The organism is Bradyrhizobium sp. USDA 376 (assembly GCF_054063675.1).
On record NZ_JBSSGN010000002.1, the window covers coordinates 57,489 to 114,012 of the forward strand.

Annotated in this window: 49 protein-coding genes and 9 pseudogenes (1 of these 58 running past the window's edge); 33 read left to right on the forward strand and 25 right to left on the reverse strand. The window is 59.9% G+C overall.

The window, feature by feature from the left end:
* The 5 genes and pseudogenes from virB9 to ACVJ19_RS43760 form a co-directional block, all read left to right on the forward strand.
* Positions 1 to 373: the final stretch of a P-type conjugative transfer protein VirB9 gene (virB9, locus tag ACVJ19_RS43740; RefSeq protein WP_166354150.1), read on the forward strand. It extends 479 nt beyond the left edge of the window; 373 of the gene's 852 nt are visible here — the last part of the coding sequence; its start codon lies beyond the left edge, outside the window; it ends in the stop codon at positions 371 to 373.
* An 11-nt stretch (positions 374 to 384) separates the two neighbouring features.
* Positions 385 to 1,533, forward strand: a complete 1,149-nt coding sequence (virB10, locus tag ACVJ19_RS43745; RefSeq protein WP_456739538.1) for a type IV secretion system protein VirB10 — start codon at positions 385 to 387, stop codon at positions 1,531 to 1,533.
* Positions 1,530 to 2,561, forward strand: a complete 1,032-nt coding sequence (virB11, locus tag ACVJ19_RS43750; protein ID WP_166354154.1) for a P-type DNA transfer ATPase VirB11 — start codon at positions 1,530 to 1,532, stop codon at positions 2,559 to 2,561. Before virB10 ends, virB11 begins: the two co-directional genes overlap by 4 nt.
* Positions 2,562 to 2,928: 367 nt before the next feature.
* Positions 2,929 to 3,636 (forward strand): annotated as a pseudogene (locus ACVJ19_RS43755) (IS3 family transposase); the annotation flags it as partial.
* A gap of 315 nt (positions 3,637 to 3,951) precedes the next feature.
* The gene (locus ACVJ19_RS43760; protein ID WP_453955349.1) at positions 3,952 to 5,280 is read left to right on the forward strand and encodes a tyrosine-type recombinase/integrase; all 1,329 of its coding nucleotides are present in this window, start codon (positions 3,952 to 3,954) and stop codon (positions 5,278 to 5,280) included.
* A gap of 160 nt (positions 5,281 to 5,440) precedes the next feature.
* On the opposite strand, the gene ACVJ19_RS43765 is transcribed toward ACVJ19_RS43760, so the two are convergent.
* Entirely contained in the window at positions 5,441 to 5,713 is a 273-nt protein-coding gene (locus ACVJ19_RS43765) for a DUF3551 domain-containing protein (protein WP_453955348.1), read from the reverse strand.
* Positions 5,714 to 5,931: 218 nt separating this feature from the next.
* On the reverse strand, positions 5,932 to 6,189 hold the full coding sequence (locus ACVJ19_RS43770) for a hypothetical protein (protein ID WP_453955347.1): 258 nt from the start codon (positions 6,187 to 6,189) through the stop codon (positions 5,932 to 5,934).
* 521 nt (positions 6,190 to 6,710) lie between these two features.
* Here ACVJ19_RS43770 and ACVJ19_RS43775 point away from each other — a divergent pair.
* The 3 genes from ACVJ19_RS43775 to ACVJ19_RS43785 are packed head-to-tail and all read left to right on the forward strand — an operon-like array spanning position 6,711 to position 8,623.
* Complete coding sequence (locus ACVJ19_RS43775) at positions 6,711 to 7,118, forward strand: hypothetical protein (protein ID WP_453955346.1); 408 nt, start codon at positions 6,711 to 6,713, stop codon at positions 7,116 to 7,118.
* Positions 7,119 to 7,163: 45 nt separating this feature from the next.
* Positions 7,164 to 7,553, forward strand: a complete 390-nt coding sequence (locus ACVJ19_RS43780) for a hypothetical protein (protein WP_453955345.1) — start codon at positions 7,164 to 7,166, stop codon at positions 7,551 to 7,553.
* Between the two features lie 17 nt (positions 7,554 to 7,570).
* Positions 7,571 to 8,623 (forward strand): hypothetical protein, encoded by a 1,053-nt coding sequence (locus tag ACVJ19_RS43785; RefSeq protein ID WP_453955344.1) that lies wholly within the window; start codon positions 7,571 to 7,573, stop codon positions 8,621 to 8,623.
* A gap of 4 nt (positions 8,624 to 8,627) precedes the next feature.
* Here the strand turns inward: ACVJ19_RS43785 and ACVJ19_RS43790 are convergent, their stop codons facing one another.
* Positions 8,628 to 9,188: a hypothetical protein gene (locus ACVJ19_RS43790; protein ID WP_453955343.1), complete on the reverse strand. Its 561-nt coding sequence runs from the start codon at positions 9,186 to 9,188 to the stop codon at positions 8,628 to 8,630.
* 280 nt (positions 9,189 to 9,468) lie between these two features.
* Here ACVJ19_RS43790 and ACVJ19_RS43795 point away from each other — a divergent pair, with 280 nt between their 5' ends.
* Positions 9,469 to 9,999 carry a hypothetical protein gene (locus tag ACVJ19_RS43795; protein ID WP_453955342.1) on the forward strand — a complete coding sequence of 177 codons (531 nt, stop codon included), beginning with the start codon at positions 9,469 to 9,471 and terminating at the stop codon, positions 9,997 to 9,999.
* A 12-nt stretch (positions 10,000 to 10,011) separates the two neighbouring features.
* A complete protein-coding gene (locus tag ACVJ19_RS43800) occupies positions 10,012 to 10,623 on the forward strand; it encodes a hypothetical protein (RefSeq protein ID WP_453955341.1) in 612 nt (203 codons plus the stop codon).
* Between the two features lie 3 nt (positions 10,624 to 10,626).
* Here ACVJ19_RS43800 and ACVJ19_RS43805 read toward each other — a convergent pair whose 3' ends face one another.
* Positions 10,627 to 11,118, reverse strand: a complete 492-nt coding sequence (locus ACVJ19_RS43805; protein WP_453955340.1) for a DUF4760 domain-containing protein — start codon at positions 11,116 to 11,118, stop codon at positions 10,627 to 10,629.
* Between the two features lie 435 nt (positions 11,119 to 11,553).
* On the opposite strand from ACVJ19_RS43805, the gene ACVJ19_RS43810 reads away from it, so the two are divergent.
* On the forward strand, positions 11,554 to 12,627 hold the full coding sequence (locus ACVJ19_RS43810; RefSeq protein WP_453955339.1) for a ParB/RepB/Spo0J family partition protein: 1,074 nt from the start codon (positions 11,554 to 11,556) through the stop codon (positions 12,625 to 12,627).
* Between the two features lie 40 nt (positions 12,628 to 12,667).
* Here ACVJ19_RS43810 and ACVJ19_RS43815 read toward each other — a convergent pair whose 3' ends face one another.
* The 3 genes and pseudogenes from ACVJ19_RS43815 to ACVJ19_RS43825 form a co-directional block, all read right to left on the reverse strand.
* Complete coding sequence (locus tag ACVJ19_RS43815) at positions 12,668 to 13,090, reverse strand: hypothetical protein (protein WP_453955338.1); 423 nt, start codon at positions 13,088 to 13,090, stop codon at positions 12,668 to 12,670.
* A gap of 251 nt (positions 13,091 to 13,341) precedes the next feature.
* A complete protein-coding gene (locus tag ACVJ19_RS43820; protein WP_453955337.1) occupies positions 13,342 to 14,268 on the reverse strand; it encodes a hypothetical protein in 927 nt (308 codons plus the stop codon).
* 302 nt (positions 14,269 to 14,570) lie between these two features.
* Positions 14,571 to 14,759 (reverse strand): annotated as a pseudogene (locus ACVJ19_RS43825) (nodulation factor fucose acetyltransferase NolL); the annotation flags it as partial.
* 108 nt (positions 14,760 to 14,867) lie between these two features.
* Between ACVJ19_RS43825 and ACVJ19_RS43830 the strand changes: the two are divergent.
* The 3 genes and pseudogenes from ACVJ19_RS43830 to tnpB (ACVJ19_RS43840) all read left to right on the forward strand — a co-directional run.
* Positions 14,868 to 15,281, forward strand: a pseudogene (locus tag ACVJ19_RS43830) (IS21 family transposase); the annotation flags it as partial.
* A gap of 75 nt (positions 15,282 to 15,356) precedes the next feature.
* On the forward strand, positions 15,357 to 15,755 hold the full coding sequence (locus tag ACVJ19_RS43835; protein ID WP_026193420.1) for a transposase: 399 nt from the start codon (positions 15,357 to 15,359) through the stop codon (positions 15,753 to 15,755).
* On the forward strand, positions 15,752 to 16,060 hold the full coding sequence (tnpB, locus tag ACVJ19_RS43840) for an IS66 family insertion sequence element accessory protein TnpB (protein WP_060907863.1): 309 nt from the start codon (positions 15,752 to 15,754) through the stop codon (positions 16,058 to 16,060). The genes ACVJ19_RS43835 and tnpB (ACVJ19_RS43840) overlap by 4 nt, the downstream gene beginning before the upstream one ends.
* Positions 16,061 to 16,526: 466 nt before the next feature.
* On the opposite strand, the gene ACVJ19_RS43845 is transcribed toward tnpB (ACVJ19_RS43840), so the two are convergent.
* Positions 16,527 to 17,795 carry an IS256 family transposase gene (locus tag ACVJ19_RS43845; protein WP_038952271.1) on the reverse strand — a complete coding sequence of 423 codons (1,269 nt, stop codon included), beginning with the start codon at positions 17,793 to 17,795 and terminating at the stop codon, positions 16,527 to 16,529.
* A gap of 95 nt (positions 17,796 to 17,890) precedes the next feature.
* Positions 17,891 to 19,543: a recombinase family protein gene (locus ACVJ19_RS43850; protein ID WP_453955336.1), complete on the reverse strand. Its 1,653-nt coding sequence runs from the start codon at positions 19,541 to 19,543 to the stop codon at positions 17,891 to 17,893.
* A gap of 469 nt (positions 19,544 to 20,012) precedes the next feature.
* Between ACVJ19_RS43850 and ACVJ19_RS43855 the strand changes: the two genes are divergently transcribed.
* Complete coding sequence (locus ACVJ19_RS43855; protein WP_453955335.1) at positions 20,013 to 20,441, forward strand: transposase domain-containing protein; 429 nt, start codon at positions 20,013 to 20,015, stop codon at positions 20,439 to 20,441.
* A 291-nt stretch (positions 20,442 to 20,732) separates the two neighbouring features.
* Here ACVJ19_RS43855 and ACVJ19_RS43860 read toward each other — a convergent pair whose 3' ends face one another.
* The 3 genes from ACVJ19_RS43860 to ACVJ19_RS43870 all read right to left on the reverse strand — a co-directional run bounded on the left by ACVJ19_RS43860 (position 20,733) and on the right by ACVJ19_RS43870 (position 22,063).
* Positions 20,733 to 21,308: a tyrosine-type recombinase/integrase gene (locus ACVJ19_RS43860; protein ID WP_183232268.1), complete on the reverse strand. Its 576-nt coding sequence runs from the start codon at positions 21,306 to 21,308 to the stop codon at positions 20,733 to 20,735.
* A 289-nt stretch (positions 21,309 to 21,597) separates the two neighbouring features.
* A complete protein-coding gene (locus ACVJ19_RS43865) occupies positions 21,598 to 21,846 on the reverse strand; it encodes a hypothetical protein (RefSeq protein WP_028182457.1) in 249 nt (82 codons plus the stop codon).
* Positions 21,847 to 21,853: 7 nt separating this feature from the next.
* Positions 21,854 to 22,063, reverse strand: coding sequence for a hypothetical protein (locus ACVJ19_RS43870; RefSeq protein WP_028182458.1), 210 nt, complete (start codon positions 22,061 to 22,063; stop codon positions 21,854 to 21,856).
* Between the two features lie 51 nt (positions 22,064 to 22,114).
* Between ACVJ19_RS43870 and ACVJ19_RS43875 the strand changes: the two genes are divergently transcribed.
* Positions 22,115 to 22,672: a hypothetical protein gene (locus tag ACVJ19_RS43875; protein ID WP_453955334.1), complete on the forward strand. Its 558-nt coding sequence runs from the start codon at positions 22,115 to 22,117 to the stop codon at positions 22,670 to 22,672.
* A 199-nt stretch (positions 22,673 to 22,871) separates the two neighbouring features.
* On the opposite strand, the gene ACVJ19_RS43880 is transcribed toward ACVJ19_RS43875, so the two are convergent.
* Positions 22,872 to 24,212 (reverse strand): IS1380-like element ISBdi2 family transposase, encoded by a 1,341-nt coding sequence (locus ACVJ19_RS43880; RefSeq protein ID WP_453955333.1) that lies wholly within the window; start codon positions 24,210 to 24,212, stop codon positions 22,872 to 22,874.
* A 314-nt stretch (positions 24,213 to 24,526) separates the two neighbouring features.
* Between ACVJ19_RS43880 and ACVJ19_RS43885 the strand changes: the two genes are divergently transcribed.
* Together ACVJ19_RS43885 and ACVJ19_RS43890 are read left to right on the forward strand one after the other, a co-directional pair.
* Positions 24,527 to 24,853, forward strand: a complete 327-nt coding sequence (locus ACVJ19_RS43885) for a glycosyltransferase family 25 protein (RefSeq protein WP_453955332.1) — start codon at positions 24,527 to 24,529, stop codon at positions 24,851 to 24,853.
* Positions 24,854 to 25,116: 263 nt separating this feature from the next.
* Positions 25,117 to 26,088, forward strand: a complete 972-nt coding sequence (locus tag ACVJ19_RS43890; RefSeq protein WP_453955331.1) for a family 16 glycosylhydrolase — start codon at positions 25,117 to 25,119, stop codon at positions 26,086 to 26,088.
* 20 nt (positions 26,089 to 26,108) lie between these two features.
* Here the strand turns inward: ACVJ19_RS43890 and ACVJ19_RS43895 are convergent, their stop codons facing one another.
* Both ACVJ19_RS43895 and ACVJ19_RS43900 read right to left on the reverse strand, forming a co-directional pair.
* Positions 26,109 to 27,542 (reverse strand): IS256 family transposase, encoded by a 1,434-nt coding sequence (locus tag ACVJ19_RS43895; RefSeq protein ID WP_453955360.1) that lies wholly within the window; start codon positions 27,540 to 27,542, stop codon positions 26,109 to 26,111.
* Between the two features lie 136 nt (positions 27,543 to 27,678).
* Positions 27,679 to 30,366 (reverse strand): DUF2235 domain-containing protein, encoded by a 2,688-nt coding sequence (locus tag ACVJ19_RS43900; RefSeq protein ID WP_453955330.1) that lies wholly within the window; start codon positions 30,364 to 30,366, stop codon positions 27,679 to 27,681.
* A gap of 386 nt (positions 30,367 to 30,752) precedes the next feature.
* Here ACVJ19_RS43900 and ACVJ19_RS43905 point away from each other — a divergent pair, with 386 nt between their 5' ends.
* Positions 30,753 to 32,774, forward strand: a complete 2,022-nt coding sequence (locus ACVJ19_RS43905; protein ID WP_453955359.1) for a PQQ-dependent sugar dehydrogenase — start codon at positions 30,753 to 30,755, stop codon at positions 32,772 to 32,774.
* Positions 32,734 to 33,671: pseudogene (locus tag ACVJ19_RS43910) on the forward strand (SMP-30/gluconolactonase/LRE family protein). Before ACVJ19_RS43905 ends, ACVJ19_RS43910 begins: the two are co-directional and overlap by 41 nt.
* Positions 33,672 to 34,097: 426 nt before the next feature.
* On the opposite strand, the gene ACVJ19_RS43915 reads toward ACVJ19_RS43910, so the two are convergent.
* Positions 34,098 to 35,366 carry an IS256 family transposase gene (locus ACVJ19_RS43915; RefSeq protein ID WP_038952271.1) on the reverse strand — a complete coding sequence of 423 codons (1,269 nt, stop codon included), beginning with the start codon at positions 35,364 to 35,366 and terminating at the stop codon, positions 34,098 to 34,100.
* A gap of 108 nt (positions 35,367 to 35,474) precedes the next feature.
* Between ACVJ19_RS43915 and ACVJ19_RS43920 the strand changes: the two are divergent.
* The 3 genes and pseudogenes from ACVJ19_RS43920 to ACVJ19_RS43930 form a co-directional block, all read left to right on the forward strand.
* Positions 35,475 to 36,152, forward strand: a pseudogene (locus tag ACVJ19_RS43920) (IS630 family transposase); the annotation flags it as partial.
* Positions 36,140 to 36,259: pseudogene (locus ACVJ19_RS43925) on the forward strand (IS3 family transposase); the annotation flags it as partial. The pseudogenes ACVJ19_RS43920 and ACVJ19_RS43925, both read left to right, overlap by 13 nt.
* 51 nt (positions 36,260 to 36,310) lie before the next feature.
* Positions 36,311 to 36,547 (forward strand): hypothetical protein, encoded by a 237-nt coding sequence (locus tag ACVJ19_RS43930; protein ID WP_284279026.1) that lies wholly within the window; start codon positions 36,311 to 36,313, stop codon positions 36,545 to 36,547.
* On the opposite strand, the gene ACVJ19_RS43935 is transcribed toward ACVJ19_RS43930, so the two are convergent.
* On the reverse strand, positions 36,548 to 37,816 hold the full coding sequence (locus ACVJ19_RS43935; protein ID WP_166348650.1) for an IS256 family transposase: 1,269 nt from the start codon (positions 37,814 to 37,816) through the stop codon (positions 36,548 to 36,550).
* A gap of 442 nt (positions 37,817 to 38,258) precedes the next feature.
* Here ACVJ19_RS43935 and ACVJ19_RS43940 point away from each other — a divergent pair, with 442 nt between their 5' ends.
* Together ACVJ19_RS43940 and ACVJ19_RS43945 are read left to right on the forward strand one after the other, a co-directional pair.
* The gene (locus ACVJ19_RS43940; protein WP_155258805.1) at positions 38,259 to 38,408 is read left to right on the forward strand and encodes a hypothetical protein; all 150 of its coding nucleotides are present in this window, start codon (positions 38,259 to 38,261) and stop codon (positions 38,406 to 38,408) included.
* 342 nt (positions 38,409 to 38,750) lie between these two features.
* Positions 38,751 to 38,900, forward strand: coding sequence for a hypothetical protein (locus ACVJ19_RS43945; RefSeq protein WP_453955329.1), 150 nt, complete (start codon positions 38,751 to 38,753; stop codon positions 38,898 to 38,900).
* Here the strand turns inward: ACVJ19_RS43945 and ACVJ19_RS43950 are convergent, their stop codons facing one another.
* Positions 38,901 to 40,157, reverse strand: a complete 1,257-nt coding sequence (locus ACVJ19_RS43950; protein WP_453955358.1) for an IS256 family transposase — start codon at positions 40,155 to 40,157, stop codon at positions 38,901 to 38,903.
* Between the two features lie 67 nt (positions 40,158 to 40,224).
* Here ACVJ19_RS43950 and tnpA point away from each other — a divergent pair, with 67 nt between their 5' ends.
* The 3 genes from tnpA (at position 40,225) to ACVJ19_RS43965 (ending at position 41,416) form a co-directional block, all read left to right on the forward strand.
* On the forward strand, positions 40,225 to 40,647 hold the full coding sequence (gene tnpA, locus ACVJ19_RS43955; RefSeq protein ID WP_424578819.1) for an IS66-like element accessory protein TnpA: 423 nt from the start codon (positions 40,225 to 40,227) through the stop codon (positions 40,645 to 40,647).
* Entirely contained in the window at positions 40,644 to 41,000 is a 357-nt protein-coding gene (gene tnpB / locus ACVJ19_RS43960) for an IS66 family insertion sequence element accessory protein TnpB (protein WP_018273742.1), read from the forward strand. The genes tnpA and tnpB (ACVJ19_RS43960) overlap by 4 nt, the downstream gene beginning before the upstream one ends.
* 101 nt (positions 41,001 to 41,101) lie before the next feature.
* Entirely contained in the window at positions 41,102 to 41,416 is a 315-nt protein-coding gene (locus ACVJ19_RS43965; protein WP_456739540.1) for a transposase domain-containing protein, read from the forward strand.
* A gap of 76 nt (positions 41,417 to 41,492) precedes the next feature.
* Here ACVJ19_RS43965 and istB read toward each other — a convergent pair.
* Both istB and istA read right to left on the reverse strand, forming a co-directional pair.
* Positions 41,493 to 42,250, reverse strand: a pseudogene (gene istB / locus ACVJ19_RS43970) (IS21-like element ISFK1 family helper ATPase IstB).
* Between the two features lie 18 nt (positions 42,251 to 42,268).
* Positions 42,269 to 43,810: an IS21-like element ISFK1 family transposase gene (gene istA / locus ACVJ19_RS43975; protein WP_060907903.1), complete on the reverse strand. Its 1,542-nt coding sequence runs from the start codon at positions 43,808 to 43,810 to the stop codon at positions 42,269 to 42,271.
* 143 nt (positions 43,811 to 43,953) lie between these two features.
* Between istA and tnpC the strand changes: the two genes are divergently transcribed.
* Positions 43,954 to 45,195, forward strand: a complete 1,242-nt coding sequence (gene tnpC / locus ACVJ19_RS43980) for an IS66 family transposase (protein WP_453955357.1) — start codon at positions 43,954 to 43,956, stop codon at positions 45,193 to 45,195.
* Positions 45,192 to 45,842: a UPF0149 family protein gene (locus tag ACVJ19_RS43985; protein WP_063712394.1), complete on the forward strand. Its 651-nt coding sequence runs from the start codon at positions 45,192 to 45,194 to the stop codon at positions 45,840 to 45,842. Before tnpC ends, ACVJ19_RS43985 begins: the two co-directional genes overlap by 4 nt.
* A 656-nt stretch (positions 45,843 to 46,498) precedes the next feature.
* Here the strand turns inward: ACVJ19_RS43985 and ACVJ19_RS43990 are convergent.
* Both ACVJ19_RS43990 and ACVJ19_RS43995 read right to left on the reverse strand, forming a co-directional pair.
* Positions 46,499 to 48,652, reverse strand: a complete 2,154-nt coding sequence (locus tag ACVJ19_RS43990; protein ID WP_284282596.1) for a peptidase domain-containing ABC transporter — start codon at positions 48,650 to 48,652, stop codon at positions 46,499 to 46,501.
* Positions 48,653 to 48,682: 30 nt separating this feature from the next.
* Positions 48,683 to 49,768: an HlyD family secretion protein gene (locus ACVJ19_RS43995; protein ID WP_018273889.1), complete on the reverse strand. Its 1,086-nt coding sequence runs from the start codon at positions 49,766 to 49,768 to the stop codon at positions 48,683 to 48,685.
* 1,802 nt (positions 49,769 to 51,570) lie between these two features.
* On the opposite strand from ACVJ19_RS43995, the gene ACVJ19_RS44000 reads away from it, so the two are divergent.
* The 3 genes and pseudogenes from ACVJ19_RS44000 to ACVJ19_RS44010 all read left to right on the forward strand — a co-directional run bounded on the left by ACVJ19_RS44000 (position 51,571) and on the right by ACVJ19_RS44010 (position 53,720).
* Positions 51,571 to 51,798, forward strand: coding sequence for a hypothetical protein (locus ACVJ19_RS44000; RefSeq protein WP_018273891.1), 228 nt, complete (start codon positions 51,571 to 51,573; stop codon positions 51,796 to 51,798).
* 95 nt (positions 51,799 to 51,893) lie between these two features.
* A complete protein-coding gene (locus ACVJ19_RS44005; protein ID WP_018273892.1) occupies positions 51,894 to 52,046 on the forward strand; it encodes a transposase in 153 nt (50 codons plus the stop codon).
* Positions 52,047 to 52,558: 512 nt separating this feature from the next.
* Positions 52,559 to 53,720: pseudogene (locus tag ACVJ19_RS44010) on the forward strand (transposase).
* Between the two features lie 142 nt (positions 53,721 to 53,862).
* Here the strand turns inward: ACVJ19_RS44010 and ACVJ19_RS44015 are convergent.
* From ACVJ19_RS44015 to ACVJ19_RS44025, 3 genes and pseudogenes are all read right to left on the reverse strand, one after another.
* Positions 53,863 to 54,187 (reverse strand): annotated as a pseudogene (locus tag ACVJ19_RS44015) (hypothetical protein); the annotation flags it as partial.
* Positions 54,188 to 54,651: 464 nt separating this feature from the next.
* Positions 54,652 to 55,781 (reverse strand): IS3-like element ISRj2 family transposase gene (locus ACVJ19_RS44020; protein ID WP_085967151.1). Its coding sequence is split into 2 segments (ribosomal slippage): positions 54,652 to 55,529 and positions 55,529 to 55,781, totalling 1,131 coding nucleotides; the frame shifts between segments, so codons are not numbered across the junction.
* Positions 55,782 to 55,902: 121 nt separating this feature from the next.
* The gene (locus ACVJ19_RS44025; protein WP_231145284.1) at positions 55,903 to 56,289 is read right to left on the reverse strand and encodes a DUF1236 domain-containing protein; all 387 of its coding nucleotides are present in this window, start codon (positions 56,287 to 56,289) and stop codon (positions 55,903 to 55,905) included.
* Positions 56,290 to 56,524 lie beyond the last annotated feature (235 nt).

A 56,524-nucleotide genomic window follows, 5' to 3' on the forward strand; every position in this document is an offset into this window, starting at 1 on the left:
CTTCGACCTGCATCATGCCTATGGCGCCCGCAACTGGCGCTTTTCGGCACAGGGTTCGATCGACCTCGAGCCTGAAGCCGTGTTCGACGACGGCAAGGAAACCACGTTCCGCTTCGCAGGCAACCGCGAAGTCCCCGCGATCTACCTGATCAACTCCGACGGCTCGGAAAGCCTCGTGCCAAAAGATGTTCGCGGCGAGCTCGTGGTGGTTCATGCCACGGCGCGGGAGTTCCGGCTGCGCAAAGGTGACAACGTGCTTTGCATTTTCAACGAAGCGTTCGACCCGGTGGGGATTAACCCGGGCACCAACACCACCAGCCCATCGATCGAGCGGCGGGCAAAGAAATCACCATCAACCCCAAAGCCACGATAGGCGAACGCGACATGACCGAACATCACGATGAGACGATCGCCGGCGATCGTGGCATTACGCCTGTGGGAGGAGGGGACAATGCTCGCGCGACGATGCTCAAACGCGGCTTCGGCGCCCTGGCGCTCACCGCATTTGCCGCTCTGATCATCTGGGGGACCTGGAAAGGCGATAAGCCGGTCAGCGATTCCGCCCGGAAGCTGGTGATCCGCCAGGCGGCGGCCTTCGAGCCTATCCCGGAAGCGCCGGCCGCACCTGCTACCACGGCCTCAATTGGACCCGCGCCGGTCCCAGCCACGCCAGCGGCTCCCGCACCCGTCTCCGACCAGCTTCTGGAGAGCGCCCGGCGCGCACCCGTGCTGGCCTATAACAGGCCGAATTCCGCTGGACGCCCGGCCCACGACAGCGTGACCGGAAGTGTCGTCACTGATCTTTATGGGTTCGGGCGGGGCGAGCCGCGCAACGACCTCGCCGACAAGCTGAAGCCGACCCCGATCGAGGGTGTGCGCGCAGCGCGGCTTCCTAACCGCAATCTGCTAGTCACCCAGGGCACCTCGATCCCGTGCGTGCTGGAGACGGCGATGTCCTCGGACGTAGCTGGTTTCGTTTCCTGCGTCGTCGTGCGGGACGTGATGTCGGACTCCCCCGGCAACGTCGTGCTGATGGAAAAGGGCACACAAGTGGTCGGTGAATACCGCGGCAATGTACGGCGTGGATCAAAACGCCTGTTCGTGCTGTGGACCCGCGCCAAAACGCCGACGGGCGTCATTGCAGCATTGGCCTCGCCCGCCACCGACGCGCTGGGCCGCGCCGGCTTCGACGGCGATCTCGACACCCATTTCTTTGAACGGTTCGGCTCGGCGCTCCTGCTGTCGGTTGTCAATGATGCCTCCTCGATCGGGCGTCAGCAGCTGCAGGACAGCTCCATCCAGATCAACAACACCACTGGCGCGACCAACAGCGCCGCGGCAATCGCTGTTGAGCAGTCGATCAACATTCCGCCGACGCTCAACAAAAACCAGGGCGAACTGGTCAATATCTTTGTCGCCCGCGACGTCGATTTCTCCTCGGTCTATCAATTGCGGCGGACCGAGACCCGCACGCAGATATTGGACCGCACGCTCCCCGGGGTCCTCGCCGCCCCAGCCGTGGTGACAAAGTGAGCACAGTCCACTCCATCGAACGCGACGGCAGTCGGCTCGTGCTGGCGCGCTATCTCGAGCCGCTGGCTCCGTATCTCGCAGATAAATCCCTGACCGAAATCGTCGTCAACCGCCCCGGCGAGATCTTCGTGGAAGGTCCCAGCGGCTGGACCCGGCACGAAGCGTCCGCCCTGACACATGCCTATCTTTCCCACCTCGCAATCGCGGCCGCCGGCCACACCCGTCAGGACATCGGGCCGGAACATCCCGTGGTGTCGACCACCCTGATCGGCGAAGAACGCTGCCAGATCGTGGTCCCGCCGGCGGTGCCAGCCGGCACGGTCAGTCTCACCATCCGGAAGCCGTCGGCCTTGACGATGACACTGGACGCCTTTGAGCGGACAAAACTGTTCGATGAGATCCGTATCGCCAATGACCAACTCACGGCCGACGAAGAGCAGCTTCTCGCCCTGAAAGAGGCCGGCGCCTGGCGCGACTTCCTCCAGCTGGCCGTCTCAACGCGCCGCAACATCATCATTTCCGGGGCGACTGGTTCGGGAAAGACGACGTTATCCAAGGCATTAATCGCGGCGATCCCGGCACAAGAGCGACTCATTACCATCGAGGACACGGCCGAGCTTGTGATCCCTCATCAGAACTGTGTACGGCTGCTCTACGCCAAGGACGGGCAAGGTCTCGCCAAAATTGGACCGCGCGAACTTCTGGAGTCCTGCCTGCGGATGCGGCCGGATCGCATCCTGCTGCAAGAGCTGCGCGACGGGACGGCATTCTTCTATCTGAGGAACGTGAACTCAGGCCACCCGGGATCGATCACAACGGTTCATGCCGACAGCGCCCGGCTCGCCTTCGAGCAGCTGACCTTGTTGGTCAAGGAAAGCGCAGAAGGCCGCGACCTGCATCGCGACGACATCCGCTCGTTGTTGCTGCTTCTCGTCGACGTCGTCATCCAGATGCAGAAGCGGGACGGCCGCTATCGCATTTCGGAGATATATTATGACCCCGTTCGCAAACGCGACCACCTCAGTTAGGGCGGCGCAGGCGATTGCGGTCGCGCTCGCGGCTTCCGCGCTGTTCCTATTCATCGCCTCAAACGTGCTGCTGCTCGGGCTCAGGCTTCACGATGGCGGCCTGCACTGGTCGGAGATCGCCACGGGCTGGCCCCGTTACGGCGCCGACCCTCGTTTCGACCGCTGGCTGACCCTGTCGACCCTCACCGGCGTGGTCGTGGTTTTTGGTCTGCTCGGCGCGATCTTCCGGCACCGTCCTCTCCCGCTTCACGGCAGCGCTCGTTTTGCTTCCGAGCGCGAGATCAAGGCCGCTGGCCTCAGATCCAAGGAAGGCGTGCTACTCGGCCGCAAGGACGGTGCACTACTCTGCTTCGGCGGATCGGAGCTGGTCATGAACCACAAGAAGTTTCGACGTCTGTATCGCGAGGAACGGCTGCAAGTCCGCCGGCGTGGCGGCCGTAAACGGGCGCTCGGCAGCAGGGCGCCAATGGCGATCCCGCAAGGCGCCAACCAGCGCTGGAGTCTCGACTTTCTGTCGGATGCGTTCGCCGATGGCCGACGGTTCCGGATTCTGGCTGTGGTCGACGACTTCACTCGCGAATGCCTGGCGCTCGTCGCCGATACTTCGCTGTCGGGCCTGCGGGTCACACGCGAGCTCGATGTCATCATTGCCTGGCGCGGCCGGCCGGCGATGTGCCTGTCCGACAACGGCACTGAGCTGACCGGAATGGCCGTGCTGCGCTTCAGCCAAGAGAGGCAGATCGAGTGGCACTACATCGCGCCCGGCAAACCGACCCAGAATGCCTTCATCGAGAGCTTTAACGCCCGCCTGCGCGATGAACTTCTCAATGAGACGCTGTTCACTTCGCTCGCACAGGCGCGAGCCGTGCTGGCGGCCTGGAAAGACGACTACAACAACGCCCGGCCGCACAGCGCCCTGGGCAACCTCACGCCGACCGAATACGCCAAACGCAACGCTCTTGGGCCGCAACGGGACGGGACGCTGCGCTATGCCGAGGGCTCCGCGCCCCGCCCCGTTGCTTCACCGAGCCCCTTGGGCTCATATTCAACCGGGACTCTTTCCATTGCTGGATGAAGCGAGGGGCTCAGACCACCTTCTACAATCAGGGACGCCCTCACTCGAGCCTTGACGGGCGCACGCCCGACGAGGCTTACTTCGGCACGCAAGCTATGGTGATGGCCGCATGACCGTCGCCGACGGTTTTGTCGTCGCTCTGGTCGGGCTACGCCCTCCCGACGCAACGACAAAACCGTAAAGCCCCGCGTTCAGCATAACCCGGCAGGAATCCACTTAAATCCAGCGGGGCGCTGTCCAAACAACCGGGGCCAGCTCTCCACCGAACCCGTCACCAAGCGCGCGCGCAACGGCAGCAGCATTCTCACCGACCGCATGTGCCAGAAGCGCGTCACCGAGCGGGACAAGATTTACGACCGCAAGTGCCCCGGTCTCTACGTCAGCATCATCCCCGCTGGCGTCGCGACCTTCAGTTTCAAGTTCACCGACCCGACCACCGGCAAGCAGCGGTGCAAATGGCTTGGCATCTATAGCCCCGAGACCTTCACGGTCGAGAATGCCCGCACCGCCGTCTACGCCCTAAAAACCCGGATCGGCAACGGCGAGAACGTCGCCGAGACGCAGCGCCAGCAGAAGGCGCAGCGGGCCACGCGCGGCAGGACCGTAGATGAGATCATCAAGGAGCGCATCGCGTGGATGAAAACCGCCGTCCTCAAGGCGGACGGGGAAAAGCGGCCCCGGATCGAAAGCTGGGAAAACGTTGCGCGCCATCTGCGTAACTTCCTCTGCCCTCGGCTGGGCAAAAAGCTCGCCAGCGAAGTCACCAAGCACGACATTGCGACGCTCTCGAACGATATCGTTGCAGGCAAGATCGGCGTTCCTTCGGTAGCCAATGCCCGCCATATGCGCCGCGCGGCCTCGGGCCTGTTCAATTGGGCGTGCGAAGCTGGCCGCGACTATGTGACCGCCAGCCCTTGCGTCAACCTACCGAAGCTCGACGAGGAGCATCCGCGCGACCGCGTGCTGACCGAGGACGAGATCAGGACGCTTTGGCACGGTCTCGACCGCGAGGACTTGCCGTGGGACCGCAAGACACGGCTCGCGATCAAGTTCGCATTGATCACGATGCTACGTTCGGGGGAGATGCTGCCGATCCACCGCGACGAACTAAATGCCGAGAACGGCACCGTCGATATCCCGGCGGCGCGCGTCAAGAAACGGCGCGTGATCAATCAGCCGTTATCCGACCTTGCGCTGGAAATCATCAAGGCGGCGATAGGCAATTACGAATACGCCTTTGTGGGTCGCTTTGGCGACGCACCGCTATCCCGCCAAGCGATGTCAGGTGCGCTGACCGGAACCAAGGCAACGAAGAAGGGGAAGCGTGTTACGCGCACGCCGGGCATCTGCGAACTGCTCGGGCTCGCGCCGTTTACGCCGCATGATTTGCGGCGGACGGCGGCGACGATGTGCGGTGAGCTTGGTCTGTCGGAGGCCGGTATCTCGCTCTGCCTCGACCATCAGGCGAGCAAGGACGAAAACGGCAAGCCGCTGCCATCGGTCACCCGCAAGGTCTACAACCTCGCCACCCGCATCCGGGTAACAAAGAAACGCGAGGTGCTAGATGCGTGGGCTGTCAAGCTTCGGCGGATCATCGGCGACCCTGTCGGCCAAGCAAATACCAAACTACGGCTTGTCGCCTGACCTTTCCCATCGCCCCGCCGGATCGGCCCGCCCCATCGGCGGGCCTTTTTCGTCGAGAGCCCGGCCCGCCCAAGGGCCTATTCGGAGGGCCCTCGGCCCGACGACGGCGAAGCAAACGCCCGGCTGCGGCTGGTCGCCTAAAGCCCCGCCCCTTCCGCTCTCACCAATTCAAGCTTTGGTGTCGCTGATTGGCACGCCGTGACGCCTTCTTGTTTGTGTGCGCGTAATACGGGTTGGCGAAGCACTGGGCTCCACGACCCGATGCCGACGCCTGACACTGAGCCAAAGTACCATAGCCACACCCAATGGAAGTGCCGTCTATGGTGGCTACCTGCACGCAAACGGGATAACGCGGATCGTAGGTCTGAGCCTGTACTGCGGAGGGGGCCGCCATCATTCCCATCACGAGGATTATCCCGATCAGTGCGCGCATTTCAGCCTCCGTCCGCTTTTAACGCCATCCCCGGAAGTTGGCGCGGATTGATAGCGCGGCCCGGTCATTCGTTTACGTGTGCGGCCCGGCCCAACTCCCCGACGCTCGCCGCTACGTAGCGGCGGGTAAGCGCCCATCCCCGCGCCCCGGCCCGCCCATGCGCTTACCCGGAGGCCCCGGCCCGATGCCCCGCCGCCCGGCGCGCGCACCAGCGGGCTTTACCCGAGCGATAATCGGCCCGATCCGGCTTCAAGGTCCGCCTCGGTCATCGTCAATTCCGTGAGGCTCAATTTCCGCCCGCCTCGGGGGTTGCTGCCCCGCGCCGCTAGCCGCTGCCGGGCATGGGCCTCCGAAAACAGGATCAGAAACTGCGCCTTTTCGGCCTTGGAAAGCGCCCGCCAATTCGCCCACGCCAGTTCTAATCGGTTGATCATCATGCCCTCGTGGCGGATCGCCGGGGTGGCCGTGGCCGTCACGCGCGCGGCCCCTCATCGCCTTGGCATATAGGCGGCATCAGCCGGGCACAAAACGGCGAAACCGAAAATGGAAATATCCAGATGGCTCGGGGTCCCGCGTTCCCGCGTAATGTTTTCGACCCCATAGTACCTTGGAAAGCGTTCGGGACGGGCATCGCCGCCGGTCGAAGTGCGGCCCAGCCCACGGAGATCACCAAAAGTCAGAGACAAGCACGGGCAATTGCGCCTATACCTGTGGTAGTAATGGGAGGGGGCATATTATGTCGTGGAGTTGGGCAGTATTCTTCGTAAGCTTGGTCGTCTGTTCAGTCGTTGTGATGTTCGCGCGCGGTGCAATGAATAGCTCGAATGTCGCGCAATACGGCGCTAGGGGCGACTATCGAAGCGAGCCGGGTGCGGCAATAGTCGGGTCAATTCTCGCGGGGGCAGTGTTTGCTGCAATCATTACGGTGATCATCGGCGCATTCGGCTGAGGTATAACGCGACCTCGATGGCCGTAACGGCGTAACGTAACGCGGATCATGCAAACACCCTTGTCCTATCAATGGCCGATGTTCGCTTTGCACACGGCGGGCACCACCCGGCTCACGGTTTGCGTCGGTCAATACGCCTTGAAGTTTGGTCGATGGCGGAGTGGTGGCGATGCCAATCAACGGGAGTGGATCGAGTGGGTCCGCGCGACCCCTGATAGGCGCTTGATGCTCTGCCCGATACTTTGGGCAGCGCCGTTCGGGGTTCTCAACATCATGCGGCGCGCCGTCCCGCTGACGCGGCAGCAACAGCTAGCCCTGCTCGATAGTGATGGTTTCCCTGATTGGGATTACATGCCGGGCGGCCCCGGCGAGCCATTCGAGTACAAGGAAAGCGACTGGGGATATCTCGACGGGCGGCTTGTGGCGCTGGACTACGCTGGTGCGAGTGACGATTAAGATGAAAACGGCGACAGCGGGACGTGTCCAGACGGGGGGTGCAAAATGAACTGGGGGCGTGGGCTATTCCGGTTGTGGCTGATATTTGGCGTTCTTTGGGCCGCAGTCTGGATCGCGATTTTCGTTTTGGATCATCGCTTACTCGAAGCGAATAGGGCCTTCGAAATTGAAGGTCGCTTTAAAGAGAAATACGAGGTCGTAGCGCCGGCGACCGTAACTGAGACCGAGGTCGTCGCTTTCGCACAGCGAAACCAGCGGGCCGATTGTTCCGAGAGCAAGACGGGGCCTTGGTGCAGCTATCCGGTCAAACTGCAAATGCAGAGAAAGGCGATCAATCCGATTGCCATCTATCTGGCCCTTGGCGTCCCGGCAGGGATGCTCTTGATCGGGGGCGCGCTCTATTGGGCGCTATCGGGCTTCCGCCGAACCACGTAAGGACAAATTCTCAAGCCATGAGCTATTGCTCCGACAACCAGTTCCCAACGGATACGCGTCTCGCCGACATCCGCGATTTTTTATTACTACTCGGCTACAGAAAGTTGAGCGGTTGGGTCACCTTTGAAGATGTCAGCTTTGAAAGCTATGGGTGGCACGACACCGAAGATCACAAGTCATGGTCGGGAGTTGAACTATCTATTAACAACAAGGGCGGTCGCCTCTCGGTCTCTACTCGTACGCCCGTAAGTCGTAGCTATTACGATTTGGAGCAACAAAATCGTACCATCTCCGCCCTTCGCAAGAGATTTGGAGGCACCTTTCGAACCGACGCGGGTAATGGCCGATACCAGCGGGCAGAATTCGGTCCACCGCCTCCAGCGGCATCCGGCTGCCATTTGGCATTCTCACGTTTCGGAAGCAACTTGATCAGGGCATCTCATTACGCGCAATCCCTCGTCTTCCCCCATCATCCTCCTCGGAAATCCGACGATATAATCGTGCAGCTTGGAATGCATCCGCAAACCCTGTCCGGCAATATGCTGATGTCATTTTCCGTTTCTATCGTCGAAGACTATCTAAAATCGTGCTTTATCGCCCTCCTAAGATACTCGCCCCAGAAGGAACAATTTCTGCGCGGGGCGCGCCTCAATGGCGATCAGCTAAACCGAATATCCAATCGTGAATACAGCGTCGAGCAGGCGGTCGCTGAAACATTCTCGTTTCAGCGCATATCAACTGCGTGCAAGAACTTCCAAAGCCTCGACAGAAAACTTGACCTTGCCAGTGTGCTTCGGAAGCCTTTCCGTCGAAGGCGAAAAACGCTCTACGATACACTGGAAGAACTCGTGGATAAGCGAAATGAGTTTGTTCACCGAGCGATTTTAGACTTGGGCCTGACCGATGATGTAGTGCGCGAAGCGCTATATGATTTGGAGGTCGCCATGACGCGGGTTCAGCGGGCAATAGTGAACCGGTATAATTGGCCGTATGAAAAAACGTGGCATGTAGGTCGGCCTTCAAAGGCGACACGGCCGAAAGCGGCCAGCGGCACGACCGACCAATTGTAAGATTTCATTTTCTAGGCCGCTTCCGTCCCTTTACTTCTGCGATGATCTTGCCGCTGGTCGGATGAACGTATGTATGCATTTCCGTCACTTGATCTTGGATGGCGTCATCCAGAATGCGCTCGAAATCGTGCTTTGCAATCGCCAGCAAGCGATGATCTCGCTTGTGATACGAATTCACTAAAAATTCAATCACGCGGTTTCGATCATCCAAAACGTGTATGAAGATATAACTATGCATGATCTCGCTCATCAGGTCGAACGCGCTCATTGTGACCGTTTCTGATTTTGTCATGTCGTAGTCATCGGCGTCACTTCCCGAGAACCTCGAAACGCGATCAGAGAGTGGCCGCAAGGGGCGAAAGGCTTCGCAGTGGATCGAGCGGTCACGCACTGCATCAGTCAGCTTTCGATTTTCCATCATCTTCCGCAAGACAAACGCAGATAAGAATACCGCGCGTTCGAGATAGAACCTTGCTCTCTTGGTCTTGGCATTTTTAGACCATTTTCGGAGCAGGACGAGATGCCGATTTAATTCCATTTTCCATGGATAACTTTCAAAAATCATTCCCATTTTCCATCGCTACAAACTTGCCGGAAAGCTCACATAATCCTGGATAGGTACCATGGTCTCAGAAAAACTCCGCACCCGCCGCCCGGAATTGTGCTCCTGTGGCGCAAGCGCGAGCTAGCCGACGCAATCAGCGGGCCCGTGCGCGATCCTGCCGGGCGATTAGCTGGGCGAAGTACCGAAGATAGGCAAACGTCCGGCAGCGATACCAGCTACACGCCGTGGCTTGACGATGGCCCCAATCCGTATATAGCCCGAAGCGTTGGGGGGCGTGGAAGTGCAGAGCATCACAAGCGAAACTTTCGCCATGCTTGTCATGGGAGCGTGGCTCGCGCTCGGGGCCAAGCTGTTACTTAATCGATACAGCAAACAAGCGGAAAAGAAGCGGAAAGCAGAACGGCGGGCCCTGTTCGAGGCCCGCCGCGATGAGCGCGACGACAAGCGGCCAACAATGCTTGAGGCTCTGGAGAGCGAACTAGATGCGTATCGCAGCATCGCAGTCCGGGGCGATGATGAGGCGCAAAGAAACAATGCGCTGTATGCGCGCATCGTCATGGAGGATGATCTAGGCCGCTACGCCGAAGGTCCGAGGCCCTATGCTGATCTTGATCAGGCGCGCCGCGATATTCTTTTGGCCCATGCCCGCAAAGACGCTGCGGAGGCTCTTGCAACTAGCCGGACGCTGTTGCTGGAGGTTCGCAGGCTCACGAGCGCGCTAGACGAGATTAATCGCGTCCTGTTTTGGTTGTTCGCGGCCTATTTGCTTTGGGCTTGGTGGAAGTCAGGCTTCGCTCTTTGGTGGCAGTGAGGCGCGACGACCGTGCAAAAAGATATGACAGCCTATGGCAGGGCCGACTTGTTGCAGCAGCGACTGGGGCTTAGTCCATCGGTCGGCCAGAAAATCGCAGCGATCATTACATTTGCCGGAGCCATCGAGCATCATTTAGAACGTGCGCTGTGGAAGGTCCGCAGCATCGATCCAAAGGGGATCAAGCCTGACACCGATGCAAAAATGATCTCTGATTTGATCGCCATGCTGGAGAAATTCGCAACCGGCCTAACCATTGGAGACGAGCGGAAGTTGCTTGAGGGATGGTGTGCGGCGGCGCGCTCAGGGTTTGTTATCAGGCACAATATCGCGCATGGTGTCCCGGTAAATCTTGGCGAGGCTCTCGGCTATTTGCGGAACACGAGATGGCATGGTGAGATACGTAAACGCGGGTTCGGCGACTTCTGGGCGGAGGAAAACACGCTCGATCTCGTGAGAGAGGCGATGGCCGTTCTCCTGCGTATCGTCGTTCAACTGTCAAAAGAAGATGTCTCGCTGAAAGAGATTGCGAGCCCGCTAGCCCTCAAGGCACTTGGAACGGCACGTTCGGTCCTCGGGGAATTCGCCAGTCAGGATTACAATCCAAGCTTCGAAAAATACTAGGCGTTAAGCCGCAGCCGCCTTGCGCGCAACCCATTCAGCATTGAGTTTTCGAAGGTCGGCATAAGTGTACTTATTTTTAGGCCTTGTTTCTAGAAAATCGAGCACCGGCTTTGCTTCGTTGAAGTTACTTGTCAGCGTGTCGCCCCAATACGAGTAGCAGACGTCCGGATCGAGGACCTTCTCTTTGATGCCGACCGCGACCAGTTCGTGAACATTAAGGTACTTCCGGATCGACAGATATTCGTCACGTGTTGTTGCTGAGGTGCAGAAAGCTGCTGCATTAGGCGCGTTACCCATCGCAATCACGCCCTTATGGAAATTGTCGTAGGCAGTCAGCATCTTTTCGTCGGTCTCAGTCTTTAGAAATATATCAAATGCCGCGCGTTTTCTTGCGGTGGTGCGCTGAGAGTACATATTGACTAGCGCGATTATCCCGGCTGCCGACGCTATGCCCGCAGTTACCCATTGTGGCAACGATCCGTAGTCCATTTCCATCCCCCAGCGTTCCGAACGCTTATACCAAACCCAGAATGAGCGCATAGTAGCAATCAAGTTCATCGAATGGGTGAAGACACTCGGACGCTAACCCTTTTTTCATGCGAAGCGGCGACAGTCGCTCCCGGCCTTGCGTATCACGGGCCGCGTTTCTGGAAAGCCGTCGCGCCGATCTCAACCCGTCGCGACGGCTTTGCTTTCTTGCGGGTCGGCATCGTCCAATCGGCCCTCGCCGAAGACGTTGAGTAGCAAGCCAAAGGCTGCGCCAGTCGAGATCGCGGGCTGCCCCCGATGCTGGGACAAGGCAGATTAAAAATCGGAGCTATCATCAAGCTTATTCGCGCCGCACGGCTCGCGCGTCCGGAATGGTCATGTACCGTCTGGGGCAAACGCGGTCGCCAAGGATCGGGCCGCAGATGCAGTGGAGTGATGCCGATGATCGACGTCGCGATAAAGGACATCATCGTTCCCGAAGGCCGCCGCCCGCTTGACCCTGCGAAGGTCGCGGAGATCGCCGCATCGATCAAGGCTGTTGGGCTGCTCTCGCCAATTGGCGTTGACTTGAAATTTTACAGTGAAGTCCCAGAGGGCTTCACCTTAATGCCATATACGTTGGTCTGGGGCGCGCACCGGCTCGAAGCTTGCCATAGCCTCGGTTGGGAAAAGATCGCCGTGATTGACGTGAGCGCAATTTGCGAAGACGACGAAGACGCCACTATAAAGATGATGGAGATCGCCGAGAACCTGCACCGCGCCGAATTGACGACGCAACAGCGTAACGAGCATTTGGCCGAATGGGTGACGCTGCTCGAAAAGAGGCCGCCGCCTATATCGGACGCCGAGCAGCCGATATCCAGCAAACCGGGACGGAAGCCGTCGCGGGCCGTCGCCTCCGTCGCCAAGATATCCGGCCTGACCACGAAGACCGTCAAGGAGGCGATCAAGAGCACGAAGGTCTCACTCGCTGTCAAGGCCGCCGCCGACAATGCCGAGCTAACCCAAAAACAGCGGCTCGCCATCGCGCGCTTACCCGAAAACAAACAGATTGAAGCCGTCGCAAAACAGGCGGTGATCAACATCGCAGCCGACCGCGCCGAGCAGACCGCAGTGGCTAAGACGCCGAGCGCGGTCGAGGTGTCAGTTGCCGTTCTCGAAACCTACATGGGGACAAAGCCAAGCAATAACTCAGCCACGCTCTTCCGTGCGCTTGAAGACTTCAAACGTATGCGCGCGAAGATCGATATCGATGCCGATGTTGCAAGCCTTTCGGAGGAGGATCGTCAGACGCTGAACTCAGAAATCGATCTTGCCTATGATTGGCTCAGGCTCGTCGGGGCCGCCTCACCGACAAATAGGAACACTCGCTCCAAGCAACTCGTTGGAGAAGTTCTGCTACTCGTGAAGCAACTGACCGACAAGGAACGTAAGCAACTCAAAACACGACTGATGGAAAAATACCAATGGTTCCGCGCGGCACAATCGGGGGCGGCCCGTGTCGAGGGCGGCTGACGCGTGACCCGGCCCGATGCAGACGGGGCGGTCTTGCCCATCAAACTCGCGGGCGGGGCTGGCTAGCGGTTGCGTCACGGTTTACGGAGAGCTCGGCGGTGGCGTCCCGGCGCTTGCGCTGCCGGTACTTGGCTTGTCGATCGGCGGCGGGGGATCGGCGGGCCGATGTCGGGGTCGCCAGTTTTTCAGGCTCGATGATTTCGGACGCCGGAAGCCGCCGCTCTTGAGAAGGGGAGCAGCATTCCGGCAGCGCTAGATCAATCAGGTCGGAAACGAAGTCGGCAAGATTTCGCCGGGCGATATAGATCGTGTCCGGCGGGTTGCCCAACGCGTCTTGTTGCCGCAAGGTTACGTTGCCTTCGTCGTCGATCTCGACTGAGATTTCATCCTGCGTAACAGCCAGGAGCAGAACGTCGGACTTGCAGTCGTCGGGTGAAGCGGTCATGAAGATGTCGTCGGTCATTTGGTTTGGTCGCCTTTTGGTCGGAGACATTGCCCGCGTCCCGGTTGCTGCCGGAACGCGGGTTTTTATTTTGCGGCTCTGCATTCCTTGACGCGCCGGGAGGATTGTGCTTTCCGTTATCGGACGAACCGCCTTCGCCCTCGGCCATGCTGCGCGCCGGTTAGTTGGTTGGCGGTGGCGACGAGGTGCATAACGTCTCGCCCCACCGCCCCGCGCGCGCCCGGCCCATGTGCTGGCGCGCGCATCCGTGTTTATCTGGGCGCGCCAACATACTTTGTGACGTGCGATCCACTGTCAGAAGGCAGCGGCGTCTTTGCGATGACGAGATCAAGGCCGAGCAGTGCGCGCACATCGCAATCCTCGCGATGGCTAACGGCCATGCCCCGGCTTTGCGCGGTCCAGACAGCCAATGCCTCGGCTCGCTCCGTCGCCAAATAATCGGCGGCGATTGTCGCGAGCGCTTTCGCCCGCTCGACCTCAGACATGGAGGCACCATTATCGCTGACCTCATCAGTTTCGGCTGAGAGCCGCGCTATCATGCCGGGCATGTCCCACCACGCCATAAAATTCCGAACGTCAGTTAGGTGGCCGAAGGCAATCGCGCCCGGACCCGCGTTGTGGACATCGAACCGGTGCATCGTGAGCGGCCAACTGATCGGCGCTCCATGTTCGATGCTGCTCACCGCATTCGGCTTCCCTAGCTCGGCCCATTCCTCAACCTCGACGACCATGGCAGTCTTGCGAGCAGCGCTTGGAAAACAAGCGCTATCCACGCGGTGGCGCTCAGCCGCCAATTCCCGAAGGCGGAGGCGGCGATCCTCGATAGCGGCGAGGATATCGGCACCTTCCTTCAACTCCGGCAATTTGCCGTCGTACTGCACCACCGCCGTGCCGCCCGGCCTGCCGGACCTAAGCCACGCATCGCAAGCACCGGCAAGCCGCAGCAGGGTTTGGTTCTTTGCACCGCGAATTTCCCCGACTTCAAGTTTCCGGCTCAACTCTGCGGAAATTTTATCGAGCCTTGCTTGCTCGGTGCGGACCTGAAAATCGTCGTCAGGCAAATTTTGACCGCCGTCACTCCGCGCTTTTTGCAGGTCCCGAATACGGCTTTCAATTTGCCTTTTCTTATTTTGAAGCTCCTGCACGTCCGAATAATTCGACCGAGCCAGCAAGCTCAATTCTTCGCTTTCTTCCCGAATTCACAGGGAAGAGGCCCTCGTCGAGACAAGATTTACATGGATCTGTCCTAATTGACTCAACTCACCGGCCTTGAGCAGGAGGAGTGCGTCCTCTTCGGGAAAGTGGCCTGACCGCGCCGGACGCTGCTCTGACCCTCGTGTTCACTGAAAAGGTGTCCTTGTCAGTTCCTCCTGGCATGTCTTTCCATGCGTTCAACGATGGATCCTCTCGTCTGCGCATCTATCGTTCGTACTTCGGACGTTCGGATCGAACAGCGGGACCCTCATGAGAACCTCTCCGGTTCTGCGTACTTTATCGAATCCGTGAGGCGAAATACCGTCCCCTGAATCAAGTACAGCACCAGCGTGCTCTGTCCTATTTCCATGGCGATAAAGCGGACCACTCGATTTGAGCGACCAAATCTCCAGCATTGCAAGAAGAGCTCAATCATGATCGCTGAGGCTGCCGCAGAGCCAAAAAGCATCAGAAGCCCCCGTGGGTCGGTCAAAATCCCCCGGGTATGGTCACTTGAAACTCCCCCACCTGATGATCGCCGTCAGCGCCGCTGAACAGCAGTAGCCGGTCAGGCAGGACGTTTATGTTCGACCCCTTTAGCCAGCAAGGGGCCGGGGAGTTGAACGTCTTGAAGCGACATCTGCAAAGCACCGTACTTACATTACTTGATCGCAACACCAGCCAGCGCGAGATTCACCGGCTGACGGGTGTCGATCGCAAGACGATCCGGCGTTATCAGGCGCTGCGGGCCGGTGCGGAGGCAAATTCCCCCGGGGAAGTGACCACCGGCTCGGTGAGCGCGGACGGCCAAATTCCTCCACCCCGACCACCGGCTTTTGGGACATCGGAAGCGACGGTCACCAGCAGCCTGGCCCGTTCGGCTTGCGAAGCGCATCGGACGTGGATCGAAGAACAGGTCCGGCTGAAGCGGAACGCGCAGGCGATTTACCAGGACCTGGTTGATCAATTTGGCTGTAAGCGGAGCTTTTCTCCCATTTGATTGACTGGTTTCGCTTCGGCTTTCGCTCTGCGATCCTTGGCTTGTCAGAGAGCCGAGAGGAGACTGAAGGCGATGGAACAATCGGGGGAGGAAGCCGAAGCTGATGGCTTTGTGGGGAAGCTTACGCGCCGGACGCGTTCTGGAGGCCGGTTATGGTCTGCGGAGATCAAGGGGCGCGCTGTTTTCGAGAGCATGAAGCCCGACGCCCGGGTATGTGATGTCGCACGGCGTTATGGTGTGAAGGCCCAGCAGTTGACGAGGTGGCGCAGATTGGCGCGTGCTGGCCGGCTCGCATTGGTCACGGACGACGCGGCGGATTTCGTGTCGATCGAGCTGAGCGATCCAGTGGCGTCAGGCAAGAGCGAGGGGCCCGTCGAGATTACGATTGGCAAGGTTTCGGTCCGCCTGGATGCGGACGTGTCGGCGGTGCGGATCGCGGAGATCGTGACTGCGATCGAGCGCGGCGCATGATCATTCCGGCGCAGGGACTGCGGATTGTGCTTGCTGTGCGTCCTGTTGACTTCCGGTGCGGGCACGACGCGCTGGCCGGTCTTGTGCAAAACACGCTTGGGCTCGATCCGCATTCGGGCCTGATCGTGGTTTTTCGTTCGAAGCGCGCCGACCGGCTGAAGATTTTGCTATGGGACGGCACGGGCCTCGTTTTGGTCTACAAGCGCCTTGGCCGCGATGGTCGTTTCGAGTGGCCGCAGATCAGCGACGGCGTCATGCATCTGACGCGCGTGCAGTTCGAAGCGCTGTTCGATCACCCATGTTGATGCCCCTCCTTGTTAGGCTGACAGATTCTTAGATCAAGTTGCGCGATGACGTGGTTTCGAAGGTCTCCGATGGCGTGAAGAACGGATGGTGTATTCGGGAAGAGATAGGCGCCGCTGGGCTGGCGATCAATTAGCAAACGCTTGGTTCGGATCTGAACATAGAGCCAGTTTACTGGAATCTCGAGCCTTCGGGCCAGTTCGGGCGGGCTGAGGTATGAGTCGTCATGCTCCCATCGGCTGCGCTGGGCAGTTACCTTGATGGCGGCGGCACGACGGAGCCGCCCAACGGTGATAGGCAGCACCTTATCGGCGCAACGGGGAGAGCGGTGACCTTCCCGAGTAAGGATTGTGGCGATCTTGTCGTCTGGGACGCCGTCGCGAGCGAGCGTCAGAAGGCGTTCCCGCATCTCTGTGCCTCGCGTCAATCTGGTGAGAGCTATGGCTGATTTTGGGTGACGCGGCCTGATCAGGCGGCGTGGCTTTCAGTGTTCGGAATGACTTCGATTCCGTCGATGAACTTTACACCGGCGATGACTTTCGGCAACTGGTTCGTGCTCTTCAATCGCCGCCAGGTCTTCGATGCGGCGTCGATGAGCTTGAACACCATCAGCTTCGCAGTTTGTTGCGACAGCGATCCCTTGGTCCGCACCGTTCGGTGGCGCACCGTGGCGAAGACGCTCTCGATCGGGTTCGAGCTGCGTAGGTGGATCCAGTGCTCAGCAGGGAAGTCGAAGAAGGCGAGCAGCGCATGGCGATCCTTGATCAGGCACTCCACCGCACGTCCGTATTTGACGTGGTATTTCTCGACGAAGACGTCGATCGCGGTTTCAGCTTCGGCCCGGTGTGGGGCCAGATAGATGTTCCGCAGGTCGTTCTTCATGGGGCCCTGCACGGATTTGGCGACCTTGTCGAGTACGTTGCTCACTTTATGGCACCAGCATCGTTGGTGCCGCGTGCCGGGAAAGGCCTCGTCCAGTGCCTTCCAGAAGCCGAGGGCGCCGTCGCCGATGGCGAGTTGCGGGGCAATCCGTAACCCGCGTTGCCGCAGGTCGATCAGGAGTTCGCGCCAGCTCTGCGCGCTCTCGCGCACGCCGACCTGGAAGCCGATCAGCTCCTTCTTGCCTTCCGGCGTGGTGCCAATCAGCACCAGCATGCATTCGCTGTGATCTTCCATGCGGGCCTGCAGGTACACGCCATCGGCCCAGATGTAGACATAGCGACGCGCCGACAGATCGCGTCTCTGCCAGCGTTCGTACTCGACCTGCCAATCGGCCTTCAGGCCGGCGATCACCGAAGGCGACAGGTTCGGCGCATCCTTGCCGAGCAGCGCCGAGAGCGCCTCCTGGAAGTCGCCGGTCGAGATGCCGCGCAAATAGAGGACCGGGATCAAGGCATCCAGGCTCTTCGTCCGCCGCGCCCATAGCGGCAGGATTGCCGAACTGAAGCGGAGGCGGTCGCCTGGCCCGCTCGCTCCGCGGTCGCGGACCTTGGGACGAGCGACCTCCACCGGACCGATGCCGGTCGCAATCTCGCGCACCGGACCGTGCCCATGTCGGACCAGGCGCGCTCGACCGTCGGGCAGCGTCAGATTGGCCGTGCTGGCCAGAAACGCGCCAACCTCGATCTCGATCGCCCTGGCAAGCAGGTCCCGCGCGCCGGCACGAACGATATCGGTCAGTGGATCATCAACCGCGGACGGCTGACGGAAAGCAAGAACATTGGTAGTCTCGGTCATGGCGTATCGCTCTCCTCGAGAGGTTCTGGCAGGCTCGTCACCCGCCTCGATACGCCGCCTTCCTCACACCGTCATCACCCAGATTCCGCCATAGCTCATCTGGTGACGGAGTTGACGCTCATCTTCACTTCGAGCTCCGTCACGGCGCCTCCCCGCCAGACGATCCTAGCCAGGGCCAAGTCGCGCTCACCGCGGTCGAGAACGACCTTTTCGATGAGACATCGCAACAACGCCTTGCGATGCGCATCCGAGATAGTCTCGTCACCCCATATCTGCGGGAGGCGGCCGGTGAGGCTGATGACCTTGTCGTTGAGCTCCTTGCTTATGGCCACTTGTGTGATGGCTTTGGGCGGCGTCTGTCGGGCAAGCGCCTCTTCGGCGGCGCGCACGTCGTTTAGCGCCGCTTCCCATCGACGCTCGAGTTCCGAGGCGACCAACCGATTATCTGGATCAGCTCGGTTGAACTGCCGTTCGGCGAGCGCCGCCGTGTATCGCTTGCGCTCGAGCTCTCGTTCTGCACTGGAGCGTAGCGCATTGTTCGTCTGCTGCTGCACCCGGCGGGAGCGCGACAAGGCATCGAGTTCGGCCGGCGCTAGTGCGGTTAGGAATGCGTCGCCAACGGCTGCATCGATATGGGCGGCGCGGATGTGTTGGCAGGTTGGCTGACCTTCCTGGGTACGCAGGTGATTGCATACATATTCGCCGCCGCCCTTGTAGCGGACGTACATCTTATGGCCACATCGTGCGCACCAGGCAATGCCGTGGAGCAGGAGCTCGCCATTGCGAGGCGCGCCGCGGGTTTTGATGCGCATGTATTCGGCTCGGTTATCTCTGATGACGGATCGGATTTTTTCATAAATTGGCCAGTCGATATAGGCTGGATATCGATCTTTAACGACGATCCGCCACTCCTCCATCGGCCGCGGAGCCTTTTGTGGCAGGGCCCCCTCCCGCTTCGGCGGCCGGAAGCGGGTTCGTCCATAGACAAAGGCGCCCGCGTATGCGGGGTTCTTCAAGATCGCCGCGACGGCAGCCAGCGTCGCGCGCGTCCAGCACAAATCGCCATATCGATCACGACGCGGCAGTTCCAGGTCACGCTCGTTCAACGCTCGCATGACCTTGGCAACGCTGCGCAGCTGCAGGAATAACTGGAAGACGAGACCGAGCCGCCCTTGCACGGCCATGTCGGGATCCTTAACGACCACACCGCTCGGGTCCCGCATCAGCCCGATTGGCAGCATAACCGCAAGTTCGCCGCGTTCGGCTTTGGCCAGCAGGCCGGCGGTCAGCCGGCTGCGGATCGTATGTAGCTCAAGCTCGGAGATCGAACCCTTCAGCCCGAGAAGCAACCGTCCGTTGGGAGTGCCCGGATCATAGACACCATCGCGGTCGGCGATCAGGCAGCCACGTAGACCACAGATATCCAGGAGCGGATACCAGTCGGTACAATTACGCGCCAAGCGGGTCACGTCGATCGACAGGATGAGTCCCACTTCACTCAGGCCAACACGGCCAACGAGTTCCTTGAAGCCGTTACGCTGTGCTATAGACGCGCCGCTCAACCCGAGATCGGCATCAATCACGTCGATGGCCGCCTCACGCCATCCGAGTTCGCGGGCGCGCTGGCGAAGCGCGTATTGAAGGCGCAGGCTCTCCTGATTGCTTACGACCTGATGGGGCGTCGACTGCCGGATGTAGACTACGGCTTTGCGCGCCAAGTGGCTTGGTGTGACCAGCTCGGACTTCATGAGGGATCTCCGCCAAAATTGCGGCGACGTCTTCGACGATCTGGCGTCGGAGCGCGGGCGTCAGCGTCGACCAAAGATCGGCTGGATCCATGCTCATGTGCGTCGGGACAATCCGCTGTCGATAAAAGCTCGAGTAGAGCCTCCATACTCAGCTTAATCTGATTTGCCTCTTGCTCATAATATTCGATTGCGGTTGCTTGAATCAGAAGACTGCTTCCTGCGCGATACTCAACTTCATACGAAGCGGGAATGCCTCGGCCTCGCTGACCGATCTTCCTAATCACTCGATATGAGCGCCCCCACAAAGGATGGTGGGGGTCCCGAACCTCGACCACCTCCGGAAATGATTCGTCAGACTCACTATCAGGAAGCGAGTGGGCGAACGGATTGTCGCGACGCCAGCTGCGGCGAACTGACTCAGACCCGCCAACCTGTTTCGCGCGGGGCTTTGGGATGATAGCTTGCGGATGTGCCGCCGTCCCCCATTGATCCCGCCCGTCTTGCAGCGCTGCCCGCCGATTTGCGCGCGCTCTTCCGCGCGCAGGAAGCGATGATTGAAGCCGAGCGTCGTCGCGCAGACGATGAATGCTCGGCGCGCCTTCATGTCGAGAGTGAACTGGCTGCGTCCAAAGAGAGCGTCGAACGCCTCGAACTGCTCGTGAAGGAGTACGAGCGCGCACGTTTCGGTAAACGCTCGGAGAAGTTCAATCCCGATCAGATGCAACTGGTTCTCGAGGACATCGAGATTGCCATCGCCGAAGTCCAGGAACGCCAGGACGGCACCGGCGGATGTAGCGGGGGTGGCTGCACGTGCGCCGAGTCTTGTCGTAGCGGCAGCTCTCGTAGGTCCAATAAGTGTCTAACAGGGGGCAAGCGGGATCACGCACCATTTGGCTGATCTCATGCCAGGTGATGCCGCCATGGGCGTGAAGATAAGACGCGGCCACCCTGTCCGAAATCCCCTGGAAGCTGAAGGTCTCCACCATCCAGTCAAATAGCGGCGGTGTCCTTCGAGCGCGCACGATCTGATGGAGGTCCGGATCTGGTGAGCTGACGCTGATCTGAGGCGCCAACGAGGGCAGGCCAGTGCCATTGCGGCAAATGGCGCCGATCAAGCTGGCCGCGGATCTGACCCCCGCTCCGGTGGGGCGGCGGGGTTGCGCCGGCACTGCCAATGATAGGGACTTCGCTAAATCAAAGATACCAGCCTCCTCTGGGCGTCGCTGTCGCCATCAATATACCGCTCGGTCGTTTGGATCGAACGGTGGCCGGCCAGGAGCTGGACATCCCTTAAGGAGCCGCCGGCCTTGTGAACGAGCCGTGCGGCTCGCGTAATGAAGGTTCGTCGTCCGGAATGAGAGGAGCAGCCGCTGAGGCCAATCGCTTGAAACGCGCGATTGAACCAGACCACGATGCTGAGTGGCGTCATCGGTCCGCCGCGTTCCGATCGCGCGATTGGTCCGTTTCCCGGAGATAGCTTTCGTAAGGCGATGAGTGCCTGTCGCAGATCCTGTTGGACCGGGATTCGGCGGCCGTGTCGCCTTTTTGCGACGCTGTCCCGTACCTCGATTGTCGCGCCGATCTCGCCTTCGGCGCCTTCAACCATATCCCATGTCAGCTTGGCAATCTCGGCGGCGCGCAAGCCTGCCTTCAGCGACAAGAGGACGATAACGCGATTTCTATCCGGGTGCCGGGTCGTGCCGGCGAAGAAGAGCAAGTCTCGCGCCGCTTGATCAGAAAGTATCTTGGCTTGCTTGCCTGCCATCTCGATCAAACCGAATGCCAGATTCTAGCCGTTCGGCCGATCGCTGCAACACAATAAATGCTTATCAGTTCGTTTGACGCGATGACCTTTCGGAAGAGATCAGCGCATCCGGATGAGGGGTGCTCGGCGACTGATGAGGCTTTGAGAGAAAGCTTATCAGTTCGCGTTCGGTCCGATGTTCGATCGGGCTGAAGAGAGACGGTCATGCTCGCCGAGGAGTATTAGCCTCGGCGATGGCGGTCGGGTCGAAGTTGACCCGGCCGCAGAGTTTCAGGAAGTAAAGCGCCTCTCACAAATCGCTTAGGTTACTCGGCACTTCGCCGAATTTCCTGATGATCGTCGCATCGCCGAAATCGCCCATGGCAGGATCGCCTGATCTGCAGAAGGCGACTGCTCCGACATTTCCCGGCTTGTGCGATAGTACTTCGGCGCGGACGACCACGGCTGAAGCGTTGAAGCATTCCACAGCCTCTCCGGGCGCGCCACCATCGTCAGCAACGACGAACGGAAGCGCCACGTAATAGGTCACCTGGGGCATAGCTCACCTATCCGGAGTAGGTATGAAATCTTCCACGCACGTAGGCGTGTGAAACCGCCTTCATCAGTTCGCTGACTTCCGATTCCAAATAGTTGTTCGCGACGATTAGCGCCCGAACGGTCGCGCGCAAATCACCGCCGCAAGCGGCCACCGCCTGATCGATCGCGGTCTCAAGTTCGTCCGCGTCCTGTGCGTTCGGTTGAGAGTCCGAAGACATCGACGCTGTTCCTGATTGACCGACCGACCCATATGTTCTTATGTTGTTCTCATGGAGTCAAGCCGTCGTTTCAGCCCGCCCTGGACGCTCGTCCGGGAGAATTCCGAGTGCTACGTGGTGCGGGATGCCAACGGCGTAACGCTGGCGTGGATCTATTGCCGCGACGAAGCTCAGCGCTACAGTTTTGGCGTCGGCAAGCTGACCTCAGAAGAGGCGCGACGGATCGGCAGAGCAATTGCGCGACTTCCGGAATTCCTGATGCCGCGCCTTGGGTTCTATCCGCGCGGCGAAGGCAAGCGCTATCGGCCCGACCGGCCTTACCATGTTGCGCTTCGCGACCAATATCTCCGAGAGCATTGGGCGGAGATCAACGCGCTGTGTCGCCTTAATAGCCTGCCGTTCGACGCAACCGGCGAGGTGATTCAGAAAGATGGCGTCTGGCGCGTGCACGAATTCACCTGGCAGATGGATGCGATCCTTTTCTGGGACCGATTTGAAGGTCGTTGGCTACGAGGTTCGGACTTTCATTATCCAGAAAGACCGCCAAATTTGCGGACGCTAAAGCCGCTGCAAAATTGGCCGAAATTTGATCCGCGCGACGTTCGATGAAGGTGTTCGTGGACAAAGTATTGCAAAGCTAGCCCGTCCTATTCGTGAGAGTGCGGCTTTTTGGCCCGATTGATGCGGCCGCACATCTTGTCTGACGAGGCGCACAGGATTGCCTTCGGCTTTTCACCGCCTGACCACCCGTACTTTGCAACGCGCTTGAGGGATAGGTTGGGCGAACGGGGGGCGGACGCCCCGCCGGTCAAGGACTGAGCGGCAGCAGCGCGCCGGGCAAGCCGCGGATCAGGTCGGCTTCGGGACATGCCGCGGCGAACGCAAGGCGAATGCGGCTCGTGGTCTCGACCACACGGGCAGCGAGTTTCAAGAGACGAAGACGCAGCGTCGCGAACTCGGCAGTGGCCAATTCCCGGACTTTGGGAATGGCGTCGCGCACGGTCAGCATCAGCCAATAAGCGGCCGTATGGAGCACGAGACGGACCTGGTTGGCGAGCGCCGAACGGCAGCTGGTGCGGTCGGAGGCGAGCTGTGTCTTATGCAGCTTGATCAGATTCTCGGCTTGGCCGCGCGCGCAATACAGGCTGTCGTAGATCCACTCGGCCGAGCCGACATCGAGGCTGGTGACGACGAAACGGATGTCGAGGCCGAGCATCGTCGCCTCAATACGGGCGACAGTGCGCCGTTCGCGATCCCAGGACTTTGCCTTGTGGCGGGTCTCGGTGCCACGCAGAACCGGCAGGTTCTCGATGGCGCGTCGGGTGCGGATGTCGTCGGCGACCTCGTCGACTTTTCTGGCGAGAGGCTTGGTGCCGGACAGACCGAAGATGTAGTCGATGCCGTTGGTCTCGCACCACGCCATTGCCTCCGGCCGGGCATAGTGCCCGTCGCCACGGAACGTAATTTGCGTGTTGTGCCATCGCGTGCGGATATGCCGTACCAGGCGGCGCAGATGGGCACGCACCTCGACGCCGCCCGGCGTCTTGCCGGGCCGCAGCACGACCGCCACGGGCCGGCTCTTCTCCGTGTCGTAGACGTGGATCGGCAGAAAGCAGCGTTCATCATAATGAGCGTTGAACAGCGAGAGCTGCTGATGGCCGTGGACGACGTCGCAGGTATCATCGATGTCGAGCGTGACGGATGCCGGCTCGTGGGGGTAGCTATCCATCCATGCGTCGACCAAAATGTAGGTCAGTCGGATCACGTCGCGCAGGCGCGGAGCATTCTCCAGCCGCGACAGCGTCGGTTGGGAACACAGATCGCGGCCCGTGTCCGGCAGCCGTCCGCAGGCCAGCTTGAATGCCGGATCGGACCGCAGATGATCGAGGTCGTCGGCGTCCTCGTAGCCGCAGCAGATCGCGAACATGCGCGCGCGGAACATATCGACAAGGCTGTGCACGACCCGCGTCGGATCGCGCCGATCCGGGAACACCCGGGCCAGATTGTCGGCCAAACCGAGACGCCGCTCGGCCATCGCCAGAAGCATCACGCCCCCGTTCGAGGTTAGGCGCCCACCATCGAAGGCAGCTGTGACTTTCTTGGCGTGAACGGCTGGAAACGAGAAGGGCGGAATCGTATCGTCGGTCATGGCGGGCGTGGCGTTCGCGGTTGGAGGTGATGGGGTTGGCTTCGCAACCGAATCCTACGCCGCATCAGCGCTTTACACCACGCTCGCCAGCCTCTCAGGCGCCCTCTCGCGAATAAGACGGGCTAGATTGCGTACTGGATTCCGACGGAATTCCGCTGACAAAGCGAACGAGGCGGTATTCGGCGATCGACGGCAAGAGCGCCTCTGTAGTATTAGAGCATATTAATCCGTTTTATACTCTCGCCGATCAGCTCTACGTTGAGCCGCAACCTCATGCGCTGCCTGACGAGTTTGACTTAGCTCGTCCTATTCGAATGAGTCCGGCTGAAATCGCAATCGCCCGCTCGCATATTGGTGTTTGGCGGGATATTGCGCAATCCGCCGCCTCTTATGCCCTTGTGGTTGAGGACGACGTCTGGTTCGAACGCAATTTTGCTCGCGTTTTCGATCAAGCTTGGCAGGAACTGAATGATGCTGTCCAGACGGAGCCAGCATTTGACCTACTGTACCTATCTTATGCGGAGGCGCGTCACGGCGCGCCAAAAGAACTAATTTCCGACAACCTATTTCGTCCGGAGCGCGGGCTCTGGTACCTATCCGGCTATGTTCTCTCAAAAAGGGGGGGCACAGGCACTTCTTGACCTCCTTCCTTGCCGAGGTCCAATTGACCTATGGATCAATCAGCAATTCCAAAAGATCGGTGTGCTCGCCTTACGTTGTCCAGTGATCAATCAGCGCCCTGATATCCTATCGACGAACTCATATTCGATCCTTCCTGCTCTGACAAAAATCGGCGTTCTCGATTACAGCAGCGCGGCCCTATTTCAACAACGACCGCAACATTTCCCAGTGGTTGCCTTCGGCAAGCCGGGGACCGGGCTGTCATCCTGCGATGGCGCTCTCTATGCTGGGCTACCGTTGCTGTAGCGATCTAGATCGGATTCCAGACGAAGAATTTAGGAGGCTTCTCGCCGGATCACGGACCACGTTCGATGCCTACGTTAACGTAGGCTCGCTAGCGCCGGAATTGCGCAAGCTTGTTTTGCGCTACCCGCGCGCAAAGTTCATAATCACTGCGAGCGATGAAGCCGGCGATACATATAACGAGCACTTGCTGGAGGTCTTGAAGGGAGCCGACGTCGTGTGCTTAGAGCGAGATGATGATACTCGCGGCTGGCGCATGATTTGCGATCACTTGAGACTACCCCCACCGGTGGCGCCCTATCCGGTTGTCCTAGAAATCGGGCAACGTAAGTATCGGGAGGTCACCGATGCGACTTCAAGATTTCGGGAAAGGCAGCTTCGCCACGATCGGTTGCCATGGATAGTAGAGCCGAGCGCCGGGTGGAATGGAATTAGCGCGATCACTACCGAGCAGTTGGCTTTTGGTTCGAGGACGGCCTTTCGTGATGATCTGAGTGATATCAGATCAGCGCGATGGTTGCTGAGGAGTGATACATTTCCTGGAAATCTTGGACTGTTTCGGCCAGCTAACGTGTCCGCCCGATCGGAAGGTGGCGTTTCGCTCGTCGTCCGCCGAGAATCCCTCGGTGTTCGCGATTTCAGTGCGGCAGCATTCTCAAGCCGAGACCACTTTTTGTACGGGCGGTTCGAGGCCACTCTACAAGCAACAAAAATATCAGGCCTGGTGACAGGCTTCTTTCTCTACCGGGCATCGCCTCGCCAGGAGATCGATATTGAAATAGCAGGTAACCGTCCGACATGTCTCCTTATCAATGTCTTCTATAATCCTGGCTCAGAGGGAGCAAAGTTTGACTATGGGTATCGCGGAACGCCAGTGGCTATTCCATTAGGATTTGATGCATCGAAAGCATTGCATCGGTATGCGATCGAATGGGATTCGAGCTATGGCTGATTTTGGGTGACGCGGCCTGATCAGGCGGCGTGGCTTTCAGTGTTCGGAATGACTTCGATTCCGTCGATGAACTTTACACCGGCGATGACTTTCGGCAACTGGTTCGTGCTCTTCAATCGCCGCCAGGTCTTCGATGCGGCGTCGATGAGCTTGAACACCATCAGCTTCGCAGTTTGTTGCGACAGCGATCCCTTGGTCCGCACCGTTCGGTGGCGCACCGTGGCGAAGACGCTCTCGATCGGGTTCGAGCTGCGTAGGTGGATCCAGTGCTCAGCAGGGAAGTCGAAGAAGGCGAGCAGCGCATGGCGATCCTTGATCAGGCACTCCACCGCACGTCCGTATTTGACGTGGTATTTCTCGACGAAGACGTCGATCGCGGTTTCAGCTTCGGCCCGGTGTGGGGCCAGATAGATGTTCCGCAGGTCGTTCTTCATGGGGCCCTGCACGGATTTGGCGACCTTGTCGAGTACGTTGCTCACTTTATGGCACCAGCATCGTTGGTGCCGCGTGCCGGGAAAGGCCTCGTCCAGTGCCTTCCAGAAGCCGAGGGCGCCGTCGCCGATGGCGAGTTGCGGGGCAATCCGTAACCCGCGTTGCCGCAGGTCGATCAGGAGTTCGCGCCAGCTCTGCGCGCTCTCGCGCACGCCGACCTGGAAGCCGATCAGCTCCTTCTTGCCTTCCGGCGTGGTGCCAATCAGCACCAGCATGCATTCGCTGTGATCTTCCATGCGGGCCTGCAGGTACACGCCATCGGCCCAGATGTAGACATAGCGACGCGCCGACAGATCGCGTCTCTGCCAGCGTTCGTACTCGACCTGCCAATCGGCCTTCAGGCCGGCGATCACCGAAGGCGACAGGTTCGGCGCATCCTTGCCGAGCAGCGCCGAGAGCGCCTCCTGGAAGTCGCCGGTCGAGATGCCGCGCAAATAGAGGACCGGGATCAAGGCATCCAGGCTCTTCGTCCGCCGCGCCCATAGCGGCAGGATTGCCGAACTGAAGCGGAGGCGGTCGCCTGGCCCGCTCGCTCCGCGGTCGCGGACCTTGCGATCGAGAACGTCGACGAGATACGCCTCGGGGTCGAGGCCATTCAATTTCGCTGTGTTAAGAAGCGAAGCGAGTATCGCCCAGGTCTCGCCCCCGCCTTCGTCACCACTGAACAACGAGTTCTTTTTTCCGATCGCAATTGGCCTGATCGATCGTTCGACCGTGTTGGTGTCCGGCTCGAGCCGCCCGTCATCCAGGAACGTCGTCAGGCCCTGCCAGCGTTCGAGCATGTAGTCGATCGCCTTGATGAGCGTCGAGCGGCGGGAGATCCCGTCCTTCACCGCGATCAGACGGGCCCTCAACGCCTCCATCAGCGGCTTCGTCTCGGCCTGTCGCGTCGCGCGGCGTTCCCCAGCATCGAGACCGCGGATCCTCTCCTCGATCGCGTAGACGGCCGCAATGCGCTCGATGACCTCCGCGGCGAGTCATTGGGCGATACCGCCATGAAGGCCGCGCTATAAGCGTTGATGAGCTCTTGCCCGATACAACAGGTTTAATCAGCTCGCAGCGCACGCAATCGTCAGTTCATGCGTCGCGCGAGCTGCGTCAATCGTCCGCTCGGCTCACCGCGATGGTCGCCGAACCTGAGTTGTCCTTGTAGAAGGTCGTCCAATCATGGGCCCAGACCGCGTCGTTGACATAGAGAAAAAGCTCTCCATCCCGCCTAGGAACTACAATGGCTTCGAGGTTGTTTGACTTGGGATTGTCGCTCGGCTCAAGGACCCGCTCGTCATTCCCGGTCGATCCAACGCGCGCTATCACCTTAAACGGCTCGACGAACAAATGACGCTTGAGGGGCCAATAGATCACCTGCCGGAAGCGATCCCACAGGTTTAGGTTGGAGACATCGACACCACGCGTGCTTACCGTGAAGTGGCCGTCCTTCCACCCGTTGGCGGCACCGGGCGGCGGGGCCGTTATCTTCACCCGATATTTCTGGCCTTGCTCAACCCATATCCCCGTGCCCTTGCAGACAGAATCGGTCCTCAGAAGATTGTCGATGTTCTTTGTCACGCGATCGATAGAGTTCGGACGGATCTCGCAGCTTGAGGGGCATATGGCGAAACCTGCACTTACTGGAGATGCGTTGGTGGGTTGAGCAGTGGCCGCCGTCTTACAAACTGGAACACGATACTCGCAGTTTCGGGCTCGGGGATTGCATTCCGCCGCCGGGCGTATGCGCAATTCACAGGTTGCCGTACCTTCAAGACAGGATACGACGCGACCGTCGTCGCAGGTGGGCTGTCCCGTATGACAGGAAGCAACGGTCGCAGCGGGGCAGGCCTCCAAACCCTGGTTAGGTTTTTCGGCGTTGGGCTTATCGGCGATGTTCCTACTGGTGGGGCAGACCATCCCGAAGCTATCTTCGATGCTGAAGGCGAGATGGCTGCCAAAAAGAAGGGCGAGTGCATAAAAGCTCACCGCAAACAAAAGCGGCAAGATTATCATCTTAACGCTGCGGACTGAGTATCGATACAGTGCGGCGTTGCGCAGATGTTTGACCAGGAAAGGCGGCGTATAGAGTGCCAGGAGTGTGCAGACTAGGATCGCACTGACCGGTTCCGTAACATGGTTATTCAGAAAATCGATCGCGGGCCAACGCGCAGGAAGATAAGAATGCGCTACGGCGTAGGCGACAATGGCCGTCAAGAGCAGTCCGCCAAGCACCTGGAGAATCGTCAGCTTCGCCGGCGAAAAATTGCGCCAGACGCGCTCCATCCTGTCTTCGATGTTGCTACCTAGCCATACGCCGAGCCAGATAAGTGCGATGACAATGATTCCGAGCACCAAAAAGTGGCTAGGGTCTCGCGCGTAAGCTTCAATCCAGATGGACACAGCGCCGGGCAAGATCTGGCCCAAGCCACGGATAGCGGCAGAAACCAATGTAAGCTCGGTGGCATACTCGGCGGAACTGTCGACTTTGGTGGCCAGTGGATAAATCAGGGTATAGAGCGACGCGAACACCGTAACGAAGTAGATGAAACGCCGACGCCAAACCACGTTCCAAACTTCTTCCTGATTGCTACACCGCGCCTGCGCGTCGGTCGAGGTTTCGTAGCTTACCTGCGGCTGAATGCCGTTATCGGTCATGACCGTGTACTTCTCGGGAATGCCGATGGGCGCGTAGCGATGGGCGCCCTTGCGCGCGCGGTTGATGGCTGTTTCGTGAATAACCGGTGGACCGTTGTCGACCAAATCAGTCTTGCGCAAAGAAAAGCGCATGTGACTCAGATCATCGATTTTGCGAGGGCCATAGCGGTAATAGCCGCCCAAGCCGTTCCGAGAGTCGTAGAGACGGCCATCCTTGTCCCGCCGCCATTCGGCATAGACGATCATATCGGGATCGGGATCGTTCGGTTTATTCGGCGCCGTCTTGAAGTGAAGGCCGCGGGCCTCCGCTTCCTTCATGATCCAAAACAGAGGTATGTGCGCCAGGGAGTCGTCGGGGTACCCACCGCCGACATTTGAATGTACGCCGGAAAACCAGACCTGAGAGAGCTTTTCCTTTGGAACACCGTTTTCGTTCCAAAGGACAGGATGAAAGGTGGTGCGCTCATCGTCGAGCGACAGCGCATGACAGGCGCGCTGGATCCTTTGGTGGTTGAATGTCCTGTCAGGCAGCTCCAGTGGCAAGATCCATTGGCTGACGCCCCGCGCCATTTCATCTACCGGTAACCCGTAGGCCGCGACCGTATCCCACAAGCCGAGGAATTCGATGCTCGTGACCGGTGTATTTTTTTTCTGGTCGTAACGATTGCCCAAGAGGTAGAGCACTACGTTGCGCAGGAGCCGACCAATACTTTCAAGGCGAAGAAGTGTGTGAAAGCGCTCCGACCGGTAAGCGCGGTACGCCATCTTGGCTTGCTGGTAAATTTCTTCTTCGGTGTTGCCGGTGACGAGACCCTGATTAAGGATCAGGCCGATTACGACGCGCATCGTGAAGGCGCCGCGGCTGAAGCCGAAACCGTAAATTTTGTCGCCGGGCGTGTAGTTCACGCAAAGGAATTTGTAGATATCAAGCACATTGCGTTTGAGACCCCAGCCGAACGCGCCACCTAGTATGGCAAGGGGCTTGAAGGACGATGTGCCGACGCCATCGTCGTAAAAGGCAATCTGTTCCTCTCCGCGGAGGTCCAAGCTTTCGAAAACACGCCAGACGTTCGATTTCCATACGCGGTTCGCTGCGTTTCCGGTGCCGTCGGACAGCAGGATGATGTTTTTTGGTGCGGACATGAGCGTCTCCAAACCAAGATTTGGAAAGGGTGCGAGATCTCTGAATTCGAGTTGTATAAACAAGTAAAAGTTGTATCGTGAAGCAGATAAAACGTTCGCGTCAAATCGTTTTGCAGATTTATCAACAATTGGTTTCGGATTGTTCTGGGCGAGCTGCAGGATGTGGCTTTGGTGGAGTGAGTGAAGTGAGCGACAGGTGGCCGGAGCATGATCGATGAGAGCAGTTGGGATGCACGCGTCCAGCACATACGGCAGTTCACCTGGTGCGAACTTCTTAAGACGCTGCGATCCGGCTTGGGTCGTTGCGGGAGGGTAATACGTTGAATCTCGAATGTTCTCTGCATGGGAAGCTCAATCGCACCAGGGTGGTGTACTATTTCACCCTCGTGGTGCTCGCCGTTGCTACTGCGTGGGGTCCGTCGGCTTGGACGGCGGAGCCCGAGAGGAAGAGCGGCTACGCAATCGGTTCCGAGCAATGTGGCGGCCGCGGACTCTCCTTTCCCAAGGTCAAGATCGATATGAAGAAGGGGTTCTGCGCAGGGCTGGTTCTGAGCGAGGAGGATGGTCTAAGATTTCCGCGCTCCATCGTGCAGATCCCCGGTCACGAGCAGTTCGTGATCGTCGACATGGGGGGCTGGAATCGCACAGATGGCCGGCTGCTGTTGCTCGATCCGCACGCAGCGGAAGGCAGGCGCCTCAAGGAAATCATCACGAACCTTGAATACCCGTTTGGTCTCGCGATTGGGCTGGACAAGAAGGTCTATGCGTCGACCCATGAGACGATCTTTCGCATCGATCCGCTAGCGGGAAACCCGAGCAGCACAATCGAGACGATCATCCAGGGCTTGCCAGGTCGCCGGATCACCCTTCCTGACGGCACAAGGATCACGGAGAGCAGTCATTCGCTCAAGCATTTCATCTTTGATAGAACAGGGCGGATATTCGTCAACATTGGCTCGCACAGCGACGACTGCATCACAAAGCCGCCGATCACCAAGCCGTGTGCCGTCGGTGAAGGCACTTCGCCCCTTGCCGCGATCTGGATGTTCACACCGCCGTCTGGCGGCGTCTTTCCGGCCCTCAGGCCGAATGATCCAAATCCACCGCGCGAGATCTACGCGCGCGGCCTTCGCAACTCGATGGCGCTAGCCGTTCATTCCCGGTTTCCCGACGCTGGTTATGCCTTCCTGCAGGGCGAGAACGCGAGGGACCTACCCGATATCTTCACGCCAAACGAGGAGATCAACGCGATCGAGAAGGGCAAGCATTACGGCTGGCCGTATTGCTTTGATCTTTCGTCGGCAAGCCCTGAGTTCAAGATCGTGTTGCAGGCGGGGTCTTATAAGAATTTCTGTAACAATACGGTAGCCTACAAGCCGCCTTTCTCGCTGCTGCCGCCACACGGTGCGCCGCTCGGCATGCTGTACTATCACGGGAGCAAGTTCCCTGAGCTCGACGGCAAGCTGCTCGTGGGCCTGCATGGCTACCGCCCGACAGGAAGCCGTCTTCTAGTTTACGACGTGGATGGCCGCGGCTTCCCAAAAGTAAGCTCGCCGCCCGTCCGGTACCAGGTCAGCTGCAGCGCGGAGCCCAGTCGCGCCTTTCAGACGGATGCCGGCAATGTTCCGGCCGCTTCCTACGAGGAGCTGATATCCGGCTGGCACAGGGTGAACGGCGCGCGGCCGCAGGGCGCGCCCGTCGGCATGACTGTCGCGGCCGACGGCGCGATCTGGATCGTCGAGGACAAGAACAAGTCTATCGTCCGCCTCGACCGAGCTTCGGGCAACCCACCCGATCCATTGCCGTGCGGCGTGCGGACGTTAGAACAGATCGATGAGCTTGCGAACTTCGTCGCGAACGACCCCAAGAACAGTACCCGGCTGACATCCGTCCGGGCCAATCTTGTCGAAAAGCATTGCCTCGGTTGCCATTCCGATTTTGGGCTCAAGAAGGGACAGCCTGAAGCAGAGAAGGATCAAACCGTGCTGCGCTTCATGCTCGCGCAGGATGGCTGGATATATCCGGGTGACCCCGATTCTGGGAAACTGCGCATCCGCCTCCGGGGGCTCGGTGCAGAGAAGCTGATGCCTCCAGGAGGCGAGAAACTGCCCCAGATCGAGCCGGGTTATGTGCAGGTCCTCAATCTTGCCGACTATCTCGCCGGGACAATGGTTCCGGGAACCAGAATGAGGATCAAGCCCGGGACCGTCCAAAGGCCATTCTTTAGCAAATCTGGCAAGGAATGCGGCGAAATCCCGACAACGAAGGTCGTCGTAGTGACACAAAAGAACGCTGCAGGTAAGCCCGGTTTCAGCCGCTTCTATCGGCCGGCGGATGTTTTTCTCAACGGCGAGTGTACCGACGCGGATGGCTACTATATCCGGCAAGACCTTCTGGTGCCTTTGTAGTGCGGTCCTAATCTTGGCCGCGGCACCGGCGCGCGCCGAGCAGAGACTATTCGAAAGTGTCCAGGCCACGCCTGCGGGCGAATACACGTCCGGCATCGAAGGGCCCGCCGCTGACCTCGACGGCAATCTCTATGTTGTCAATTTCGGCAAGCAGGGTGCGATCGGCAAGCTCGCGCCCGGAAGCACGGCTTCTGAAAAGTTCATCGACCTTCCAGTAGGCAGCGTAGGCAATTCAATCCGCTTTGCACGCGACGGGAAGATGTTCATCGCGGACTACAAGGGGCACAATATCTTTGTGGTGCGGAAGGGAAGTACAACACCTGAAGTGTGGTTTCACTCCGACCAGATGAATCAACCCAACGACATGACCATCGCGCGCGACGGAACGATCTATGCGACGACCCAAATTGGAAGGGCCGCAGCGGCCAGATTTGGCGGATTACGCTTGCCGCAGACGGGACCGTGCAGGGACAAGTCATGGTTCCGCCCCGCGCCATGGGGACGACGAACGGCATTGATCTCAGCCCAGACGGGAAAATTCTCTATGTCGGCGAATCTGGGAGCGGCCAAATTTGGGCGTATCACGTTTCCGGAAACGAGCTGACCAACGCGAGACTCGTAAAGACGTTCGATCGCGATACAATCGATGGGGTTCGCACCGATGTTGCGGGTAAGTTGCTCGTCGCCCGTATCATGAAGGGGACAATTTCAGTCCTGACTCCAGACGGCAACGTTCAGAAAGAGATTGCACTCCAAGGCAAAGAGCCATCAAACCTCGCCTTCGGCGGCAAGGACGGCAGGACGATTTTTGTCACGCAGCGCCAGGGTGGCTTTATCGAATCCTTTCGCACAGACCAGGAAGGGCGCGAGCACTGCCTGCAAAGAGCGGAATGCTAAGCCTAACTGATAAGCTTTCGAGCAAAAACCTTATCAGTCTGAACGAGCGGGCAGGGGACGCTCGCCAGTGCCATGACTTGACGTGGGTGTCGCCGCGTAATGAACGGTTATGGAATGGCCGCTTGTGGCTGCCCGCGTTTGGCGGATGACAACAAATTTCTCTAGGCATCGAGATGCCCCCGGCTTCTTTCCGACCTCTTCAATTATGAGAAATCATTTTGTGGACGAGATCATCGCCGGATCGCTGGGGACATCAAATCGCAACGACCGGGCGGCTCCAGTGGAGGCGGCACCTTAACGCATTATCACGGACGACTTCCCGTTCAGCGTCTTTGCGTTTGTCGCGCCTGAGCGGCGATCTCTCCCCGGCGACGAAGCTGCAGCTTTTCTAGGGAGCTATGGCTGATTTTGGGTGACGCGGCCTGATCAGGCGGCGTGGCTTTCAGTGTTCGGAATGACTTCGATTCCGTCGATGAACTTTACACCGGCGATGACTTTCGGCAACTGGTTCGTGCTCTTCAATCGCCGCCAGGTCTTCGATGCGGCGTCGATGAGCTTGAACACCATCAGCTTCGCAGTTTGTTGCGACAGCGATCCCTTGGTCCGCACCGTTCGGTGGCGCACCGTGGCGAAGACGCTCTCGATCGGGTTCGAGCTGCGTAGGTGGATCCAGTGCTCAGCAGGGAAGTCGAAGAAGGCGAGCAGCGCATGGCGATCCTTGATCAGGCACTCCACCGCACGTCCGTATTTGACGTGGTATTTCTCGACGAAGACGTCGATCGCGGTTTCAGCTTCGGCCCGGTGTGGGGCCAGATAGATGTTCCGCAGGTCGTTCTTCATGGGGCCCTGCACGGATTTGGCGACCTTGTCGAGTACGTTGCTCACTTTATGGCACCAGCATCGTTGGTGCCGCGTGCCGGGAAAGGCCTCGTCCAGTGCCTTCCAGAAGCCGAGGGCGCCGTCGCCGATGGCGAGTTGCGGGGCAATCCGTAACCCGCGTTGCCGCAGGTCGATCAGGAGTTCGCGCCAGCTCTGCGCGCTCTCGCGCACGCCGACCTGGAAGCCGATCAGCTCCTTCTTGCCTTCCGGCGTGGTGCCAATCAGCACCAGCATGCATTCGCTGTGATCTTCCATGCGGGCCTGCAGGTACACGCCATCGGCCCAGATGTAGACATAGCGACGCGCCGACAGATCGCGTCTCTGCCAGCGTTCGTACTCGACCTGCCAATCGGCCTTCAGGCCGGCGATCACCGAAGGCGACAGGTTCGGCGCATCCTTGCCGAGCAGCGCCGAGAGCGCCTCCTGGAAGTCGCCGGTCGAGATGCCGCGCAAATAGAGGACCGGGATCAAGGCATCCAGGCTCTTCGTCCGCCGCGCCCATAGCGGCAGGATTGCCGAACTGAAGCGGAGGCGGTCGCCTGGCCCGCTCGCTCCGCGGTCGCGGACCTTGGGACGAGCGACCTCCACCGGACCGATGCCGGTCGCAATCTCGCGCACCGGACCGTGCCCATGTCGGACCAGGCGCGCTCGACCGTCGGGCAGCGTCAGATTGGCCGTGCTGGCCAGAAACGCGCCAACCTCGATCTCGATCGCCCTGGCAAGCAGGTCCCGCGCGCCGGCACGAACGATATCGGTCAGTGGATCATCAACCGCGGACGGCTGACGGAAAGCAAGAACATTGGTAGTCTCGGTCATGGCGTATCGCTCTCCTCGAGAGGTTCTGGCAGGCTCGTCACCCGCCTCGATACGCCGCCTTCCTCACACCGTCATCACCCAGATTCCGCCATAGCTCTCGCGGGCGGCATGTCGTGTCGAGAGGCTGCGGCGCACTTTCGAGTGGGCGTGTCGAGCGCGATCCGGTGGGTGGCGCAAGCTCGAAGGACAGGTGAGGTGACGCCGAAGCCACAGGGCGGCGATCGACGTTCGCGGGCGATCGAAGGGCAGGCTGAGCGCATCCTCGCACTGATAGCGGCCAAGCCCGACAACACGTTCTGAGGAACTGAAGGCGGCGCTCGCCGCCGATGGACACACCTTCAGCGTCTCCGCGTTGTCACGCTTCTTCCAGCGTCGGAAGATCACGCTCAAAAAAAGACCGTATATGCCACTGAGCAAGAGCGGCCGGACGTCCTGAAGAAGCGGGAAGAGTGGAGCGACGGCCAGATTGGCCTCGATCCTGCCAAGCCCATCTTCATTGACGAGACATGGGCGTCGACCAACACGGCGCGCATGCGCGGGCGTGCGCCCCGTGGCCAGCGGCTGCGGGCCTCCATCCCGCACGGCCATTGGAAGACGACGACCTTCGTTGCAGGCCTGCGCCTGTCGGGCATGGTAGCGCCAATGGTTCTCGACGGGCCGATCAACGGGCTCGCCTTCCAGGCTTATGTGGACCAGGTGCTCGTTCCAGAATTGCGGGAAGGTGACGTTGTCGTCATGGATAATCTCGGCAGCCACAAGGGTGCAGGCGTCCGCGCAGCTCTATCGGCCGATATCTCAACTTCCATAACAGCAGGCGTCTCCATTCGGGTCTTGACGGCAGCACGCCGGATCAAGCCTACTTCACCCCGCTGCCACTCCGCATGGCGGCCTAACCCCGGCAGAGGCTCCACCTATCGACGCGGAAACTCTGTTCAGACTCTCTCATGGACATTCTGCGCGATGTGATCGGCCTCCTTGCGATCCTGACGGTGCGCAGATCCTCGTCGCTGCCCGCGCCTTCCGTCAGCCGACTCACGAATTTCCTGGGCATGAATCGCCTTGAGCATGTAGCTCACCTCGCGAACCTTATTGATGCTTCTTGCTTTCGCAAATTCGGCGGTCAGGAACTGCTGCCGCCAGCGCAGGGTGAGCTATGGCTGATTTTGGGTGACGCGGCCTGATCAGGCGGCGTGGCTTTCAGTGTTCGGAATGACTTCGATTCCGTCGATGAACTTTACACCGGCGATGACTTTCGGCAACTGGTTCGTGCTCTTCAATCGCCGCCAGGTCTTCGATGCGGCGTCGATGAGCTTGAACACCATCAGCTTCGCAGTTTGTTGCGACAGCGATCCCTTGGTCCGCACCGTTCGGTGGCGCACCGTGGCGAAGACGCTCTCGATCGGGTTCGAGCTGCGTAGGTGGATCCAGTGCTCAGCAGGGAAGTCGAAGAAGGCGAGCAGCGCATGGCGATCCTTGATCAGGCACTCCACCGCACGTCCGTATTTGACGTGGTATTTCTCGACGAAGACGTCGATCGCGGTTTCAGCTTCGGCCCGGTGTGGGGCCAGATAGATGTTCCGCAGGTCGTTCTTCATGGGGCCCTGCACGGATTTGGCGACCTTGTCGAGTACGTTGCTCACTTTATGGCACCAGCATCGTTGGTGCCGCGTGCCGGGAAAGGCCTCGTCCAGTGCCTTCCAGAAGCCGAGGGCGCCGTCGCCGATGGCGAGTTGCGGGGCAATCCGTAACCCGCGTTGCCGCAGGTCGATCAGGAGTTCGCGCCAGCTCTGCGCGCTCTCGCGCACGCCGACCTGGAAGCCGATCAGCTCCTTCTTGCCTTCCGGCGTGGTGCCAATCAGCACCAGCATGCATTCGCTGTGATCTTCCATGCGGGCCTGCAGGTACACGCCATCGGCCCAGATGTAGACATAGCGACGCGCCGACAGATCGCGTCTCTGCCAGCGTTCGTACTCGACCTGCCAATCGGCCTTCAGGCCGGCGATCACCGAAGGCGACAGGTTCGGCGCATCCTTGCCGAGCAGCGCCGAGAGCGCCTCCTGGAAGTCGCCGGTCGAGATGCCGCGCAAATAGAGGACCGGGATCAAGGCATCCAGGCTCTTCGTCCGCCGCGCCCATAGCGGCAGGATTGCCGAACTGAAGCGGAGGCGGTCGCCTGGCCCGCTCGCTCCGCGGTCGCGGACCTTGGGACGAGCGACCTCCACCGGACCGATGCCGGTCGCAATCTCGCGCACCGGACCGTGCCCATGTCGGACCAGGCGCGCTCGATCGTCGGGCAGCGTCAGATTGGCCGTGCTGGCCAGAAACGCGCCAACCTCGATCTCGATCGCCCTGGCAAGCAGGTCCCGCGCGCCGGCACGAACGATATCGGTCAGTGGATCATCAACCGCGGACGGCTGACGGAAAGCAAGAACATTGGTAGTCTCGGTCATGGCGTATCGCTCTCCTCGAGAGGTTCTGGCAGGCTCGTCACCCGCCTCGATACGCCGCCTTCCTCACACCGTCATCACCCAGATTCCGCCATAGCTCGCGCAGGGTACTCACATCTCGTAGACCGCGAACATTACGTCGCATGTCAAAGTCATAGCATTCTCGTCGCAAACGCGACCTCATTTGTTGTTGGTGCGGCTCCAGGGCATAAGGCAACTGCGATTGGCGATTGGCAGACAAAATCCGAGTGACCCAACAGGGCAAGAAAAGCAGATCCCAGAAACGAAAGGCCGGCGCGATGGCAGGCTCCACCATCTTGTCATAGCTTGCTGCGCCTAACTAAAAGGCCGAAGCGAGGCATTCAATTATGCTGTCGAACAGCGTTCTTTGACGTAGTTGGCACGGTCTTTGATAGCTGCTGCCCACACAGAAAGGGAGACAACAATGAAGACCGATATGTCAGCCTATGGCGTAACGGAACTAACTCCTCAAGAAGCATCTGCAACTTCGGGAGGTTGGTTGTGGACGATTGTGGCAGTGTTGGCGGGCCTAGCGGCATCCATCGCCGCTGGCGGCCTCTTGCCTAAATCTTGAAGCCAAGAAAGCGAATGTGGTCCTAGCTGTCGCGGGATGCTGCCGCGCCTGTGCGTTTTGAACGGCAACTCTAGAAGCGGGCTTGGTCGTATGGAGCCGAGTCAATCGAGCGTTCCTATAGCGGCACGTGTGGCTGCCAAGCCACGTGTGGCTGCCAAGCTAGGCGCTGAGCGGGCGCGTTCACTGACAGGTGCAGATTGTCGCGCCTGCTCGCAATTAGGCGGCGCTGAACGAGGCAGACTGAGGAGTCTTGGGTTCTCACTCCACAGTTGGCACGACTCTTGAGTCCTCCTTCGTGCGGCCGCCAGAGCGGTCGACCGGCATCACTGAAAGGAGAAAAAAATGAAGACGGATGTGTCAGCGTATGGTGTAACCGAACTATCGCCTGAAGAATCATCTTCGACCGCGGGAGGGTTTTGGCCGATTGTGGCAATAATTGCCGGAGTAGGAGCCATTATCGAGCTATGGCTGATTTTGGGTGACGCGGCCTGATCAGGCGGCGTGGCTTTCAGTGTTCGGAATGACTTCGATTCCGTCGATGAACTTTACACCGGCGATGACTTTCGGCAACTGGTTCGTGCTCTTCAATCGCCGCCAGGTCTTCGATGCGGCGTCGATGAGCTTGAACACCATCAGCTTCGCAGTTTGTTGCGACAGCGATCCCTTGGTCCGCACCGTTCGGTGGCGCACCGTGGCGAAGACGCTCTCGATCGGGTTCGAGCTGCGTAGGTGGATCCAGTGCTCAGCAGGGAAGTCGAAGAAGGCGAGCAGCGCATGGCGATCCTTGATCAGGCACTCCACCGCACGTCCGTATTTGACGTGGTATTTCTCGACGAAGACGTCGATCGCGGTTTCAGCTTCGGCCCGGTGTGGGGCCAGATAGATGTTCCGCAGGTCGTTCTTCATGGGGCCCTGCACGGATTTGGCGACCTTGTCGAGTACGTTGCTCACTTTATGGCACCAGCATCGTTGGTGCCGCGTGCCGGGAAAGGCCTCGTCCAGTGCCTTCCAGAAGCCGAGGGCGCCGTCGCCGATGGCGAGTTGCGGGGCAATCCGTAACCCGCGTTGCCGCAGGTCGATCAGGAGTTCGCGCCAGCTCTGCGCGCTCTCGCGCACGCCGACCTGGAAGCCGATCAGCTCCTTCTTGCCTTCCGGCGTGGTGCCAATCAGCACCAGCATGCATTCGCTGTGATCTTCCATGCGGGCCTGCAGGTACACGCCATCGGCCCAGATGTAGACATAGCGACGCGCCGACAGATCGCGTCTCTGCCAGCGTTCGTACTCGACCTGCCAATCGGCCTTCAGGCCGGCGATCACCGAAGGCGACAGGTTCGGCGCATCCTTGCCGAGCAGCGCCGAGAGCGCCTCCTGGAAGTCGCCGGTCGAGATGCCGCGCAAATAGAGGACCGGGATCAAGGCATCCAGGCTCTTCGTCCGCCGCGCCCATAGCGGCAGGATTGCCGAACTGAAGCGGAGGCGGTCGCCTGGCCCGCTCGCTCCGCGGTCGCGGACCTTGGGACGAGCGACCTCCACCGGACCGATGCCGGTCGCAATCTCGCGCACCGGACCGTGCCCATGTCGGACCAGGCGCGCTCGACCGTCGGGCAGCGTCAGATTGGCCGTGCTGGCCAGAAACGCGCCAACCTCGATCTCGATCGCCCTGGCAAGCAGGTCCCGCGCGCCGGCACGAACGATATCGGTCAGTGGATCATCAACCGCGGACGGCTGATAGCGGTACGACGACCCCACCTCGTTTAGGTGGACGGGATGAGCGAGACTCGCGCGTGGATTTGACAACGCGAGGGACGCTCGTTCCATGCATCAAGACAGACATCAAGACGGGCATGATGCCGCCTCCTATCAGCGGATCGAGGTGATCACAGGGGAGAGGCGACGGCGCAGTTGGAGCGATGCGGAGAAGGCGCGGATCGTGGCCGAGAGTGCCGATCCGGAGACGAGCATTTCCGAGGTGGCTCGACGCAACGGGGTGAACCGGGGACTGCTCAGTGTGTGGCGGCGCCAGGCGCGGCTCGCGTCGAGCGAAGCGCCGCAGTTCGTGCAAGTCAGGCTCCAGGCCGCCGTCGAGGCGCAGCCGAACGCGATCGATAAGGCGCATGTTCTGACGGATCCGGCCGAGCGGATCGAGGTGATGATCGCGGGCGCGACGGTGCGCGTGCCCGTCGGCGTCGACGCCGCGACGCTGGAGCGCGTGCTGGCGGCGGTGAGATCGACGCGATGATCTCTTTCGGTCCAATGGTCCGTGTGTTCGTCGCGACGCAGCCGATTGACTTTCGTAAAGGCGTTCATGGCCTTGTCGCGCTGGTAGCGGAGGGATTAGGCGGCAAGCCCTACAGCGGTGACGTTTATGTCTTCCGATCGAAGCGATCGGATCGTTTGAAGCTACTGGTTTTTGACGGCTCGGGAATGGTTCTAGCGACGAAGTGGCTGGAGAATGGGGGCTTTGCCTGGCCACCTGTTCGCGAGGGTACGATGCCGGTGACGGGGGCGCAACTGGCGATGCTGATTGAAGGTCTTGCGGAGTGGTCGCGTGTGGTCCCGAAGGTGACGAAGCGGCCGACGAAGGTTGCCTGAAGCGTCTTGTTTTGCTGGCGATTGCGAGTGCGTTCGTGTAGCTCTGCGATATGGCGCTTCGCCCCGAAGATCTCCCCTCTGACCCTGCGGCTCTTGCCGAGATGGTGCTGGCTTTCGAAGGCGAGAACGATGATCTGCGCGCAGAGATCGCCACGTTGAAGAGCCTGATCTTCGGCGCACGATCGGAGCGCGCGGCGATCGTCTGCGCCGAACAGATCGCGTTTGATCTGGAACGGACCGCCGGCTCACAGCTCCCGGCCAATGACGACAAACCGGACGCGCCGCGGCCGGAGCGGCGCAAAGCGAAGCGCAACATCGGCGCGCTGCCGGCGCATCTGCCTCGGGTCGAGCGGGTGATCGAGCCGGCGTCCACGCTGTGCCCGTGCTGCACGGGTTGCGGATTTCACGGATCGTGAGCATCGATTTCGCGCGATCGTGAGCACTGAATTCAGACGATCGTGAGCAGCCCGCTACGGCCGATGGGAGATAGAGTCAGTGTTCTGGTTGGCCGTCAAGGGTGATGGTTTTGGCGCTGCGTTTTCGCATGCTTTCTCCGGTGAGCTGGAGGCGGTGGGCGTTGTGGACGAGGCGATCGAGAATGGCGTCGGCGACCGTGGGGTCCCCAATGGCTCCATGCCAGGTGTCCACGGGGAGCTGACTTGTGACGATGGTGGATGCGCGGCCATGGCGGTCCTCGAGGATTTCGAGCAGATCGCGGCGTTCCGCGGCGGTGAGCACCGATAGTCCCCAATCATCCAAAATCAGAAGCTGAGCGCGGCCGAGGCTTTTGAGGAGCCGAGCGTAACGTCCGTCTCCGCGCGCGAGCGCGAGCGCCACAGCCTTGGAACGCGATGATAGAGGACTGATCGGTTGTCGCGGCAGGCCTTGTGGCCGAGCGCGCAGGCTAACCAACTTTTGCCCAGGCCGGTTGCCCCGGTGACGAGCAAATTCTCGTGGCGATCGATCCAGCGACCTTCGACGAGTTTGGCGAAAACGGCGCGGTCGATGCCCCGCGGGGTGCGCAGATCGACGTCCTCGACGCAAGCAGTCTGGCGCAGTGCGGCGATCTTGAGGCGCGTGGTGAGCCGCCTGGTGTCGCGTTCGGCGGCTTCGCGGTCGACCAACAGGCCGATGCGATCTTCGAACGGCAGGGCTTCGAGATCGGGCGATCGGCGCTGCTCCTCGAAGGCCTTGGCCATTCCGGTCAGGCCAAGCTCGATCAGCCGTTCGTGGGTTGGGTGGTTAAGCATGCCGGGTCTCTCCTTGCTTCAGTGGAAGTAGTCGCGTCCGCGGATGTTGCCGTGGCGCAGGGGCTGGTGCTCGAAAGATTCGTCGAAGAACGTGCGATCGAGGCCGTTCTGGAGGATCGATCTAATCGAGGCGACGGAGCGCGCCTTGATGAGGATGCCCCTCCGGCAGGCTGCGTCGAGGCGTTCGGCGCCGTAGCTTTTGACGAGCGCCAGAATGCCAAGGCAGGTTCGAAAGCCTTGTTCTGGATGGGGCCGGGCGTCGATCACGGCCTGGAAAAACGCTGCTGTCGAAGGACCGATCCGCTCGCCGGCGGCGATCACCGCGGCGGGGGTCCATTTGCCGTAGCGGCGATGGGCGCTGGGCATGTGGTCGGCGATGGTGGTGTGTCCGCGTCGGTTGGGCGCGCGGGCATGGCTGGCGATCCGCTGGCCCTTGTGGAAGATCTCGACCGTCCGATCGTCGATACGGGCATCGACCAGCTCGCCAATCAGACGATACGGCGCGGAGTACCAATGGCCGTCGACCTCGACATGATAATCGGGAGCGAGGCGGCAGCGCTTCCAGCGTGCGAAGGCATAAGGCTGATCTGGCAGCGGGGTTAGCTTGGGTTTGTCGAGTTCGGCAAACAGTTCGGCGCGGCTTGAGCCGAAGCCACGCATTTGACGAGCATTGAGTTCGTCGACGAGTGTCTTGATGGCGGCGTTGAGCTCGGCCCGGGAAAAGAAGCGCTGATTGCGCAGCCGGGCCAGAATCCAGCGCTGGGCGATTTGCACCGCGACCTCGACCTTCGCCTTGTCTTTTGGGCGCCGCGGCCGTGCGGCGAGAATGGCCGTGCCGTAATGGCTCGCCATCTCGGCATAAGTGCGATTGAGGCCGGGATCGTAGCGGTCGGGGTTGCTGACGGCGGCTTTGAGGTTGTCGCAGACCACGAACGTCGGCGTTCCGCTCAAAAACGTGAACAAGTTGACGTGGGCCCGGATCCAGTCGGCCAAGCTCTCGCTGGGGCAGGCCTCGGCGTAGGTGTAGTTCGAAGCGCCCATCGCCGCGACGAACAGCTTCATCGGCTGCACTTCCCCGGTCAGGGGATCGACGATGTCGATGGTGTCGCCGGCGAAATCCACGAACACCTTCTCGCCGCCCAGATGAATCTGCCGCATCGAAGGTCGGACCCGCCCCTTCCAGGCCTCGTAGGTAGTGCAGAACCACGTGTACCCGAAACCGTCGGGATTAACGGCGCGATACTCCTCCCAGAGCAGGCGACGGGTTACGTTGCGCCGGCGGAGCTCTTTATCGATGTAGCTCCAGTCGGGCACCGGCCGCTGCGGGCTCTGAGACGCTGGTCGTGGGGCCGGGAAAAGCAAAAGCTCCAGGTCTTCATCGGTCATTCCCTCCGGAAGCGGCCAGCTCAACCCAGCAGAGCGGGCGCGGCTCAGGTAGCTGTGCACAACGCCGTTGCTGACGCCCACGCTCCGCGCGATGGCCCGCTCTGGCAGGCCTTGAAAATGTTTTAACCGAAGGACTTCCTTGATCCGGCGCATCGACAATCTCTGGGTAGGCATTGGACTTCCTCGTTAACCACGAGGTCATCCCTAAGCCGGTTGAGTTGTCGGCCGAAGCGCTGCAAGGCTCCGAAAGCCTTGCTCACGATCCCGCGAAATCGTTGCTCACGATCGTCTGAAATCTCTGCTCACGATCCCCTGAAATCCGCGCTCACGATCCCGCGAAACGCGCAACGGGTCAGATGCATCGGATCGGCGAGGAGAGCAGCGAAGCGCTCGATCGGGTTCCCGCGTGGCTGCGCGTGCTCCGCACGATCCGTCCAAAATACGCCTGCCGCTCCTGTGAGGGCCCGATTGTCCAGGCCCCGGCACCGGCGCGGCTCGTCGAGGGCGGCATGGCAACGACGGCGCTGATCGCGCATATCGCCGCGGCCAAATATGCCTGGCAATCGACGCTCTATCGCCAGACGCAGATCCTGGCGGGTCAGGGTGTCGTCGTCGACCGTCAGACGCTGGCGCGCTGGATGGGGAGCGCGGCGTGGCTGGTCAGGGGCCTCTACGATCTGCAACTGAAGACTATGCACGGCTTCGAGCGGCTGTTCTGCGACGAGACGCCGATGCCAGTGCTCGATCCGGGACGCGGCCGCACGAGGATCTGCCAGTTCTGGGCGCACGCGACGGACGATCGGGCGTGGAAGGGGCCGGCGCCGCCGGCGGTCGCCTACGTGTTCGCAGGTGGTCGCGGCAAAAAGGAGATCGTGGCGCAGTTAGCCGGCTTCGAAGGCGTGCTGCAAGTCGACGGCTATGCCGCCTACGCCTCGCTGGCGGGCGATGCGATGATGTCGGGCCAGATCCAGCTGGCGTATTGTCTCGTTCACGCGCGCCGCAACTTCGTGAGGGTGCACAAGACGACGAACTCACCCTTCGCCGCGGAGGTCATCGAGCGCATTGCGGCCGTCTACGCGATCGAGGAGAGGATCCGCGGTCTCGATGCTGGGGAACGCCGCGCGACGCGACAGGCCGAGACGAAGCCGCTGATGGAGGCGTTGAGGGCCCGTCTGATCGCGGTGAAGGACGGGATCTCCCGCCGCTCGACGCTCATCAAGGCGATCGACTACATGCTCGAACGCTGGCAGGGCCTGACGACGTTCCTGGATGACGGGCGGCTCGAGCCGGACACCAACACGGTCGAACGATCGATCAGGCCAATTGCGATCGGAAAAAAGAACTCGTTGTTCAGTGGTGACGAAGGCGGGGGCGAGACCTGGGCGATACTCGCTTCGCTTCTTAACACAGCGAAATTGAATGGCCTCGACCCCGAGGCGTATCTCGTCGACGTTCTCGATCGCATGGTGAGCGGCGCCACGAAGACCAACCAGCTTCACGAACTTCTGGCCTGGAACTGGAAGGCCGCACGCGAAGCCGAAAAGCGGGCCGTGGCATGACGAAGCCGAAGCAAGGGCGGGGAACGCGAAAAGCACGCAAGACGACGATGGCGGACTATGCCATGTCGTTCGAACGGCTCGGGCAATGGATCAGCAAGCGCGCCAGGTCGCCGACGCTTCGGCATCCGCGGGCGACGTCGCTCTCCATGCTCGATGGCGCGGTGGCCGCGGTCGTCGCCGGGCCGGTCTCGATGGCGTCCGAGGAATGGGTGTGCCCGCTCCTCGGCGTAGATCCCGACGCCTTCAATCACGACACCGAGGAGTTCTCGGCAATCGCCGCCACGCTGATGCGCCACAACGCTATCAGCGAGACGCTGTCGACGAGACCGGAGAGCTTCGAGCCGCTGTTCGTGCGATCACCGGACGGCGAAGTCGACCCGCAGCCCTGGTGCATGGGCTTCTACGCCGTCATGAAGCTTCGGCTTCTCGTCTGGTCGCGGCTTCTCCCCCCGAATGGAACCGAACACCTTATGCTGCGGCCGATCTTGGTCCATTGCATCGACGACGCCGGTCGACCCTTGCTACCCCCGGCCCGGCGCACGCTGGGAACGCAGCCCATCATCCAAAACGCCTGGCGCAACATTCCAGCAACCGTCGAGGCCCTCCGGCAGTTCTGGATGCCTATACGCTTCAAGCGCGGTGCGTAGGCCGTCCGCACCAAGTCCGTGGCTCCGTGGGCCTCTCGTACCGTTTACGGACGGCTGACGGAAAGCAAGAACATTGGTAGTCTCGGTCATGGCGTATCGCTCTCCTCGAGAGGTTCTGGCAGGCTCGTCACCCGCCTCGATACGCCGCCTTCCTCACACCGTCATCACCCAGATTCCGCCATAGCTCGCCATTATCGGTGCAGCTACAGGTGTTGGCGTGGTTATAGGTGTGCTCCGTTGAAGATGATGATTGGCGCAGCCTCTCGTGCGTCATAGGGAATGGTCGTGGCGCTGCGGCGAGCTTTACGACGCGCCGCAACGAAGGACCGCAACTGGAGGCGGGGAATGTTGCCATCCCCGCTCCTCTCAGACCCGGACGAGCGAATTACCCGCATCCGGTTCTTCGCGCGTAATCAATCGCTCACGGGAGCGAAATATTGTTGGACGATCTTGGCTGTCGGTATCGGATGCCGCGCGAGCATGGCCCGGATGCGAAGCTCGGCAGATTGGAGGGGCGTCCACGCAGTGCGCGCCAGGCCAGGTCAGTACTCTTCGGTGAATGATCGACGTTGACGTTCCATTCGACACCTCCGGGCTCAATGAGCCTACTACAGGTGTCCACTCATTCGGAGGAGGTCACAGCAAATTCTGCAACTCTAGCTGACCCCTGTTTGCGTCTGCCACAAGCGAAGGTAAGCGGCTTCACCCAGCAGATCAGTATGCCTGCCTTCAGCAACGATCCGCCCCTTGTGTAACATGACAAGCTTCTCGGCAGTGCGGATGGTGCTGGGTCGGTGAGAGATGACCACGATGGTCTTGCCGGCGCCACGCAAATCATCAAGGAGCTGGTTAATGGTGGCTTCGGCAACGGAGTCCAGAGAAGAGGTAGGCTCGTCAAGGATCAGGATGTCCGGATCCCGATACAGAGCTCGGGCCAACGAAAGGCGCTGCTTTTCGCCGCCAGAGAGCCGTACGCCGTTTTCGCCTAGATAGGCCTGGAAGCCTCCCGGCCAATTCTCGATCGCCTCCCGCAGCCCAGTTTGATCGCAGACCTTCATGATCCTGTCGATCTCCGGTTCGAACTCGCCGAGCGCGATGTTCTCGATCAGCGAGCCTGAGAATACGTCCGTCGACTGCGGTACCGAAGCAATAACCCTACGCAAGGATACGGTCGAGAAGTCTTTAAGGTCATAGGGACCGATCCGAATGCGGCCGCTTTCGAGCGGGTAGACGTTCTGCAGCAGCGCCGCAAGGGAGCTCTTGCCTGAGCCGCTTTCTCCCACCACGGCCGTCATTTCACCTCGACGAAAGGTGAGGTTAAGATCTTCAAAGAGCTTCGGCTGCGAGCCATGGCGGAAGGTGACGTTCTCCAGGCGGATATCACCAAGCTCGGATTTGGTGGCATCAATACCGCCGCTGCGTGCCGGCTCAAGGTCGAAAATCTCGAACAGGCGATCCGCCGCGATAAACGCGTCCTGAACGATTCTGTTGGTTTGGATCAGGTTGGCGACAGGCCGGGTGATATAGCCGAGCAGTGCGTAGCAGGAAAGTAACTCACCCGGAGTCACGGCCTGATCCATAGCAAGCGTCGCGCCAAACCACATTAGCAGGATTGTGAAGAGAGTTGAGAGAAAGGTAGAAGCATTGTCTCCGACGATCGAGATGAGGCCGGAGCTGTAGACCGATTGCAGGGTCTTGACAAAGCGAGTTTCCATCTTAAGGCAAGCGAAGCTCTCCACGCCGAAAGTCTTGACCGTGGAAACAGCTCCGAGTGATTCAACCAATTGCGCCTCCAGTTCGGCGGCATTCTCCATGATCGCGCGCTGGCGCTTCCTATTGAGTCGGTTAACGGTCCAATAGACTAAGACATATAGTGGGATGGAGATAGCCACGACCAAGGCGATCTTCCACGAGTAGATGAACATCAGGCCGAACGAGAACAGTATGACCAGCATGTTGACGAACATGGTGATCGAGACGTCGTTCAGAAAGCTCCTGATTTTCACCGCATCATTCATCCGGGAGACGATTTCTCCCATGCGCATGCTGTCGAAGAATTTTTGTGGTAGGCTTAGGATGTGATTGTAGTAGCCGAGGATCAAGCAGACATCGATCTTCTGACCTGTTTGCAGGACTAGCCGGTTTCTGAGCAGGTTGATTACGATCTGCGGCACCAGGATCAGCAGCATCACGACGCTCATGAGATTGAGCAAATTGCGGTTGCCCGCTGTGATCACGTGGTCGACGATCTTCTGGACGTAAATGGCTGTCGACAGCCCCAGGAGGGTGGTTACCAGTGCGCCGACGAGAGCCTGCGTTAGCGCCGCTTTGTGCGATGCAAGCAGCCGGGCGAAGCGGAGAAGAGGTGAGGTGGTCTCATCGCGGCGCTTGAAGGTGTCGGCCGGAACCAGGAGCACCAGGACGCCAGTCCATTGCCTCTTGAATTCTTCATGCGATAGCTTGCGGATTTCGCCGTACGCGGGGTCCATGACGGTGACCCACCTCGTGTCGATCGCCTGGATCACTACGAAGTGGTGCAAGACATCCTTGATGATCACATGCGCGATGGCCGGCTTGGGGATCTTGTACAAGCTGTCGAAGCCGCCCTTGACGCCCTTGGCAATGAACCCCAGCTGATGAGCCGCTAGCAGAAGACCCGACACGGTGGTGCCCGATTGGTCCGTCGACGCATACTGGCGAATGCGCGACAATGGCAACTTGTAACCGTAGAAGGCTCCAACGGAAGCGAGGCTGGCAGCCCCACAATCCGTGATGTCGCGCTGCTTGACTTTGATGATTTGACCCAACATGGCGGCTCACCGGCTTCTTGGAATGGATAATTAACGAGCCGCTAGGACCGGGTTGAGCCAATCGTCAATCTCATTGTAGAGAAGTTGCAGCAGAGTGCGCTCCGCCACGAGAAAACGGGCTCTCACCGTCATGCCTTTCTTCAGATGACCAATGATGCCATTTGTGAGCTCGAGGTAACTGCGAGAAAGCGCGCAGCGAACCTTGAAGACCGGGCTCTTCTCCTGCAGGGTAAAGTCCTGCGCGACGTCTAGCACTGTCGCGTCAATCATCCCCCATTGATTGTAGTTGAAGGCATCGACCTGGAGCCTCACCGCCTGGCCAGGCTGCACGAAGCCGATGTCTTTGGGCGAAACGTAGATATCCGCCACCAGTTCGCCGTCGGGCGAGACCCAACCGACAGTTTGCCCCGCCTGGACGTAGCTGCCTGGGGTGACGCCGTTGAATTGCTCGAGTGCGCCGGACACGGGAGCGCGAATCTGGGTCAAGTCGCGTTCGTTCTCAAGTTGGTGCAAGCTGGCGGTGAGTTCCTGAAGGCGGAGGTTTGTATCGAAGAGCTGCTGATTCCATTCGGCGGATTTGCTCCGGACGAGGATCTCGCCCTTCACCTCGAGGCTCTGCAACGCGAAAGCCTTTTCTTCAACCGCCTTGGTGGGCGCTGCAGCAACCGCGACGAGTCGCTGAGCGCGCTCGAGTTCTGCCGCGGCGTTGCTGCGGGCATATTGGTTCTCCCGCAACAGGTTGAGAAAATGCAGGCGCTCGGCCGTGGCGAACTCCGAGCGGAGGCGGACTGGGGCGTCGGACTGTGCGCCGGAAGAGATCAGGGCCTGGAGGTCGCTGGCACGATCGCGCTTCAGACGGATTTCGCCTGTAAGCGCACCGATCTTTTCCTTAATGACCACATCGTCGAGAGCTAGGATCTCTCGTCCTTGTGCAACGAGATCGTTCTCGACGGCAAGAACACGAGAAATTCGTCCGGAGACGGGTGCTATCAGAGGAGTTTTCTCGATTGTGGGACGAATGGTACCGGCACTTTGAGCAGACAGCGTCACGGTGATGACTGGCAGCGACACAAACGTCGCAACGACAGACAACACAATTATCTTGTAGATCGCCAAAGATCGTCCTGATTCTCGCGATAGGATGCTCTCTGCAGTGTAGCAGACCGTCTCCGGAGGCAGCATTACATCAGCCATAGCAGCCCTGTCACGGATTACGACGATTGGCAGTGCCAAACGACTCATCAGGATTGAGCGACGCACGGGGAAGGTGCGCCAGCTATTGTCCTTCACACCTAAGGGTAGCCAACTAACGTATCGACTTTCATTGTTATCTCCTTGTCAGATGTGGAACACTCGCTGGTGCTGCTCGGCCAATTTCGTTGATTACCCGAAAAGAGGTGTGGAGCGATCATGCGATTGCTCCACAACAAATCCAGAGCAGCCGCTTTGTATTTGATTTGCATTCGATCCTGCCACTCAGCTGAGAGCCCCCGCACGCCGGTGAAGTCTTATCGTTGCGCCCGCGACAGAGCCGTTGAACGGAATTTCTCAAACGTTCAACCGCGGCGCGCCCAAAGACCTTTCGTCCGGCACGAAACTTTCGCGGGGCGGCATGAAGAAGAGCCTGCCTGGCGCCGCAGGCAGGCTGCAGACACTTTTGCAATTAAGGGCTAGGCTCCTCAGGGCAAGGAATTGGAATGATGCTGCAACCACCGCCCTCAATGGGACGAACCTCCCAACCGCAACCGCGCCACGTCCGAGCGATACCTTCCTTCCCACAGTTGCCCATGCTTCTTCAGGAGTCAATTCCGGAAGCTGACATATAGCTTCTCATGTTGTTTCCTTTTCAATAGCCGTGAGTGTGGTCGACCAGCAACTGCTGCCGACCCCGTAGCAACTTCAAGTCTCGTGCCAACTGCTCAGGAACGGCAGAAAACGCTCTCCTTGCTTTTATGATGCTAAACAGCAAATGTGCGGCAGACCGCCCGAACATCATTGTGGTTGCAAATGCGACAAATCGAACAGGGCGAACACGGCATGCTTCAGGAAGCCTTCGAGCTATCCGCCAGCTCACGTCGCTACCACCGCCCAACCTGGGCAAATCCAACAGCCGGGGCGAACTCAGGACTTGATAACACTTAGGGGCAAAAGGTCATGCCCCCTCAGCGTCACGAGCAATTGCCCCTTCTTGAGGAGAGAGCGAATGAACGAGGAACGAATCACGGAAGGCTCCTCGTGGATTGATCCACGGGGGGCAGGTGATGAAGACGCCGGATGACGTGGCGGACGTGTTGCGCCTGAGGGCGTGCGGCTGGCTCTGAAGCGGATTCCGCGGCAGCTGGGCTGCAGCCATCTCGGTGAAAGACTACGTGGTGGCGGGCGGGGTGAAACGTTCAAGTCGCCTGAACGCCCCGAAACGACTCCATGGCCTTCAGGGTTGGCTGCGCGAGAGGTTCATTCGGCATCGCGGCAATGCGGATGTCGCCGCGGCCCCACTAGGTCGCTTTCGGTATCATCAAAGAAGCAGCGGGGCGAGCTGAGCGATCAAATCCAAATCGCTTGGCAGGCTTGGGCAAAGAACGGCGCAGAGTGCGACGCGTCGGGGCGCATAAAAGCGATTGTTCGCGTCGGTTTGCATACGTCCAGAGTGTGTTTCAGCTGCATGGCGTTGATGGGAACGAGCAGCCGGTTTTGCGGCTTAAATTGAGCCGCGGGCTGGTTTAGAAGTTCTTCAAGCGCTGCCGCGTGCGCTTGTGGCTCTGGAGGCCTGCGGGCATCGCATTGTTAGGCGTGGGAATTGCAATCAAACCGGCATGAAGTGGCGATGATGCCGATCGCAATATATTTGCGTGCGGCAAGCCGGCCGAAACTGCGTAAGAACTTTGTGCCCATCAAAAGTCCCGAGCAAGGGCGCACAAATGTTGGAGCGTGTGCGCAACCAGTTCATCGGCAGGCGGACCCGGTTTGCCAATTCAATCCGCGGCTACGCCGCAGAATACGGCTTTGCCGCGCCTAAGGGGCTTTCGCGGTTGCTGATCGACATTCAGGCCGACGCAAAGTCTCCGACTTTACAAAGCAGCTGGGTGGACGCTCTGGCAGCAGAACTGGCGCACGTCGAGGACCAGATCGCAAAGGTCGGCAAGTAGCTCATGCAACTCCGCCGGAGTAAAGAGATGAGTGAACGGCTGCCGGCTATCTCGGGGGTCGATTCGATCGTTGCGAGCTGCTGTCGATCAAGGTCGTGGATGCGCGCGGGTTCAAGTCGGCAAGAAACTTTGCGGCATGGCTCTGCCTGAAACTAAAGAACCGCTCGACGGCCGGAAAGAACAGGCTTGGCCTGACTACACGCGCCGGCGACAGCATCAAGAAGTGGCTCGAGCGGAAGATGAATTAGGGACGGCGAGGGAAAGCCGACATCGGAATGCGCGTCGGCACAACGAAAGGGAATGCTGGATACGCGCCGCGACATGAATGTCCAGCAGACGACGTTGGCACGAAGAGACCGCCGCGCTTTTCACATACGCTCCGGCAAAAAAGGCCTGTTTGGCGCCTCTATCGCCACTCCGCTGCGTGGCACGCGATTTGAATTCTCTGCGTTGCGGCAGCGGCAGCTGACGCCTTGTAGGAAAGGAAACAACTATGGATATCTCAGATTATGGCGTAACCGAACTGACTTTCGAAGATGCGTGCGCCGCTGTCGGCGGTCAGCCTTGGTGTGTTTGGAACCCGGATGAGCAGAAATGGTCCTGCCCCCCCCTGAGCTCTCACGAGGAGCTCTTGTAAAGGCATTTTGTAGCCGGTCCGCGGCGCAGCCACGGACCGGCTTACCCCAGAACTCCTTTCGCGTGTCCGTAAGGACGCAGCCCTGGAAGGATTTCTGGTTCATCGTAGCCACCAGCAGCGAAGATGAAACAGAAATCCGGACCGGGCAAAGCGTCGGCAGACCAAGTGCGAAAGGACATTCGGCGCCAGAACCGCCGGCAGTATTCGGCGGAAGAGAAGATCCGCATCGTGCTGGAAGGATTGCGCGGCGAGGAGAACATCTCCGAGCTTTGTCGCCGAGAAGGCATTGCCGCCTCGATGTGTACTACGGCTGGTCCAAGGAGTTCTCGAGGCCGGCAAGCGCCGCCTGGCCGGCGACACGGCACGAGCTACGACCTCCGGCGAGGTGAAGGACCTCCGCCGGGAGGCCGCCGCCTTGAAGGAGGCCGTCGCCGATCTGCCCCTGGAGAACCGTCTGTTCAAACAAGTATGAACGGAGATGGGGAGGACGAGGCATGAGGTATCCCGCCTCAGAGAAGGCCGAGATCATCCATTTGGTCGAGCAATCGCACCTTCCGGCCAAGCGCACACTGGACAAGCTCGGGATCCCGCGCGCCACATTCTATCGCTGGTATGATCGCTACCGCGAGGGAGGCGTTGAGGCGCTGGCCGATCATCGGTCTCGACCAGACCGGGTCTGGAACCGCATCCCGGACGATGTGCGGGGCCAGATCATCGACCTGGCGCTGGAGTTACCTGAGCTGTCGCCACGCGAGCTGGCCGTGCGGTTCACCGACGAACGAAAGTACTTTGTATCCGAGGCGTCGGTCTATCGGCTGCTGAAGGCGCATGACCTCATCACCAGCCCGGCCTATGTGGTGATCGAGGCCGCGAACGAGTTCGAGGACAAGACGACGGCGCCGTCGCGCACTGGCCAAGGCTTCTCAGCGACAATGGTTCGAGTTACGTGGCGGATGATCTGGCCGAGTGGCTCGACCAGAAGGGCATGCAGCATGTGCGCGGCGCTCCGTACCATCCTCAGACCCAGGGAAAGATCGAGCGCTGGCATCAGACGCTGAAGAACCGCATCCTGCTCGACAACTATTACCTACCCGGTGATCTCGAGCGTCAAGTAGGAGCCTTCGTCGAACACTATAATCACGTCCGCTATCATGAGAGCATCGACAACCTCACGCCAGCCGATGTCTACTTCGGCAGGGCTGAGGCGATCCTCGCAGAACGAAACCGCATCAAGCGCGACACCATCGCGAACCGCCGCTTGCAGCATCAACTGCAGGTCGCTTAAACTCTAACCCTGATGAACCAGAGCCTCCCTTCTCAAAAAGCCTGACCAGTCTCAAATTATCTGACGACGGACAAAAAGCTTCGAACGCTCAGGACATCCTTTGTGTTACGACCGTCGATATATCACGTCGGTTCGGGTTCCTGTAGCCGCGCACCTCCGAGCAGTCCTTGCACCGCATGTAGCGCTCCAGTTCATGAACCGGCGTCGCCTTCGGTCGCCGCACGATGTCCAAGGGCGACGGTCTGGTGCGTGTCGCAGCCAAGGCAGCGCACTTCGAGGTAGCGGTAACCGGCATTAAGCGCATCGCCGAGCGTGGGCGACGGTTGCGCGGGCCCCTGGAAACCGAGCATGCGCGCGTTCCACGCCGCAACGGCGAGCCGGTCGGCCTCCTTCCGCGCTTCGGTCGCCCGTTCTGCCGCTGCCCGGACCGACCCACCGTAAATGGTCTCGCGTGATTTGGTGCCCATCGCGCGAGCATCGCCCGGAGGTAGAGCGTCGGCAAGCCGCTACAGCTTGCGGTGGATAACGCGCCGGGCACAACGGAGGCGACCACGTCCCAAAAGCGGCGGATCAAGCTGCTATCGTTTCCGGGTTTGCACGAGCGTGGTCACGACCACTGCCACCAGAACAAAAACAACGACGATGGCGAGTGCTTCAAGGGACCCCATAGCGCTGATCTCCGTCAGGCCGGTCTCTTCCCTAATGTTAATTCATCAGAAGGACGGTCGCGTGCGACAAATCGCTACTGTGCGCTTTCGTCTCCGCGCATATCCAATGACGGTCACAGAGCTGGCCCCGGTTGTTTGGACAGCGCCCCGCTGGATTTAAGTGGATTCCTGCCGGGTTATGCTGAACGCGGGGCTTTACGGTTTTGTCGTTGCGTCGGGAGGGCGTAGCCCGACCAGAGCGACGACAAAACCGTCGGCGACGGTCATGCGGCCATCACCATAGCTTGCGTGCCGAAGTAAGCCTCGTCGGGCGTGCGCCCGTCAAGGCTCGAGTGAGGGCGTCCCTGATTGTAGAAGGCCAGATACTTGGCAATTGACGCTCGCGCCTCGGACACGCTGTCGTAGGCGCGGAGATAAACTTCTTCGTATTTGACCGTGCGCCAGAGCCGCTCGACAAACACGTTGTCGCGCCAGGCGCCCTTGCCGTCCATGCTGATGGCGATCTTCGCGTCCAGCAGCACATCGGTGAACTCGAGGCTGGTGAACTGGCTGCCCTGATCCGTGTTGAAAATCTCGGGCCTGCCGTGCTTCGCCAACGCCTCCTGGACCGCTTCGACGCAGAAGGCCGCCTCCATTGTGATCGAGACGCGATGGGCCAGGACCCGTCGGCTGAACACATCGACGACCGCCGCGAGATAGACGAAGCCACGCCGCATCGGAATGTAGGTGATGTCCATTGCCCACGCATGGTCGGGCCGCTCGATCTTCAATCCGCGCAACAGGTACGGGTAGATCTTGTGACCCGGAGCCGGCTTGCTCGTGTTCGGGCGACGATAGACCGCCTCGATCCGCATGCGCTTCATCAGCGTCGCGATGTGGCGGCGACCGGCGTATACGCCCTCCCGCCGCAGCAACGATCGCAGCATACGCGCTCCCGCGAAGGGATAATCGAGATGCAGCTCATCGAGCCGACGCATCAAGGCAAGGTCCTCGGCCGAAACTGGCCGAGGTTCATAGTAGACCGTGCTGCGAGCCAGCTTCAGGACCTTCGCCTGGCGCACGATAGAAAGATCATGATCGCGGTCGATCATCGCTTTGCGCTCAGCAGGCCCGCCTTGGTGAGCGCGCCGGACAAAAAATCGTTTTCCAACGCCAGCTCGCCGATCTTGGCATGTAACGCCTTCAAATCGACCGGCGTCTCGGCCGATGTCTTGTCATGCCCAAACACGCCGGCGGCGCCTTCCAGGAGCTGGTTTTTCCAGATCGTGATCTGGTTCGGATGAACATCAAACAGTTGCGCCAGCTCCGCCAGTGTCTTGTCGCCTTTGACCGCAGCCAAAGCAACCTTCGCCTTGAATGCCGGAGAATGCGTCCGGCGGCTCTTCTTCGTCATCTTCGCTCCTGATTCGCAGCAAGAATCCTCGCCGCTGTCAGGCAGAAAATCCACTCAAGCTACTGTCCGAATTTGCGGGGCCAGCTCTCTTGGCTCTTAAAAGCCTACACGCCTTGACCGATCAGTCGATGATTTTCACGACCCGGCGCGTGCGCGGTTCGACGATGACACGGCGGTCGTTCACGACCGCGTAGCGATACTCGGTGTAGTTCGGCACCGGGCGCAAGACCACGGTCGGGGGCAAGGGCTCGCCGACGACGACGCGCTCGTGGATCACGACGGAGTCGTCGCGCGGAATTCCGCCGAGCACGGCATTCGGAATTTCGAGGCCGGCGCCAACGGCCGCACCGACGGTGCCGCCGACCATCGCGCCGACCGGGCCACCGATGTCGCCACCCGCACGCGCGCCGTCCCTAGCGCCCTGTTCGGTCGTCGACTGGGCAAAGGCCGCAGTCGACGCCGCCAGCAGCGACACAGCAGCCAATGAAATCGCAAGACGGGTTTTCATGTCCACTCTCTCCAGTGGTTGTTGATGCGCCGTCAACCGCTGGGCCAGAGCATTGTTCCGGTTCCTCCGATGAAAGGCGCGTCTGGAGAATGTTACTGCGTAACAGTTCAGGCCGCGGCGGCGCAGCGTTGCTGTCGGGCATACGTTGCTAAGACGGGTAGCTCTTGATTGGAGAGCCGCAGTATCATGGGCCGGTTGCAAGAAGTTGCGATGAAGAAGGCTATCGCAATTATTG

Coding starts and splice junctions, on each gene's coding strand:
- virB10 (WP_456739538.1), top strand. CDS start 385: ATGACCGAACATCACGATGAGACGATCGCCGGCGATCGTGGCATTACG.
- ACVJ19_RS43760 (WP_453955349.1), top strand. CDS start 3,952: ATGTGCCAGAAGCGCGTCACCGAGCGGGACAAGATTTACGACCGCAAG.
- ACVJ19_RS43765 (WP_453955348.1), bottom strand. CDS start 5,713: ATGCGCGCACTGATCGGGATAATCCTCGTGATGGGAATGATGGCGGCC.
- ACVJ19_RS43775 (WP_453955346.1), top strand. CDS start 6,711: ATGCAAACACCCTTGTCCTATCAATGGCCGATGTTCGCTTTGCACACG.
- ACVJ19_RS43780 (WP_453955345.1), top strand. CDS start 7,164: ATGAACTGGGGGCGTGGGCTATTCCGGTTGTGGCTGATATTTGGCGTT.
- ACVJ19_RS43785 (WP_453955344.1), top strand. CDS start 7,571: ATGAGCTATTGCTCCGACAACCAGTTCCCAACGGATACGCGTCTCGCC.
- ACVJ19_RS43790 (WP_453955343.1), bottom strand. CDS start 9,188: ATGATTTTTGAAAGTTATCCATGGAAAATGGAATTAAATCGGCATCTC.
- ACVJ19_RS43805 (WP_453955340.1), bottom strand. CDS start 11,118: ATGGAAATGGACTACGGATCGTTGCCACAATGGGTAACTGCGGGCATA.
- ACVJ19_RS43810 (WP_453955339.1), top strand. CDS start 11,554: ATGATCGACGTCGCGATAAAGGACATCATCGTTCCCGAAGGCCGCCGC.
- ACVJ19_RS43815 (WP_453955338.1), bottom strand. CDS start 13,090: ATGACCGACGACATCTTCATGACCGCTTCACCCGACGACTGCAAGTCC.
- ACVJ19_RS43835 (WP_026193420.1), top strand. CDS start 15,357: ATGGAACAATCGGGGGAGGAAGCCGAAGCTGATGGCTTTGTGGGGAAG.
- tnpB (WP_060907863.1), top strand. CDS start 15,752: ATGATCATTCCGGCGCAGGGACTGCGGATTGTGCTTGCTGTGCGTCCT.
- ACVJ19_RS43845 (WP_038952271.1), bottom strand. CDS start 17,795: ATGACCGAGACTACCAATGTTCTTGCTTTCCGTCAGCCGTCCGCGGTT.
- ACVJ19_RS43850 (WP_453955336.1), bottom strand. CDS start 19,543: ATGAAGTCCGAGCTGGTCACACCAAGCCACTTGGCGCGCAAAGCCGTA.
- ACVJ19_RS43860 (WP_183232268.1), bottom strand. CDS start 21,308: ATGGCAGGCAAGCAAGCCAAGATACTTTCTGATCAAGCGGCGCGAGAC.
- ACVJ19_RS43865 (WP_028182457.1), bottom strand. CDS start 21,846: ATGCCCCAGGTGACCTATTACGTGGCGCTTCCGTTCGTCGTTGCTGAC.
- ACVJ19_RS43870 (WP_028182458.1), bottom strand. CDS start 22,063: ATGTCTTCGGACTCTCAACCGAACGCACAGGACGCGGACGAACTTGAG.
- ACVJ19_RS43875 (WP_453955334.1), top strand. CDS start 22,115: ATGGAGTCAAGCCGTCGTTTCAGCCCGCCCTGGACGCTCGTCCGGGAG.
- ACVJ19_RS43880 (WP_453955333.1), bottom strand. CDS start 24,212: ATGACCGACGATACGATTCCGCCCTTCTCGTTTCCAGCCGTTCACGCC.
- ACVJ19_RS43885 (WP_453955332.1), top strand. CDS start 24,527: ATGAGTCCGGCTGAAATCGCAATCGCCCGCTCGCATATTGGTGTTTGG.
- ACVJ19_RS43890 (WP_453955331.1), top strand. CDS start 25,117: ATGCTGGGCTACCGTTGCTGTAGCGATCTAGATCGGATTCCAGACGAA.
- ACVJ19_RS43900 (WP_453955330.1), bottom strand. CDS start 30,366: ATGTCCGCACCAAAAAACATCATCCTGCTGTCCGACGGCACCGGAAAC.
- ACVJ19_RS43915 (WP_038952271.1), bottom strand. CDS start 35,366: ATGACCGAGACTACCAATGTTCTTGCTTTCCGTCAGCCGTCCGCGGTT.
- ACVJ19_RS43930 (WP_284279026.1), top strand. CDS start 36,311: ATGGACATTCTGCGCGATGTGATCGGCCTCCTTGCGATCCTGACGGTG.
- ACVJ19_RS43935 (WP_166348650.1), bottom strand. CDS start 37,816: ATGACCGAGACTACCAATGTTCTTGCTTTCCGTCAGCCGTCCGCGGTT.
- ACVJ19_RS43940 (WP_155258805.1), top strand. CDS start 38,259: ATGAAGACCGATATGTCAGCCTATGGCGTAACGGAACTAACTCCTCAA.
- ACVJ19_RS43945 (WP_453955329.1), top strand. CDS start 38,751: ATGAAGACGGATGTGTCAGCGTATGGTGTAACCGAACTATCGCCTGAA.
- tnpA (WP_424578819.1), top strand. CDS start 40,225: ATGCATCAAGACAGACATCAAGACGGGCATGATGCCGCCTCCTATCAG.
- tnpB (WP_018273742.1), top strand. CDS start 40,644: ATGATCTCTTTCGGTCCAATGGTCCGTGTGTTCGTCGCGACGCAGCCG.
- ACVJ19_RS43965 (WP_456739540.1), top strand. CDS start 41,102: ATGGTGCTGGCTTTCGAAGGCGAGAACGATGATCTGCGCGCAGAGATC.
- istA (WP_060907903.1), bottom strand. CDS start 43,810: ATGCCTACCCAGAGATTGTCGATGCGCCGGATCAAGGAAGTCCTTCGG.
- ACVJ19_RS43985 (WP_063712394.1), top strand. CDS start 45,192: ATGACGAAGCCGAAGCAAGGGCGGGGAACGCGAAAAGCACGCAAGACG.
- ACVJ19_RS43990 (WP_284282596.1), bottom strand. CDS start 48,652: ATGTTGGGTCAAATCATCAAAGTCAAGCAGCGCGACATCACGGATTGT.
- ACVJ19_RS44000 (WP_018273891.1), top strand. CDS start 51,571: ATGTTGGAGCGTGTGCGCAACCAGTTCATCGGCAGGCGGACCCGGTTT.
- ACVJ19_RS44025 (WP_231145284.1), bottom strand. CDS start 56,289: ATGAAAACCCGTCTTGCGATTTCATTGGCTGCTGTGTCGCTGCTGGCG.